69 protein-coding genes (1 of these 69 running past the window's edge) are annotated in these 52,264 nt (G+C 57.5%); 46 read left to right on the plus strand and 23 right to left on the minus strand.

Annotated features, from left to right (window positions below):
- Positions 1-22: 22 nt before the first annotated feature.
- From Q8O96_RS24655 to Q8O96_RS24695, 9 genes are all read right to left on the minus strand, one after another.
- On the minus strand, positions 23-541 hold the full coding sequence (locus tag Q8O96_RS24655) for a hypothetical protein (RefSeq protein WP_305949592.1): 519 nt from the start codon (positions 539-541) through the stop codon (positions 23-25).
- 7 nt (positions 542-548) lie between these two features.
- Positions 549-1,112: a siphovirus Gp157 family protein gene (locus Q8O96_RS24660; RefSeq protein ID WP_305949593.1), complete on the minus strand. Its 564-nt coding sequence runs from the start codon at positions 1,110-1,112 to the stop codon at positions 549-551.
- Positions 1,109-1,846 (minus strand): hypothetical protein, encoded by a 738-nt coding sequence (locus Q8O96_RS24665; protein ID WP_283992232.1) that lies wholly within the window; start codon positions 1,844-1,846, stop codon positions 1,109-1,111. Before Q8O96_RS24665 ends, Q8O96_RS24660 begins: the two co-directional genes overlap by 4 nt.
- 110 nt (positions 1,847-1,956) lie before the next feature.
- Positions 1,957-2,133: a hypothetical protein gene (locus Q8O96_RS24670; RefSeq protein ID WP_305949594.1), complete on the minus strand. Its 177-nt coding sequence runs from the start codon at positions 2,131-2,133 to the stop codon at positions 1,957-1,959.
- Positions 2,130-2,330 carry a hypothetical protein gene (locus Q8O96_RS24675; RefSeq protein WP_041118604.1) on the minus strand — a complete coding sequence of 67 codons (201 nt, stop codon included), beginning with the start codon at positions 2,328-2,330 and terminating at the stop codon, positions 2,130-2,132. Before Q8O96_RS24675 ends, Q8O96_RS24670 begins: the two co-directional genes overlap by 4 nt.
- On the minus strand, positions 2,327-2,518 hold the full coding sequence (locus Q8O96_RS24680) for a hypothetical protein (protein ID WP_041118603.1): 192 nt from the start codon (positions 2,516-2,518) through the stop codon (positions 2,327-2,329). Before Q8O96_RS24680 ends, Q8O96_RS24675 begins: the two co-directional genes overlap by 4 nt.
- The gene (locus tag Q8O96_RS24685) at positions 2,515-2,946 is read right to left on the minus strand and encodes a hypothetical protein (protein WP_305949595.1); all 432 of its coding nucleotides are present in this window, start codon (positions 2,944-2,946) and stop codon (positions 2,515-2,517) included. The genes Q8O96_RS24680 and Q8O96_RS24685 overlap by 4 nt, the downstream gene beginning before the upstream one ends.
- A gap of 598 nt (positions 2,947-3,544) precedes the next feature.
- Positions 3,545-4,396 (minus strand): ParB N-terminal domain-containing protein, encoded by an 852-nt coding sequence (locus Q8O96_RS24690; protein ID WP_305949596.1) that lies wholly within the window; start codon positions 4,394-4,396, stop codon positions 3,545-3,547.
- A gap of 489 nt (positions 4,397-4,885) precedes the next feature.
- Entirely contained in the window at positions 4,886-5,722 is an 837-nt protein-coding gene (locus tag Q8O96_RS24695) for a hypothetical protein (RefSeq protein WP_305949597.1), read from the minus strand.
- 38 nt (positions 5,723-5,760) lie between these two features.
- Here Q8O96_RS24695 and Q8O96_RS24700 point away from each other — a divergent pair, with 38 nt between their 5' ends.
- Positions 5,761-6,456: a hypothetical protein gene (locus Q8O96_RS24700; RefSeq protein ID WP_305949598.1), complete on the plus strand. Its 696-nt coding sequence runs from the start codon at positions 5,761-5,763 to the stop codon at positions 6,454-6,456.
- A gap of 44 nt (positions 6,457-6,500) precedes the next feature.
- Here Q8O96_RS24700 and Q8O96_RS24705 read toward each other — a convergent pair whose 3' ends face one another.
- From Q8O96_RS24705 to Q8O96_RS24720, 4 genes are all read right to left on the minus strand, one after another.
- Positions 6,501-8,708 (minus strand): S8 family peptidase, encoded by a 2,208-nt coding sequence (locus tag Q8O96_RS24705; RefSeq protein WP_305949599.1) that lies wholly within the window; start codon positions 8,706-8,708, stop codon positions 6,501-6,503.
- Positions 8,709-8,712: 4 nt separating this feature from the next.
- Positions 8,713-9,804 carry an AAA family ATPase gene (locus Q8O96_RS24710; protein WP_305949600.1) on the minus strand — a complete coding sequence of 364 codons (1,092 nt, stop codon included), beginning with the start codon at positions 9,802-9,804 and terminating at the stop codon, positions 8,713-8,715.
- Positions 9,805-10,281: 477 nt separating this feature from the next.
- The gene (locus Q8O96_RS24715) at positions 10,282-10,593 is read right to left on the minus strand and encodes a hypothetical protein (RefSeq protein WP_305949601.1); all 312 of its coding nucleotides are present in this window, start codon (positions 10,591-10,593) and stop codon (positions 10,282-10,284) included.
- Between the two features lie 37 nt (positions 10,594-10,630).
- Positions 10,631-11,476: a S24 family peptidase gene (locus Q8O96_RS24720; RefSeq protein ID WP_305949602.1), complete on the minus strand. Its 846-nt coding sequence runs from the start codon at positions 11,474-11,476 to the stop codon at positions 10,631-10,633.
- A gap of 24 nt (positions 11,477-11,500) precedes the next feature.
- Between Q8O96_RS24720 and Q8O96_RS24725 the strand changes: the two genes are divergently transcribed.
- The 11 genes from Q8O96_RS24725 (at position 11,501) to Q8O96_RS24775 (ending at position 18,464) form a co-directional block, all read left to right on the plus strand.
- Positions 11,501-11,713 (plus strand): YdaS family helix-turn-helix protein, encoded by a 213-nt coding sequence (locus tag Q8O96_RS24725; RefSeq protein WP_102863188.1) that lies wholly within the window; start codon positions 11,501-11,503, stop codon positions 11,711-11,713.
- A gap of 53 nt (positions 11,714-11,766) precedes the next feature.
- The gene (locus tag Q8O96_RS24730) at positions 11,767-12,381 is read left to right on the plus strand and encodes a hypothetical protein (RefSeq protein ID WP_305949603.1); all 615 of its coding nucleotides are present in this window, start codon (positions 11,767-11,769) and stop codon (positions 12,379-12,381) included.
- A gap of 65 nt (positions 12,382-12,446) precedes the next feature.
- The gene (locus Q8O96_RS24735) at positions 12,447-13,217 is read left to right on the plus strand and encodes a phage antirepressor KilAC domain-containing protein (RefSeq protein WP_305949604.1); all 771 of its coding nucleotides are present in this window, start codon (positions 12,447-12,449) and stop codon (positions 13,215-13,217) included.
- A gap of 1 nt (position 13,218) precedes the next feature.
- A complete protein-coding gene (locus Q8O96_RS24740; RefSeq protein WP_305949605.1) occupies positions 13,219-14,184 on the plus strand; it encodes a phage replication protein in 966 nt (321 codons plus the stop codon).
- Positions 14,174-14,956 carry a hypothetical protein gene (locus Q8O96_RS24745; protein WP_305949606.1) on the plus strand — a complete coding sequence of 261 codons (783 nt, stop codon included), beginning with the start codon at positions 14,174-14,176 and terminating at the stop codon, positions 14,954-14,956. Before Q8O96_RS24740 ends, Q8O96_RS24745 begins: the two co-directional genes overlap by 11 nt.
- On the plus strand, positions 14,953-15,468 hold the full coding sequence (locus tag Q8O96_RS24750; protein WP_053152086.1) for a hypothetical protein: 516 nt from the start codon (positions 14,953-14,955) through the stop codon (positions 15,466-15,468). The genes Q8O96_RS24745 and Q8O96_RS24750 overlap by 4 nt, the downstream gene beginning before the upstream one ends.
- Complete coding sequence (locus tag Q8O96_RS24755; protein ID WP_305949607.1) at positions 15,465-16,079, plus strand: recombination protein NinG; 615 nt, start codon at positions 15,465-15,467, stop codon at positions 16,077-16,079. Before Q8O96_RS24750 ends, Q8O96_RS24755 begins: the two co-directional genes overlap by 4 nt.
- Complete coding sequence (locus tag Q8O96_RS24760) at positions 16,076-16,762, plus strand: hypothetical protein (protein WP_305949608.1); 687 nt, start codon at positions 16,076-16,078, stop codon at positions 16,760-16,762. Before Q8O96_RS24755 ends, Q8O96_RS24760 begins: the two co-directional genes overlap by 4 nt.
- 348 nt (positions 16,763-17,110) lie before the next feature.
- Positions 17,111-17,452, plus strand: coding sequence for a hypothetical protein (locus Q8O96_RS24765; RefSeq protein ID WP_241109389.1), 342 nt, complete (start codon positions 17,111-17,113; stop codon positions 17,450-17,452).
- A 105-nt stretch (positions 17,453-17,557) separates the two neighbouring features.
- Positions 17,558-17,890, plus strand: coding sequence for a hypothetical protein (locus Q8O96_RS24770; RefSeq protein WP_305949609.1), 333 nt, complete (start codon positions 17,558-17,560; stop codon positions 17,888-17,890).
- Between the two features lie 373 nt (positions 17,891-18,263).
- Positions 18,264-18,464 carry a hypothetical protein gene (locus tag Q8O96_RS24775; RefSeq protein WP_305949610.1) on the plus strand — a complete coding sequence of 67 codons (201 nt, stop codon included), beginning with the start codon at positions 18,264-18,266 and terminating at the stop codon, positions 18,462-18,464.
- A gap of 3 nt (positions 18,465-18,467) precedes the next feature.
- On the opposite strand, the gene Q8O96_RS24780 is transcribed toward Q8O96_RS24775, so the two are convergent.
- Entirely contained in the window at positions 18,468-18,875 is a 408-nt protein-coding gene (locus Q8O96_RS24780) for a hypothetical protein (protein ID WP_305949611.1), read from the minus strand.
- Here Q8O96_RS24780 and Q8O96_RS24785 point away from each other — a divergent pair.
- Both Q8O96_RS24785 and Q8O96_RS24790 read left to right on the plus strand, forming a co-directional pair.
- A complete protein-coding gene (locus tag Q8O96_RS24785) occupies positions 18,874-19,203 on the plus strand; it encodes a hypothetical protein (protein ID WP_022639557.1) in 330 nt (109 codons plus the stop codon). The two genes, Q8O96_RS24780 and Q8O96_RS24785, sit on opposite strands and share 2 nt — an antisense overlap.
- On the plus strand, positions 19,200-19,544 hold the full coding sequence (locus Q8O96_RS24790) for a hypothetical protein (RefSeq protein WP_305949612.1): 345 nt from the start codon (positions 19,200-19,202) through the stop codon (positions 19,542-19,544). Before Q8O96_RS24785 ends, Q8O96_RS24790 begins: the two co-directional genes overlap by 4 nt.
- Before the next feature lie 48 nt (positions 19,545-19,592).
- Here the strand turns inward: Q8O96_RS24790 and Q8O96_RS24795 are convergent, their stop codons facing one another.
- Together Q8O96_RS24795 and Q8O96_RS24800 are read right to left on the minus strand one after the other, a co-directional pair.
- The gene (locus tag Q8O96_RS24795) at positions 19,593-20,027 is read right to left on the minus strand and encodes a hypothetical protein (RefSeq protein ID WP_305949613.1); all 435 of its coding nucleotides are present in this window, start codon (positions 20,025-20,027) and stop codon (positions 19,593-19,595) included.
- Between the two features lie 220 nt (positions 20,028-20,247).
- Positions 20,248-20,445: a hypothetical protein gene (locus Q8O96_RS24800; protein ID WP_305949614.1), complete on the minus strand. Its 198-nt coding sequence runs from the start codon at positions 20,443-20,445 to the stop codon at positions 20,248-20,250.
- Between the two features lie 73 nt (positions 20,446-20,518).
- On the opposite strand from Q8O96_RS24800, the gene Q8O96_RS24805 reads away from it, so the two are divergent.
- From Q8O96_RS24805 to Q8O96_RS24915, 23 genes are all read left to right on the plus strand, one after another.
- Positions 20,519-21,142 (plus strand): putative metallopeptidase, encoded by a 624-nt coding sequence (locus Q8O96_RS24805; RefSeq protein WP_305949615.1) that lies wholly within the window; start codon positions 20,519-20,521, stop codon positions 21,140-21,142.
- A gap of 31 nt (positions 21,143-21,173) precedes the next feature.
- The gene (locus Q8O96_RS24810; RefSeq protein WP_305949616.1) at positions 21,174-21,635 is read left to right on the plus strand and encodes a DUF2280 domain-containing protein; all 462 of its coding nucleotides are present in this window, start codon (positions 21,174-21,176) and stop codon (positions 21,633-21,635) included.
- Positions 21,622-22,923: a terminase large subunit domain-containing protein gene (locus tag Q8O96_RS24815; RefSeq protein ID WP_305949617.1), complete on the plus strand. Its 1,302-nt coding sequence runs from the start codon at positions 21,622-21,624 to the stop codon at positions 22,921-22,923. The genes Q8O96_RS24810 and Q8O96_RS24815 overlap by 14 nt, the downstream gene beginning before the upstream one ends.
- The gene (locus Q8O96_RS24820; RefSeq protein ID WP_305949618.1) at positions 22,920-24,383 is read left to right on the plus strand and encodes a DUF4055 domain-containing protein; all 1,464 of its coding nucleotides are present in this window, start codon (positions 22,920-22,922) and stop codon (positions 24,381-24,383) included. Before Q8O96_RS24815 ends, Q8O96_RS24820 begins: the two co-directional genes overlap by 4 nt.
- A complete protein-coding gene (locus Q8O96_RS24825) occupies positions 24,358-25,452 on the plus strand; it encodes a minor capsid protein (protein ID WP_305949619.1) in 1,095 nt (364 codons plus the stop codon). Before Q8O96_RS24820 ends, Q8O96_RS24825 begins: the two co-directional genes overlap by 26 nt.
- A 27-nt stretch (positions 25,453-25,479) precedes the next feature.
- Positions 25,480-25,803 (plus strand): hypothetical protein, encoded by a 324-nt coding sequence (locus Q8O96_RS24830; protein ID WP_305949620.1) that lies wholly within the window; start codon positions 25,480-25,482, stop codon positions 25,801-25,803.
- 82 nt (positions 25,804-25,885) lie between these two features.
- Entirely contained in the window at positions 25,886-26,602 is a 717-nt protein-coding gene (locus Q8O96_RS24835) for a hypothetical protein (protein WP_102881655.1), read from the plus strand.
- An 11-nt stretch (positions 26,603-26,613) separates the two neighbouring features.
- Positions 26,614-27,561, plus strand: coding sequence for a major capsid protein (locus Q8O96_RS24840; protein ID WP_060839658.1), 948 nt, complete (start codon positions 26,614-26,616; stop codon positions 27,559-27,561).
- A gap of 51 nt (positions 27,562-27,612) precedes the next feature.
- Positions 27,613-27,921 (plus strand): hypothetical protein, encoded by a 309-nt coding sequence (locus Q8O96_RS24845; protein ID WP_305949621.1) that lies wholly within the window; start codon positions 27,613-27,615, stop codon positions 27,919-27,921.
- Positions 27,922-27,924: 3 nt separating this feature from the next.
- Positions 27,925-28,428 carry a DnaT-like ssDNA-binding protein gene (locus Q8O96_RS24850; protein WP_305949622.1) on the plus strand — a complete coding sequence of 168 codons (504 nt, stop codon included), beginning with the start codon at positions 27,925-27,927 and terminating at the stop codon, positions 28,426-28,428.
- A 331-nt stretch (positions 28,429-28,759) separates the two neighbouring features.
- Positions 28,760-29,128, plus strand: a complete 369-nt coding sequence (locus Q8O96_RS24855) for a hypothetical protein (protein WP_305949678.1) — start codon at positions 28,760-28,762, stop codon at positions 29,126-29,128.
- A complete protein-coding gene (locus Q8O96_RS24860; protein WP_305949623.1) occupies positions 29,125-29,778 on the plus strand; it encodes a hypothetical protein in 654 nt (217 codons plus the stop codon). The genes Q8O96_RS24855 and Q8O96_RS24860 overlap by 4 nt, the downstream gene beginning before the upstream one ends.
- A complete protein-coding gene (locus Q8O96_RS24865) occupies positions 29,775-30,191 on the plus strand; it encodes a phage tail terminator-like protein (protein ID WP_305949624.1) in 417 nt (138 codons plus the stop codon). Before Q8O96_RS24860 ends, Q8O96_RS24865 begins: the two co-directional genes overlap by 4 nt.
- A 68-nt stretch (positions 30,192-30,259) precedes the next feature.
- A complete protein-coding gene (locus Q8O96_RS24870; RefSeq protein ID WP_305949625.1) occupies positions 30,260-30,772 on the plus strand; it encodes an HNH endonuclease in 513 nt (170 codons plus the stop codon).
- Between the two features lie 91 nt (positions 30,773-30,863).
- Positions 30,864-31,517, plus strand: a complete 654-nt coding sequence (locus Q8O96_RS24875) for a phage tail protein (RefSeq protein ID WP_102881647.1) — start codon at positions 30,864-30,866, stop codon at positions 31,515-31,517.
- Positions 31,518-31,520: 3 nt separating this feature from the next.
- The gene (locus tag Q8O96_RS24880) at positions 31,521-31,901 is read left to right on the plus strand and encodes a phage tail assembly chaperone (RefSeq protein WP_011062036.1); all 381 of its coding nucleotides are present in this window, start codon (positions 31,521-31,523) and stop codon (positions 31,899-31,901) included.
- A 65-nt stretch (positions 31,902-31,966) separates the two neighbouring features.
- Complete coding sequence (locus Q8O96_RS24885) at positions 31,967-32,218, plus strand: DUF1799 domain-containing protein (protein WP_305949679.1); 252 nt, start codon at positions 31,967-31,969, stop codon at positions 32,216-32,218.
- Positions 32,215-35,544, plus strand: coding sequence for a phage tail tape measure protein (locus Q8O96_RS24890; protein ID WP_305949626.1), 3,330 nt, complete (start codon positions 32,215-32,217; stop codon positions 35,542-35,544). Before Q8O96_RS24885 ends, Q8O96_RS24890 begins: the two co-directional genes overlap by 4 nt.
- A gap of 54 nt (positions 35,545-35,598) precedes the next feature.
- Positions 35,599-35,937 (plus strand): phage tail protein, encoded by a 339-nt coding sequence (locus tag Q8O96_RS24895; RefSeq protein WP_305949627.1) that lies wholly within the window; start codon positions 35,599-35,601, stop codon positions 35,935-35,937.
- Positions 35,934-37,133 (plus strand): hypothetical protein, encoded by a 1,200-nt coding sequence (locus Q8O96_RS24900; protein ID WP_305949628.1) that lies wholly within the window; start codon positions 35,934-35,936, stop codon positions 37,131-37,133. The genes Q8O96_RS24895 and Q8O96_RS24900 overlap by 4 nt, the downstream gene beginning before the upstream one ends.
- On the plus strand, positions 37,130-37,516 hold the full coding sequence (locus Q8O96_RS24905; protein ID WP_219727672.1) for a hypothetical protein: 387 nt from the start codon (positions 37,130-37,132) through the stop codon (positions 37,514-37,516). Before Q8O96_RS24900 ends, Q8O96_RS24905 begins: the two co-directional genes overlap by 4 nt.
- A 49-nt stretch (positions 37,517-37,565) precedes the next feature.
- Positions 37,566-38,249, plus strand: a complete 684-nt coding sequence (locus Q8O96_RS24910) for a phage minor tail protein L (RefSeq protein ID WP_102863219.1) — start codon at positions 37,566-37,568, stop codon at positions 38,247-38,249.
- A 2-nt stretch (positions 38,250-38,251) separates the two neighbouring features.
- The gene (locus tag Q8O96_RS24915) at positions 38,252-39,022 is read left to right on the plus strand and encodes a C40 family peptidase (protein WP_305949629.1); all 771 of its coding nucleotides are present in this window, start codon (positions 38,252-38,254) and stop codon (positions 39,020-39,022) included.
- Here Q8O96_RS24915 and Q8O96_RS24920 read toward each other — a convergent pair.
- A complete protein-coding gene (locus Q8O96_RS24920; protein ID WP_305949630.1) occupies positions 39,017-39,613 on the minus strand; it encodes a hypothetical protein in 597 nt (198 codons plus the stop codon). The genes Q8O96_RS24915 and Q8O96_RS24920 overlap by 6 nt on opposite strands.
- A 578-nt stretch (positions 39,614-40,191) precedes the next feature.
- Here Q8O96_RS24920 and Q8O96_RS24925 point away from each other — a divergent pair.
- Positions 40,192-40,551 carry a DUF2388 domain-containing protein gene (locus Q8O96_RS24925; protein ID WP_305949631.1) on the plus strand — a complete coding sequence of 120 codons (360 nt, stop codon included), beginning with the start codon at positions 40,192-40,194 and terminating at the stop codon, positions 40,549-40,551.
- Positions 40,552-40,618: 67 nt separating this feature from the next.
- Here the strand turns inward: Q8O96_RS24925 and Q8O96_RS31375 are convergent, their stop codons facing one another.
- Positions 40,619-41,236 carry a YkgJ family cysteine cluster protein gene (locus tag Q8O96_RS31375; protein ID WP_371826203.1) on the minus strand — a complete coding sequence of 206 codons (618 nt, stop codon included), beginning with the start codon at positions 41,234-41,236 and terminating at the stop codon, positions 40,619-40,621.
- Positions 41,237-41,741: 505 nt separating this feature from the next.
- On the opposite strand from Q8O96_RS31375, the gene Q8O96_RS24930 reads away from it, so the two are divergent.
- The 8 genes from Q8O96_RS24930 to Q8O96_RS24965 all read left to right on the plus strand — a co-directional run bounded on the left by Q8O96_RS24930 (position 41,742) and on the right by Q8O96_RS24965 (position 47,978).
- Complete coding sequence (locus Q8O96_RS24930; RefSeq protein WP_305949632.1) at positions 41,742-42,317, plus strand: tail assembly protein; 576 nt, start codon at positions 41,742-41,744, stop codon at positions 42,315-42,317.
- A gap of 57 nt (positions 42,318-42,374) precedes the next feature.
- Positions 42,375-45,464 carry a host specificity protein J gene (locus Q8O96_RS24935; RefSeq protein ID WP_305949633.1) on the plus strand — a complete coding sequence of 1,030 codons (3,090 nt, stop codon included), beginning with the start codon at positions 42,375-42,377 and terminating at the stop codon, positions 45,462-45,464.
- The gene (locus Q8O96_RS24940) at positions 45,461-45,751 is read left to right on the plus strand and encodes a hypothetical protein (protein ID WP_268562937.1); all 291 of its coding nucleotides are present in this window, start codon (positions 45,461-45,463) and stop codon (positions 45,749-45,751) included. Before Q8O96_RS24935 ends, Q8O96_RS24940 begins: the two co-directional genes overlap by 4 nt.
- A complete protein-coding gene (locus Q8O96_RS24945) occupies positions 45,751-46,575 on the plus strand; it encodes a hypothetical protein (protein ID WP_305949634.1) in 825 nt (274 codons plus the stop codon). The genes Q8O96_RS24940 and Q8O96_RS24945 overlap by 1 nt, the downstream gene beginning before the upstream one ends.
- Before the next feature lie 57 nt (positions 46,576-46,632).
- Positions 46,633-47,076, plus strand: coding sequence for a structural protein P5 (locus tag Q8O96_RS24950; RefSeq protein ID WP_371826204.1), 444 nt, complete (start codon positions 46,633-46,635; stop codon positions 47,074-47,076).
- Positions 47,073-47,447, plus strand: coding sequence for a hypothetical protein (locus tag Q8O96_RS24955; RefSeq protein ID WP_305949635.1), 375 nt, complete (start codon positions 47,073-47,075; stop codon positions 47,445-47,447). Before Q8O96_RS24950 ends, Q8O96_RS24955 begins: the two co-directional genes overlap by 4 nt.
- Positions 47,444-47,701 (plus strand): hypothetical protein, encoded by a 258-nt coding sequence (locus Q8O96_RS24960; protein ID WP_305949636.1) that lies wholly within the window; start codon positions 47,444-47,446, stop codon positions 47,699-47,701. The genes Q8O96_RS24955 and Q8O96_RS24960 overlap by 4 nt, the downstream gene beginning before the upstream one ends.
- A 64-nt stretch (positions 47,702-47,765) precedes the next feature.
- Entirely contained in the window at positions 47,766-47,978 is a 213-nt protein-coding gene (locus Q8O96_RS24965) for a hypothetical protein (RefSeq protein WP_146036705.1), read from the plus strand.
- A 634-nt stretch (positions 47,979-48,612) separates the two neighbouring features.
- Here the strand turns inward: Q8O96_RS24965 and Q8O96_RS24970 are convergent.
- The 5 genes in view from Q8O96_RS24970 to Q8O96_RS24990 are tightly spaced (at most 8 nt apart) and all read right to left on the minus strand, a layout consistent with a single transcriptional unit that may run on beyond the window.
- Positions 48,613-49,680 (minus strand): tyrosine-type recombinase/integrase, encoded by a 1,068-nt coding sequence (locus Q8O96_RS24970; RefSeq protein ID WP_305949637.1) that lies wholly within the window; start codon positions 49,678-49,680, stop codon positions 48,613-48,615.
- 3 nt (positions 49,681-49,683) lie between these two features.
- Complete coding sequence (locus tag Q8O96_RS24975; RefSeq protein ID WP_305949638.1) at positions 49,684-49,920, minus strand: DUF4224 domain-containing protein; 237 nt, start codon at positions 49,918-49,920, stop codon at positions 49,684-49,686.
- A gap of 8 nt (positions 49,921-49,928) precedes the next feature.
- Entirely contained in the window at positions 49,929-50,186 is a 258-nt protein-coding gene (locus Q8O96_RS24980; RefSeq protein WP_305949639.1) for a hypothetical protein, read from the minus strand.
- Entirely contained in the window at positions 50,183-52,150 is a 1,968-nt protein-coding gene (locus Q8O96_RS24985; protein ID WP_305949640.1) for a DNA cytosine methyltransferase, read from the minus strand. The genes Q8O96_RS24980 and Q8O96_RS24985 overlap by 4 nt, the downstream gene beginning before the upstream one ends.
- Positions 52,147-52,264, minus strand: the end of a protein-coding gene (locus tag Q8O96_RS24990; protein ID WP_305949641.1) for a hypothetical protein. It continues 500 nt past the right edge of the window; the window shows 118 of its 618 coding nt (coding positions 501-618); its start codon lies beyond the right edge, outside the window; the stop codon is at positions 52,147-52,149. The genes Q8O96_RS24985 and Q8O96_RS24990 overlap by 4 nt, the downstream gene beginning before the upstream one ends.

A 52,264-nucleotide genomic window follows, 5' to 3' on the forward strand; every position in this document is an offset into this window, starting at 1 on the left:
TGCGGGCGGTTGCTGAAGCGCCTCAAGCTCGCTTCTCCCTGCGCTTCGGAAAGTTGAAGTCGTAGTCGAGTACCAGGCGGTTCAGCAGGGTGTCAGAGATCCCGACCTTCCTGCATGCAGCGATGCGTGATACTCCAGCGTCCCGCAGGGCAGCTAGGCGCTCGATGAGCTTCAAATCCCGCTCCCTATCAACGACCTTGCTCTTGAACGTGAACCCGCCTTCGTGGGAGGCCCGGCGCATGGCTGACTCGGACTTTCCGGTGGCAGCCATGGCCTGGTCAATGGTCATGGTTTTTGCGAGCTCGCGGATTGTGGCGATGTAGGTTATGCGCCGGATGAAGTGGCTGTCGCTGGTGCGCTTGAGTTTGCCACGGGTGCCACGCTTGCTCGGCAGGCGACCTAGATCTTTGCGTGGGCCGCGCGGCTTGAGCTTGAACGGCTCCAGCACCTGGACCTTATTGCCGGACATGAAGAAGGCGGCCTTAGCTGCCTCCAGTTCTTCCTGGCGCTCGGAGCGGACCAGGATGTAGTTGTTGCTCATGGTTACCTCACTTGATGCGAATTGAGCTTTCGCCGCGCTCCAGGTGGGCCCAGGATGGTTCCGAAAATAGCTCGTGCTCGCAGTCTTCGCCGGCATCCATGCGCTTGCGTACCGCGGCGTTATGCTCGCGGATTTCCTTAAGCTTGGCGGCGATGGCGCGCTTGTCTGGTGAGAACACGGTCTTCGTGGCGAGGAAGTCGTACGGGATGTCATCTTCCTTGTCGACGATCACCTTCTCCGGCGCCAGAGCCAGGGTGATGGTGAACAGGGGGCGCTTGATCGACTTGATGTCGGCGGCCTCCATGTTGCTGCGCAGATACTCATCGAGCTTGCCGACTGTGTTCTCTCTGACGCGTTTTAGCTCATTCAGACGATCGACCTCCTTGTTGATGGCATCGATGTCGCCCTGGATGTTGCGGCACAACATGACGACGTTCTCGGCCTTCACTTCGAATTCGCCCTGGATGCCGTCCATGGTGTCCTGAATGGCGTGGCGCAATCCTTCGTCGTCGGTATCCGCCAGGGCCGCGAGCTCGGCCATCTGACCGGTCAAAGCGTAGAGCTGAGTCATGCTGCTTCCTCCTTGGCTGCGGCATCTGTAAGGCGCTTCCATTCCAGCGAAATGCGCTCGGCGCCCTTGGTGTCTTTGCGTGTGGTGAGTTTGCGGACGGCAACATCGTGGATTTTTTTCAGCTCCTGGGCCGACTGAGCGCCACCCATGGTTTCGATCACTGACTTGAGGTAATCCAGGCGCTCTTGCTGCTGGCGGTCGATCTCTTCCTGCTTGTCTTCTGCCTTGGCGATCGCGACCTCATCGCGCACCGTCTCGACATAAGCAGCGTCATCGAACAACCCCATGTGGATGTCTGCGGCAAATCCGAGCGGCTGGAGGCATTTGCCGATGGCGTCCGTGAGCGACTTCTTAGCCGCTTCCCAGTCGGTGATGATCTTGCCTTGCTGTAGGAGAACGAACGGTGTGTGTCCGTAGTGCGTCACAGTGCATTTCTGTCCGCCTTCGCCCTGGTACCAAAGCTCAATCCTCACGGTGTGGACTTTTGCGTTGATGAGGGGCGCGGTGGGCCATTCCTTGGTTGGTGCTTGCAAAGGACCGCCCTCGTCGAATCGTTCTTCAAGGATGGTCCATCCCCAGCCTTCACCACATGGGCCGAAAACTTCGGTGGCTTTGCGCATCAGATAGGTCGGCTTGATGGCTGTACCCTTGAAGCCGCCCATTCCGGTGAAGCTCTTTGTGGCACTCGGATCGGTCGTGTTGACTTGATCCCAGATCCGCGTATTCGTGGACATGAGTTTCTCCCGCGCCATCCTTGCGGGGCGCTGTGAAATTTGGTGAGGGGATGCAGCGAGGATCTATCTCAGATAGACGTGGGCGAACCAGACGATTGCGATAACGGAGATCATGGCGACTCCTCCAGTGATAACAGGCGCTCGCCCAAGGTGATCTTGGCGTTGGCCTGCTCCTTCTTGATGCCGGTGGCCTGGGCCACTTCGGAAAGGGACAGGCCTTCGCGGCGGAGTTTCGCGCAGCGGATCGCCAACTGCTGGCCGCGCTTGTGTGCGCCGGCGCCGCTCATTGCCGCTGCTCCAGTTGGGCCACGCGATAGCGCAGAACCTGCAGCACCCGACCGCGGTAACCTGGCTCCGCATACTGTTCAACTGGCGGACCGAAGAAGCCTCGGCGCTCGGCCAGGCTGTAGGCATCGCGCAGGTTGTGGGCAGTGATGTCTTCCAGTTGCTCCTCGATGAGCGACTTGACTGGGGAAGTGGTCATTCTGCCTCCTTGCGCCGGTGACAGGCTTCCATCAGGCGCTTGCAGTAGTGGGTGAATTCGTCGGTGGTGATCGCCCCGTCAGTGAAGAGGCGAGTGATCAGGCCTTGTACCAGGACATCGATATCGGACTGGCTGTTGGGATCGGCAACGCCTTCGAGGGCTTGGTCGATGAGAATGTGAGGACTCAAAACCCGCACTCCTGCTCTAAGCGTGCCTGCTCCTGCTCGAAGGCTACGGCGGCCTCTGCGTGGGGCTTCAATAGCTCGAGCGCGATGTCCTTCAAGGCTGACTTCTTACCAAGCAGGTACACCGCCAGATCCATCAGGAGCCCCGAGCTGCGAAAACCCATGGCATTGATAACCAGTTGGCCGAAGGCGTCTTGCTGGTCCTCACCGTCAATCTGACGCTGGTTTAGATGGTCCTGCACCGCCCTTGCAAAGTCGGCCTGGGTGACCTCGCCGCGCTCTGAAGGCTGGTAGCCCCAAGAGATCCGGTAACCCATCAGCAGGCGCTCGGCGTTTGCCTCAAGCCATTCCGATTCGGCCAGGTCGTCCTCGCTTACCGGTGGCGGCATGCGGTTGTCGTATTCGAGCTGTGCCTTGCGTAGTGCTGACATGATTGCCTCCAGAGTGGCGGGTACTGGTCCAACAAAACTCGGATGCACTCATCCGCTCCGCTGGTTGCCGATGGGCGCGTAGGGGAGTGCATTCGGGATTAGTCGGGGAAGGGTAAAAGTAAAAAGGACTGCTAAATTTCAGGAAGCTCTAAAAGAAAAGGAGGTCAACATGAGTTGGTCAGATAGCAGTCGTAAAGCGACATGCAGGGATTGTGGTCACGAAGGTGTGCAGGTCAGCAGCTCGGATGACTTTGGTAGAACAGAAGAGCACTGGCAGGGCTTCGATACAGTTCCAGCAAGCGATTATGAGTATTATCGAGGGCGATCCGAGGCTCGAGTTCCCGTGTGCAAATGCGGAAGCAAGAACATCATTATCGGTGGTCCTACTCAGGCTTAGATAAATGGTGCCGCATCGGGGTGTGATCTGGCCGGGGCTCAACCGGCATTTGGCGGAAGGGGTAGCCCTGTAGGCCGACCGGTTGGCGCATCCGCTGCCCGAGGCTTGGCCTCAGATCACACCCCGATGCGCTCTCATAGAGAGGATCGGGCAGTTAACGACAGGCTGTCGTGGCGCTGGTTGTTCTATGCAATTGAATTGTTAAGCAGCTTCGCTAACCGCTCGCTGGAGCTTGAGGAGTAGTGCTGTGGGAAGGCTGATCTCTGGCCCTGAACTATCAAGGTAACCATCGGGTAATGCTTTGAAGATTTCCTGTGCTGCTGCTTGGATGGCCTCGAGCCGCTGACGCGGTGTTGTCGGTCCGCGCATCGATCTTGCGGTTACCTTTGACTTACCGGTGGCCTTGGCCTTTTGCAGCTCGCCGCCGAGCACCTTGCCCGCATCCTCGCCATGCTGACGCACAACCTGGACAGCCGTTGTCGCAGAGACCTGGCCAGACGCAACCAACTGCTGAACGTCTGTATTGGCGTTGCCTAAGGTCATCACCTGTTCAACGTGCTGCCTAGTCTTGCCGATCTTCTTGGCGATCTGGTCTGGCGTCCATCCAAATGCGGTAAGTCGTTTGTAGCCGTCGGCCAGCTCTAAAGGGGAGAGCTTCTTTCCCTCCTGGCTGGTGATGACACGAGCCACACGCTCCGCATCGTTGCCCTCGAAAGGGACAATGGGAATCCATGCTTCCAGGCGCTCAGGATCGTCCTTGCTCGGTACTCTCGGTAACCGTCCGGCCTGATCCAGTTTGAGGTAGGCGCGACGGCGACGGTGGCCGTCGACAACCCACATGCCGCCATCAGCGCGAGGCCGAACTTCCAATGCGGGAATCTGGCCGCCGGCGAAGATGAACTCCGCCAGCGCATCGATGCTCTCTTCCAGCTCGTTGCCTTCAGCGCGAAGGTTGAAACCAGGTTCCTCATGGAGATCTTCCAGGCGGGCCTTCATCGCATCGGCGCGCTTCAGATCACCATCCTTGATCATTTGTTTGAATGACTTGGCCATGCAATTAATTTCCGAGTGGTTGTCATCCCAAGCAGCCCTCGCGAGAAGGCTGCTCAGTGATGCTTTCCATCTTTATCGCGCCTCCTACCGGGTCATTCGCCAGTTCGGTCAACACCTCGTCCGCCGTCGCAGTTCTGCGCGTTGGTAGCCTTTCGGGGCTATCGGATCGCCGGTCGCCAGTAGTGGCAGTGCGATTTTGTTCACCTGACTTTCTCTCGCCCCACAGGTGTGGCCGGGGCTGACCTCCCAGCGAATCGCCGGGTAATCGTTAATGGCGCAGGTTGTTAAAGAGCGGCGCGGCTTTCGCTGCTGGGCCGGTGTTGCGTTGGCTTGAGGTAAATTTACCATTTGGAAATTACCTGTCAATGAGTATTGGTAAATAATTTGGTAAACATTTTGATGCTGATGGTAAATGCCTGATGCCACTTGCTTTTCTCTGAGTACAAAAAAAGCCCGCGCTAGGCGGGCTTGAATTAAGTTTGGCTGGTGTTATCTCGATGGGGATGGGGAGGCCCATCGCTTGAGGGTCCAATAGTTGAATTTGCCTAGATCAGGATTCTTCGAGTACTCGGACGCCCGCTTTATACCGATCTGCATGAGATCGTCGCGCACCTGCAGTACCGTCCATGCAATATCTGCTTCTCCATCCCTCCGGAAAAAACAGTATTTGTCAGCAGTGATTTCTGCCCAAGCCGAGTACTCAGCTCGATTGTAATGATCCTGCGCACGCTCAAAATCAGACAAAGACATGCAGCCGAATGCGCCAGAGCCAAGAATCACCTGTTCATCAGCCTTTGGTTCGTAGGCTTTTTTCTGAGGCTGGTTGATGGCGACCGGGGCAGCTTTGGTTAGGTGGTAAACAGCCGCGCTAATGATTACGCAGATAAGGGCGAAGCACAGGTATTTGAATTCGATGCTGGACTTCTTAAGGGAACTCGGATCGTTGGGACCCGCCGCTACGGCTGCTGGGATAGTCGGGGCTTCCAGTAATGGATGGTCGGGCCTGCCTACATCTGCAGCAACGTCAACCCCGCAGTGTCTGCACTTGATGGCGGCATTCTTGATGGTTTCCGCACAGGCGGGGCAGGGGCGGGTATCAGTTGCAGTTGTTGCCGACGGGGCAGAGCCTCTACCGCCTAGCAGCACCATAAGCAGGCCGGCGAGGGTGATCATCCCGCCGACAATAGTATGCAGCTGACGGTCAGCCATAAGCCCCAAGTTGTTCACTCTGCCGCCAGATCCAGTAGCGACAGACACGTCCATGCTCAGTGCGAACACAGCCCAGCAAATGCCCACCACCAGGGCAAGCGTCCCAATTCCTTTCATTGGACTACTCCTCAAATAGATCTGGGACTTTACCATCCATGGCGCTCACCCTCTATTGGCGGGAAGCATTGCGTCTTCAATCCTCCTGCTCTGGTAAAGTCACACTGCCATTACGAAGGGATAAGACCATGAAGGGAATTGCTGTTATTTTTCTTGCAGGTGCGATGTTGAGCGGGTGCACAGGATCCGTCTGGAAGGCTACCGGCACAACCGATGAATTCACCGATAAAACCACCATGATGGTCACTACGGGGAACTTCACTGCCGGCAGCTCCGTTGTGACTAGCTCGCTTAAGTTTTATCCGGTCGTGCGCAAGGAGGGTGGAGAAATCTACGTAGGCCTGATGTCTGGCGGAAGATTCAAGATTCCAGTTGGAACCGTGCAGATACGTATCGATCAGAATGAAGCGTGGACGATTACTCCCCAGGAAACACCGATGGGATTAGTGCCTGCCTCGCCAGAGGTTGCACTCGGGCTGCCGGCAGAACAGGCTGAGCTGATCAAAAAGACCCAGGCCCAGGCAATGGAGAACGTCTACAAGATGATGAGTCCCTACACCATTACCGGCGGAGACAAGGCCAAGTCGATTTTGAAACAGATGCTTGCAGGTCAGGTTCTGAAGTTCAGGACGGTCGGCATCAACCAGGCAGCGTCCACAACTGGCGAGGTTGTACTGGACGAATCGCTTGCTCAATCGCTCAGGCTGATTGGCATTGACCCAAAAGCGCTATAGCAGATACAAAAAGCCCGGCGCTGGGCCGGGCATAATTGAAGTGGTTACAAACTAATCTGAATATCTTGATCGATCACCGCGCTTTCAATGTCTGTGGCTAATGCTCGCACGGCTGAATCATAGACGGAGTCATTTTTGTCAGCCGATCTTAACGTAAGGACAAACGAGACTTTCTGAGGAGGGAGTTCTGAATGGTGATTTATATCAAACTGATATAGGTCCCTCGCGAAAATTCTAGCGTTTAGTCTCATTGTGGTGCCAGATATAGCAGTACCTGTATGGGTTTTAAAATGGTTTCTGACAGGGCTCCATTTAGCGAGATCAGACCTTGCGCTTGCTTCTTTCTCCTTGTGTTCTTTCATCGGGCCTGCAATGTTGATTATCCCCCCCTTTTCGGATTTTGCTTGAAGGGCAGTTTGAACTCTTGATGAAAAATAATTTTCACCGACCATGTCGGAAACCAAAGGCTCCAAAACTGCAGTTAGGACCACAGTCCCAATAAATTTACCGTTTTTTATAAACTCCGGAGGAATTGGGATATCATTCCAGTAATACCAGTTGCCAGGTTTTAACTCAGAAGACCACGCCATGGTGATATCCCCCGGTGGGCAGTGCCAAGGAAGCTTGTCTTCCTCCCAAGGGGTTCCCCAGCCTAGGTCGTTACTGTGCGATGATAATTCCGCTCTGTTAATAAGAAGCGCCCTTACTAGGTCGGGAGTGGCGTTTTTTATGTTAGAAAAAGTATGTGCCGCAAGTGATGATACGAGTGGGGCGCTAAAACTAGTGCCGATTTCGCTGCTCCCACCAAGCACCCTAAGCTCTGAGTACCAAGCCAAGTCAGGTTTTTTCATACCCGAAGGTGCAGGGCCTTTGAGGCTGTGCAGGCACTTTGCTCCAGGCTTGTTTGTAAGTGCGTTGAACTGCCTTCCGCCAATTGACAGCGATGCTTCACAGTCAGCCGGCGGACACAGAATACCGTTGGCAGGGTTGTGATTGTGGTTTCCAGCAGAAATTACTGGAAGAATATTGTGCTTTCTAGCTAGCTTGCTCAGTTTATGTCCAAGCAAACTGACCTCTTCATTTGAGGTTAAGGATGCAACAGTGTTAAATGATAAGTTCCATACCTTGGAGTGTCCCGCGGTTTTTTGGGCTACGTCCTCTAAGTATCTTAAAAGCTGGTTGTGGTTTGGCGTTTTGGGGACGCTATCTTTACATATAACTTGGGCTGAGATGTAAGTGCAGTCAAGTTTCGGCAGCGCTCGCTGATTGTTCCAGGCGTGAGCGTGGCAAACTAAAGAGGCTACTTTGTTTCCGTGAATTAAGTTGGCATGGTTATTACTTACAAGTGGTATTAAGCTTATTTTTTCAAGATGAAGGTAACTTTGCGCATTTACTCCGCCGTCAATAATTACTACCGTTGGAGAGTCTGTAGGCACCTTTTTAGGTGATGGCTCTGACCCTGTGCCAGGATTATGAGAAACCTTGATCTGTGGAGCTGGTTCGATTCGATAAACTGCTCCCGATGAGACTAGCTTTTGAAATGCATTCTTAGAGGAAAACTGTAAAGAGAATGCGGCGTTCCCTCTATCCATATAGGTTTCTATGAGTTCATCGACTGCGCTGTAAGTCATGATGTCAGCGCTAGGTGGGCTGTCATACTCCGGATGCCCAAAAATATATTTTTCATCTTCTAGCATTTTTTTAATTTTTAGGGCTAGCGCTTTACGCGCAGATGCATTTTTAAAAGGTTTTAACCATATGTTGGCGGATCCTGCTTCGCTAACCTCTGACCATAGCTCTTCAGAGCTAAAGCCTCTAAAAGTTTCCGCTTCATCGAAAACATCAATTTTTGAAATTCTAGATATGTCTACTTGGTCTTTGATGTTTTTTGAGCTTATTATATGTTTGCGTAAGTCTTTTAGTTTTTCTCGACTTATTTCGATGATAAAGCCTTTATATCCTGGAGAGATAAGTCTGCAACCAGTTCTCGAGTCGAATAGGTCGGTTGGGGTCCAGGTAGGAGATAAGGCATCATCATCCATTTTTGCTATCAGGTGTGTAACGCCAGAAAAAGTTACATTGTTCAAGTCGCGGGTTTCGATGTTTTGTACTTGTTTGGAAAGACGCTCTCTCTTCTCCTGTAAACTTTCTTTTTTTATTCCGTTGGCGTTTTTTCCGCCGCCAGTAACCCCCTTGGGAGTGGGCTTCTTGAGATAGGTTAGAATTGGGTTAATGGTCGGCGGTGGAGGCATCTAGCTAGTCCTTTAGATACGTAGATAAAGTTTGGCGACTAACTTTTACTAAAGTTAGTATCTCGGTTTGGTTGAGGTGGTACGTCCTGTGCAGCAAATTGCATATTGCTTTCTTGTCATTCGCATCAGTTTCAATCTGCGGTTGAAGAACATCTTTTGCAACTTGGTGAAGGTCGATTGCCGAGTCGTAAATTACGGCGTGCCGGCGAGCCGCTAAAGAGATCGACTCTATATCCGCGCCGCTGAGCTTTGGAGAGATTTTTGCAAGAGCGGTTACCGCGCAGGACTCTCCACTATCACTAAAAAGAAAGTGGTTCCATAGGTGTTTTCGGAGATCCTCATCAGGCGTATGAAAATTCATTCTGTAAGGAAAACGACGCCAGATCGCCCTATCTAGTAGCTCGGGGTGATTGGTAGCGGCAATAACGACCGCCCGATCGTCAAGCGAGTCAATTGACTGGATAAGCGTGTTGACGACTCGCTTTAGTTCGCCGAGCTCATGATTGTCATTTCTGAGTTTCGCAATAGCATCAAACTCATCCAGAAATATTATGCCGTTCTTCTGAGGTATAAAATCGAATACGCTGCGAATGTTTTTTGCTGTGTCTCCTAACAAAGAAGACATAAGTGAATCTAGGCGGACTACATATAATGGCATGGATAAAGCTGCGGCGATGTGGCCAGCCACTAGCGTCTTTCCTGTTCCGGGAGGACCCGCCATGAGCAGATTCATGCGCCCTGACAAGCCATGCTTTGCCAGCAGGTCGTATTTCTTAGCGCTTGCGATGAACGAATCGAAGGTATGTTTCAGCGCATCATCAAGAAAAATTGGGGATGTCGGCCAATTTAGCTCTTCAACAAGCGCGCCTCTAGATTTCGGGTCGACAGGGAGGGATTCCGAATATCCTGCAGCGCGAAGCGGAACGCCATTGCGCTTGGTTGCAAGCTTTATACGCTTACTGACTTCCGGCGAGGCTGTCATGCAGTCTTTTGCGATCTTATTACAGACCTGCCTAACAACCGTGTAATCGGCGTTAAGGGCTCCCTCTATCAGGCCCAAAAGATCATTTTCTGCAACAGCTATATTTTGCGACATTTGACAAAAAACCTTAAAATTTGTGTCGAATGTCTAATTTTTTTTGGTTTTCGTCAAGGTTAATTCGATTTTTGTAATGTATTCGAGCATGCTTCTGTCTTCTGCGCGCTCCTTCCATCTTCACCTAATCCGCATACCCTGCCAGCTTCTCCTCGGTTTCCTGGAAGCATAGGGCGATCTTGATCAGAGCGTTGGCGCCTTGCTCATCCGCGCCGGCCTAAAGCATCCAGCCCCGCCAGACCAACCGCTGGCTCAAGTTTCCCTACATAGCCCCAAACACCAGCCTGGCTGCCCATAGAAATGGCTCAACGTCATTAGCTCAAGTACGACAACCATCACACAGAAGGCTACAAACCCCCGCGTGAAGACGCGGCGAGGCTTTTCATAAGGCTGGTAATTGCTAAGCGAGCTGAAAAGGTTGCCTACGAACTCTAGGAACTCCATCAGATTTTCACCTGGGTTACGCAATGAGTTGAGTCATCGATCGTACCGCTTGCCGCCTGTAGATAGCAGATAAAGCCAATCTGAGTAGGGCAGGCGGGCGATGATCTTGGTTTTCTCAACGACTGCGGCCATTGTCATCCCGCGACACAGCAAGCTCACCCCACCTTGGATGCGCTCGCACATAGCGTCTGGGCTGTCTACGAAATTGGTCTTATTCAGGCGGAGCATTACCACCGTGCGCCCCTCGGGTACTGCACCTATTGGCGGCACGATGAAAATCGTGATCTGGGTGTAGATGGCAATTGCAATCAGAGCGACGAGCCCAGCGATTACTAGCTTTTTCATGGAGTCCATTCCGTTTTTTCTGGATTTCGATTGCCTGTCAGCGAGCAAACATTCCCCACCAGAACACATGGCCCAGGATCGAAATTTGTTGCTCTTGGGCTTCGGCGAAGGTGTAGTCCTCATCCGGGTGTTCGTCGCGGTTGAAGCTTCGCAGACGCAAACCAGTGGGCAGGCGATAGACCTGCTTCACGCGCAGTTGGCCGTTGTGATTGATCGCGTAGAGGTCGCCATCGACGATATCGCCAAGCGAGTTCTTGCCGGTGTTCACGCCTACCGTGGCGCCATCGCGCAGCACAGGGAACATGCTGTTGCCGCGGGCGATCACGCATTTGGCATTATCGAACTGCACGTTGTTGCGGCGCAGATCGCTCTTGAAGAAGCGCAGCTTGGCGGTGTCGCTTTCCTCGATCACAAACCGGCCAGAGCCGGCTGCCAACTCCACTTCGCGCAGGAATGGGACGTAGACCTCGTCGTCTGGGAGTGGGGTTGTGTCGTCCCAAGTCTCGATGGGTGGCAGTGGGATTTCGACTTGAAGCCTGGGTTTTGCGGCACCAGACACTGATGCTACTGATAGCTCGCCTTCGCTCAATGGGAGGTCAAGCGATCCTGGCGTAAGCCCGCATTTCAACTCGAAGTCGCGCGCCATCTTCTCCCCGATGTTTCGGAGATGCTCAGCTTTCTCGGTGAAAAGCCGGGAGATGTATGAAGGTTGCTTGTCCACCTTGGCGGCGAAATCAGCGTCCTTCCCACCAAAGTCACGGTCAATGACCTGGCGAACTCTGGCTCTGCGTATGTCTTTGATTTCCATTTCCCCATTAGAACCTTTATTTCCCTTTGGGGAAATTACCTTTACTTGGTAAACATTTATGGTAAATTCACGCATAAATGAACCAGAAGGTAAATTCACATGGACTTCCCCACGTACGCAAAGCAGCTTCCGCGCGGCGGAAGAAAACGTCTCGCCATCAGCCTCGGCATTCCGGCGAGCTACCTCTCTCGTTTGATCTCTGGTGACCGCTCCATCACTGCCGAGCGAGCCATTGAAATTGAACACGCAACAGGCGGAAAGGTGACTCGGCAAGAGTGCCTTCCGGATATCCAGTGGAAGAACGCTTCGTAGGTTCGACCCGTCACGCCAATCCGTTGAAGCCAGATTAGAAGAGAGCAGTCCCCATGGAAACGTCCAGTCCAAGACATAGCGCCCGAACCCGTGACCAAGTGCTGGTGGCGCATGCGGCAAACCAGATCGCCCGAACCAGCTTGAGCCAGGACGATTTCGCGCAATCGTTGAGCCGTGAGCTGCACCTGTCGATTCCTGAGCGCGCCAAGAAGAAGGACGTTCCAGACTTCAATTCGCCAGAACTGACCGGTGACGTGAGCGAGTTTGTAAGGGCGACCGGTCGCTGGCTGAAGCGTGTACAGCGCTGGCTCTCCGGGGATCAGGAAATGCCGTCTTGGCTGGAGGAGTCTTGGGTAAACGCTCTGGAGCCTGAGTTTCGCGACAACTGCATCAATGAGCTTGCCGGCCGCCATGGGCTGATCGGCGCGCGCCAGATGCAGAGCGACCAATGCGCCAACAAAAGCTTCGGTGCGTTGATCCGTGCGCTGGGCGATGTGATCGATACCGGCAGCGAAGTCTTTGACGACCAGGTGATGTGCGAAGAGGACCTGCCGCATCTTCCGGCGTTCGCCGAGCAATGCCGCCAGGTTGAAGCGCGGGCTGGGGAGCTTGGCCGGAAGGCTGAAGCACTGATCGCAAAACACCGACCGAATTTGAAGCTTGCCTAAATCCCAGGCACAAAAAAGCCGGGATTGCGCCCCGGCTGATTCATTACCACTTGAGGAGGCCGATTATGCAGAGCCAACCCAATTCGAGCAATACCCCTAACAATCTCGCGCCACGTTTTCCGCAATCTGAAAACGTGGCGCGGACAGTTTCAATGTCCAGCCTTGAGCTGGTCGACTTCATCAATGGTCAGCGCCTTCCGGATGATCCTGTTTTGGATCATGCCGACTTCATGAAGAAGGTGCCTCGCGTACTGAAAAAAGATGCCGGAAACTTTTCCGACATCTACCTGGACTCGATGAACCGCAAGCAGAAGTGCTATCGCTTTCCAAAGCGCGAGTCCTGCCTGATGGCAATGTCCTACAGCTACGAGCTGCAGGCTGCTGTCTACGATCACATGACCGACCTGGAAGAAAAGGGGAGGGGGCGCGTCATCGCAGCTCTCCCTGACTTTTCCAATCCGGCCGCTGCAGCCCGCGCTTGGGCCGAGCAGTTCGAGCTCCACCAGGCTGCCAGCCAGGCCCTGGCCATTGCCGCTCCAAAAGTCGAGTTTGTGGATCGCTATGTCGAGGCCACTGGGCTCAAGGGCTTTCGTCAAACAGCCAAGCTGCTTGGGGCCAATGAGGCCCGCTTCCGCGAGTTCTTGCTCGACAAGAAAATCATGTACCGCATGGGCGGCGAATGGCAGGCGCACGCCCAGCACATCAATGCCGGCCGCTTCGAAGTAAAGACCGATACCGCGGAAAACGGTCACGCCTTCAACCAGATCAAATTCACTCCTAAGGGCGTCAACTGGGTTGCCGGGCTGTGGGCGCAGTACAAGCAGGCCGAGGCCTGACATGCAATTCACCATCACGATCAACCAGGTGAAGGCGCTCGAGTGGGGGCTGAACTCTCAGCAGGCCCTGCTGTTCGCTTTTATCTACGGCTGCCCGAGCTGGACCAAGCCGGTCAAGACTGACGATGGGATCTTCTACGCGTTGAGCAAGGCCAAGATCATCGAGGAGTTGCCGCTTCTCACCGACAAGCCAGACACTGCCTATCGCATGCTGAAGGCCCTGGACGAGGCTGGTTTAATCGAGCTTTCCAGCACTTCCAACATCACGCTTTTCCGGCTGACCGAAAAGGCCGTCGAGTGGAATCAGAAGCTCGATGGGTCGGAAAAATATCCGACCCCAGCAGAAAACAAAGGTCGGAAAAAAATCCGATCCACCTCGGATAAATCTCCGAGCAAGGTCGGAAAAAAATCCGAGCAAGGGTCGGAAAAAAATCCGACAAATCAGGATACCAATCATCAGGGTACTAATCAGGATACCAGTCAGGACTTGCACGGCGGCTCCGAGGAGCCAGCCGCATCCGGTGGATTGGTGGTGCTTGATCGCATCGAAGTGCCCCGAGTTGAAATTCCCGCTGACATGCCGGGCCCGAAAGACCAGACCTGCAAAACCTTCAAGGCCTGGGCGAACTACGCCATGGCCTACCGCAAGCGCTACAGCACTTGGCCGGTGTGGAATGCCAAGGTCGGTGGCCAGCTCGGCCAACTGGTCGACCGCCTCGGCGCCGATGTCGCCCACCACGTCGCGGCTCACTTCCTGAAGAACAGCGATGCCGGAGTCGTACGCAAGTGCCACAGCCTCAACGAGCTGCTGGTCAACGCCGAGAGCTATCACACCCAGTGGGTCACCAATCGCCAGATGAGCGGGGCTACAGCCCGGCAGATCGAGCAGACCCAAACCAACTTCAGCGCTGCCGAGCAGGCCCTTGAAGCGCTCCGAGCCAAGAAGGCTGCAGCCCATGCTGAATGACGCACAGCAAGAACGATTGCTCCTGTCCCTGTTTGCCACTGCCGAGGTGATGGGGCAGCAGCTCACCCAGGCTGCAGCACTGCTAATGGTCGAGGACCTGCGCGAATACACAGAGCCTGTACTTACCGCAGCGCTTCGCAGCTGCCGTATCGAGGGCGGCCGCCTCACGGTTGCATCGATCCTGAAGCATGCCCAGTCGGCAGATGGGCGCCCGGGAAAGGATGAGGCTTGGGCCATCGCCATGACCACGAACGACGAGTTCGAAACCGTGGTGCTGACCGACGAAATTCAGCTGGCCCTGGCCGCGGCGAAACCCATCTTGGATGGCGGCGACAAAATCGGCGCACGTATGGCGTTCATCGACGCCTACCAGCGGTTCGTGGGCCAGGCCCGCGAGGATGCGAAGCCAGTCAACTGGCACGTATCAGTAGGCTTCGACGCCAACCGTCGCATCCAGGCTGTGACCAAAGCGATGGAGCTGAAACGCATCCCGCGCGAACACGCCCAGAAGTACCTGGCGGACCTGAGTGTCGAGCCGATCACCGAGGATGGTCGGGCTATCGCGGGTTTGCTCACCGGCACAGTCACCCGGCCGGAGCCGGCGCTTCGCCAGAAACTGGAGCTCGTGAAAAGCTCGATGCTGGAGATGCGCAAAGCCGGTGCAGAGCAGAAGGACGAGATACGGCTTGCAGCGGCCAATGAGTTGGCTGATCGCCGGGCCCTGCTGATCAAGCAGGCGCAGGAACTGGAAGCGAAGAGGGCGGCGCAATGACCAAGCCAGCCAAGCCCCGCCCAATGCCCGTGTACCTGATTCTTCGCCGTCTGGTAGATCCTGCCACTGGCAAGGAAGTTGCCGCGTTCGTGCCGTCCTCAGACGCCGACCGGTCAATCCTTCGCGAGCGGGATTTTCGAATCAATACGAAGATCCGCGCCGAGCTGAAGCAGCCGCGCAACCCACGATTCAACGGCTTGGTCCATGGCCTGGGCCGGGTGCTGAGCCAGAACATCGACCGCTTCTCTGGCAAGCAGTCCCACGACGCGATCAAGGCTCTGCAGCTGGAGTCGGGCGTGTACTGCGACGAGGAGCTGTTCGACATCCCCGGCCTGGGTCAGCTCACCCGCAAGACGCCGCGCAGCCTTTCCTACGACTCGATGGGAGAGGAGGTGTTCCAAGACTTCTGGCGCCAGTGCTGCGCGTACCTGGTGCTGAATGACTGGCCGTCGCTTACGGAAGAGCGCTTGACCGAAATGGCTGAGTTCGAAGCATTCAAGGAGGCCGCGTGAAGCGCACCCCACTACAGCGCAAAACCCCGCTCACGTCCGTCGGCAAGCGTCGCAAGCGCTGTCCATCTTGCCGGGTGATGTTCACACCTGCACGCGCCTCCCAGGCCGTATGTGGAGAAATCGAGTGCGCCATCGCTCATGGCCAGTCAGAGAGGGGGCAGGCAAGCGCCCGGAAAGCTCTGGCTGATGTTGAGCGCCAGGAGATCAAGGTCCGAAAGGAAAGACTGAAGAGCCGGGCAGATCACCTGCGAGAAGCCCAGGCCGTTTTCAACGAATGGGTACGCCTGCGCGACGCTGATCTCCCTTGCGTCAGCTGCGGGCGGCACCATGACGGCCAGTACCACGCAGGCCATTACCGCACCGTAGGCGCGAACCCAGAAATCCGCTTCGAGCCCTTGAACGTCTGGAAGCAGTGCGCCCCATGTAACACGCACCTATCCGGCAACTTGGTGAACTACCGGCTTTCGCTCCTGGAGAGAATCGGCGCCGAGAAGCTGGATTGGCTGGAAGGTCCGCATCCCGCATGCAAGCACACCATCGAAGAGATCAAGGCCATCAAGGCCGACTACCGCGAAAAGATCAAAGAACTGAAGAAGGGGATCGCAGCATGAAGCTGATCAACGCAAGGCAGGTATGGACAGAGGCACAGCACGAATCGAACGCGTCGATCAGTGCTGTTGCAATAGAGCGGGCCGAGTCGGCACCGGTTAAGACTGGCGGACGTATCGGCAAGCGCGAGGCGCAGTTCCCGGCGCTGGGCAGTGACAAAGGGGAAGAGGCTGCGCGCTTCTCGGTTCCGGGGCAGCGGATCAGCATTAGCGAGACGCGCCGCACGCCGATTGGTCAGTCCACAGCCCGCGCTGCGCACCTGGCCACGATCGGCAAGGTACTACGCGCCATCGACACGCTGCCGTTCCAGGTACAGCAGTTCGGGCACTACCTGTACCACCCGGCGATGAACATGCGGCACCTGCTGAATGCAGTGCTGCTGATTACCGCCAAGGCAGCGTTGCCCGATCTGACATCAGCCAAGCGCGTGAAGGCTCAATACTTGGTGACCCTGGCCCTGCAGTCCTACAAGGGGGAGGCTCATGGTGCGGCAGAGTGGGGGCCGGCCCGGGTCGCCTCCGAGATGAAGGAGTTCTTCGGTGTCACTATCGAGCCTAAGCATTGGAATCGTGACTGGCTCGCCTTATGGGAATCACTGAAAGAAGTGATTAAAGAAGTGGATATTCAGGCTCAACAGCCTATATGGCAGGTGATTCATTCGGAGAATGATGAAAGGGCGGCATAAAAATATTGACATGGTGGGGTTTTATGCGTACTTTTCCCATAGTGCACAAGTAACGCGAAACGCACACGAAACCCTGAGCCCGGCCAAGCGCCGGGTTTTTTATTACTCCGATTTCAGCAGAATGATTTTTGTAGGGGCGGGCTGTAGTATGAAAAATACTGTTTGCATGTACAGTATTTTGCTGAGATAGTAATTTCACTCCTCGGGTGTATCAGAAGCGAAACCTACCGCGTTGCTGGTGTTTACTTTCTCGACTCGTGTGAAGGCCTTGAGCCTCGAGCAATCGCCTTTGAGCGACATGAGTGCGGAAATCTCCGCAATCACTTACTCGACTCAAAGGTGAAAATCATGGAACCAGTAACACTTGGCCAGAAGTTCATTTCTGCCAACGTCACACGGAAACAACAGCTTATTGCACCGTCTGCGAACGTTAATGGAATCATTCTGCGTACTACTCAGATCGTAGGCAGTAGCCTCTCGTTTATTTCGACCGGTACAGCTGAGCCTTCTTATTGGAGTGGTCCTGGTGTCCCGGTGCTGTTGATGGCGTGGTCAAGTTCAGAGACACTCCCAAATCCAGTCTATCTACCTCCTGGTAACGGCCTCTGGGCTTATGAGAATAATGGCCAACTTCTGGTCTTTATTACTTATGATGTGTTGCCCGCGCCCAGCGCCCAAAACGTGGACTAGTTTCCATAAGGCAGTCACTGAAAGCCAAGAGCTTCAACCCATCGCCTTTGAGCGACATGAAAGCGGAATTTCCCGCAACTAATCATTCCATTCAAAGGTGGCAAAATGAACGCAGTAACTATGGGTAAGCACTTCACTACACTGCACCCGAACGGGATTGTGGAGATTGTATCGGCAGCACAAAACACTGGTGGTCTGATCATCCAGACCGGTCTGATCGCCCCCTCGAACGGTACCGTTGATCTATATGTAGGGCCGACCGGTTCTTCCCTTGCCGATTCAGCAATCATCTTCTCCGCCAACGGTTCTCGTATCACGAATAGCAACTCGGAGGTTGTTATGCCGTACCCGATTCGTATCCCTGCGGGCAAAGCGCTGTGGACGTACTCGTCTACTCCGGGTGGCGCAATCGCATTGACTTGGGACTTGCTGGCTTAACGGTGCCTCCTGATCCATAAGCCTGGATGAAATAGAAAAGCCCGGACCTGTACCGGGCTTTTTTGTGCCTCTGAGGAAAGCCACTACCGAAGTGGACGTTTTCTCGGATGTCTTTCGGGTTACCTGCAGCCAGGGCAGCCTCACGGAAAGCCTGGACACTGATAAGCCGGCAAGTGCAGTGCAACGGAAAAACACCGGCAGCCCGCGCACCCTTACCTCACCATTGCTGTCAGGGTGGCGCGAGACTGGATCAGCGAGATCGATGCAAAGGGGCGTTGACGCTGTGATGGTCTTTGGCGGACAGATCGGAAAGACGATCGCACCTATTCAGGCCCTGGCATCCGCTGGGGCTTTTTCATTTCTGGAGCACAGCATGAAGAGCGAATACCGCCAAGCTGTTGAGTCGGTGATTGCGCAGGAGTCCAAGCTGGCTGAGGTAGCTAAGCTACACGCCGACGCTGTTGCTCGCGAGAAGCAACTTGCTGAGGCATTGCGATCCAACCAAGAGACGCTTGAACGCTACGAGGCGCGCGCGGCCGAGCTGGAATCGCAAATCTTGCAATTGCCGGCCTAGCAGTCAGAACCCAAGGTATGAGTCAAGCACTGAAGGCCATTCCAAGGCACCCTTTGTAGCCTTCTCTTTGTTGGTGATATCGATAACAACCATCATGTCTTTCGTGGAGTTGAAGTCGCTGCCGATATACAGGGCTGAACAAAGCGCTTCGGCAGTCGTATCGAGCTTGAAGCAGTAGAACGATGTCGTTTCGTCCCAGTGGCTGTAGCTGGTTAGTTCGTTGATTTTCTTTACGAACGAGTCATACCTTTCACTGCGAGTGTCATCAGATTTGAATTTGAAGGTGACGATAAAACTTGCCATGGTTCCATCCATTGTCGCGATTGTAGGATTCTCGACGATAGCACGGAGCCATATGCCCGCCACTGAGCGGGCTTTTTTCTTTCTCATGCCCCACGGAGTCGAGCGCATGGAGTTTCTGTACCGCCTGCTCGACAGGCTTGATACGTGGTTTACCGCAGGATTGGTCGGTGCGTTCGCCGCGAGCTGGTGGCACCGCGACGACCTGGTCGACCGGAAGGCCTGGGCGGTCTTCATCTTTTCGGGTGCGGTCTGCGCCCATTACCTGACCGGACTGGTGAGCGCTTACCTGGGAGTGGTAGAGCCCCGCAGTGTTGCTGGTATCGGTTTTCTGCTCGGCACCTTCGGCGGCTCGTTGATCGCTGCCATTACCCGGGCAATCAAAGCTGCTGACCTTTGGGCGTTCATTCGTTCGAAGTTCGGGGGAGGTGGCACATGATCCTGGAGCATGTTGCAACGTGGTCGGCTGGCTTGATTGCGCTATGGGCGACCTGGTGCTGCTTGAGCGGTAAGGTGCGCGACGGCGTACTGGGGAAGTTGATCTACGCGACTATCGCGCTGAGCGGCTACGCGCTCCTGGTGCGCAACGACAGGCTGATCATGTCCCAGTCGGTCGCAGAGGCGACCTTGTACGCTTCCCTGGCCCTGGCCGGCGTTCGGCACGTCTTCATGGTCACGTATTGGCAGCGGGTGAAGGTCTGGCTGTGCCGGGCGCTGAACTGCGAGCATTGCCTGCGCTGTGATAAGGCGCCGGGCGGGATCGACCGTCGAGCCCAGTAAGCCGCGACACGTTTCGCGAATCAAAAAATAGTGCCGCGACTGATGTGCTTAGATCCCGAGCATCGTTGTTGTTGCGCAATGGCTGAAGTCGTATTCGCTCACTGCAGTTTGTTTGCTTCCCCATAAGTGAGGAAGGCCATCAGCAATTTTGCGGCTTGTGAGCACCGGTACGGTTTTTAGGCCGTTGTTTACTAAGGCGGTGGTCCTGTGTCGGCCATCACAAAAACGAACGTGTGGCTTTACATTGAAATAGATGATCGGAAGCTCCAGGGGTATCGGAGGCACTCGCCTCAAAAATGCGCGACAGTCTGCAAGCTTGAACAGGTCAGGGCCGTCCCAAAGGTCGGATTTGTAGTGATTTTCTGCGACCTCATTCGCTTTAGCTGCATCCAAAATCAAAATCACTTCTTCGTCATCAGGATCGATTCCCGGAGAGATGGTGTGAAGGGGAAGGCGATTCTGGTCTGTTACTTGGATGGGCACGTTGCGGTTCCTTTTCGTAGGTGAACCCCATTAATTCAAAATAGGGATACTAACAATACGGGGGCAACCTTCCTCATTTTCAAGTGAAGCTCAAAAAAATATCTATATAACGCTTCATTGCCACTCTGGTTCTTGATCGAATCGCTCGATGTTGGGTGTTGGCATGCGATGGTTTCCAGTTAAGCCGAGGTGTGCCGCAGGTGAGTGCGGCACGGATTGATCACTCAGCTTTGACCTTCAGTGCTTCTTGGATCTGGTCTGCGTATTGCTTGAGATTATTGAACTCTGCGGCCAGATCAACTGGCGTGGAGCTGCTTGCGCGGGCCGCAATTATTTCGAGTGCAGCAGCCACTGCATGAGTACGACGCCCAGTGCTTGCCGTTCCAGCCAGCACTCCGTGCTTTCCTACCTCTGACATGCTGCTCTCCAAGCGATTGGTTGATTTTAACCAATACCTGTAGCACGTAACTATTTCAAGTTCGAGGTGACCCGTGGATAGGCCATACCCTCCATCGTCGCTGCTTGAACTGTCCGAGCTATCCGACTTTGGTGTCCGCTTGGTTCCAGCTCCTGAAGTGTGGGAATGGCTCCAGGCCGAGATCCTTTCCGACGCCGGCAGAATTCACAACGAAGACCATGCCCACCTACTGGATGCAGACATCCGGGTTATGTGGGCATCGTCGAGCTTCGAGAAACAGGGCCGGATAGTCCTAGGCCAGGCCGAGCAGGTAGCGTTCCGCGCTGGAGGTTGGCAGAAGGCCCGGATGGAGCAACAGATGCGTGATTGGTTCGGCGATGTGCCGGCCTTCATCATCACACTGGCTGCTGACTACTGCGCTCAGTGCTCAGACGCTGACTTCTGCGCGCTCATTGAGCATGAGCTCTACCACATTGCCCAGGCGACCGATAAGTACGGTCAGCCAGCCTTCACCCAGGAAGGCGCACCCAAGCTGAAGTTGCGCGGCCATGACGTCGAGGAGTTCGTCGGTGTGGTCCGCCGCTATGGTGCGAGCCCTGACGTTCAGGCCCTGGTAGACGCTGCAAACAATCCTGCTGAGGTGGGGAAATTGAACATATCGAGGGCCTGCGGAACCTGTCTGCTCAAGTCGGCCTGATTCTTGACAGGCTCTAGACGGATGAAAATTTATGGCAGCCCTGAAAAATGAGGTGAAGAGCTTCATCGTTCAGGCGTTGGCGTGCTTTGACACCCCGTCCCAGGTGGTTGAGGCCGTCAAGAATGAATACGGGCTTGTGGTGACCCGCCAGCAGGTGGAAACGCACGACCCAACCAAGGCCGCCGGGAAGGGACTTGCCGTGAAGTGGGCGACCCTATTCCACGACACCCGCAAGCGCTTCCGCGAAGAGACAGCCGACATCCCCATCGCCAACCGTGCGTTTCGCCTCCGCGGCCTCGCCCGGATGGCCGAGAAGGCCGAGAGCATGCGCAATCTTGCCCTGACCGCCCAGCTTTACGAGCAGGCCGCCAAGGAGTGCGGGGATATGTACGTCAACCGGGCCCGTAAGGAAGAGCCGGACGACGAGCCGCAGAACCCGACCCGCATCCAGGTCGATGTGGTTGATGCGAGGAAGCCGAATGCCGAGCCTTAACATTCCTCAGGCTCAGTTCCTCACGCTGCCCCACAAGTTCCGCGCCTTCGTTGCTGGCTTTGGATCGGGTAAGACCTGGGTAGGCTGCTCTGCGCTGAGCAAGCACTTCATGGAGTGGCCCGGCGTCAACGCTGGCTACTTCGCGCCAACCTATCCGCAGATCCGTGACATCTTCTATCCGACCATGGATGAGGTGGCCTACGACTGGGGGCTGAAGACCAAGATCAACCAGGCGAACCATGAGGTTCACATCTACAGCGGCCGGCAATGCCGCGGCACAGTGATCTGCCGGTCGATGGAGAAGCCCCAGACCATCGTTGGCTTCAAAATCGGCCACGCCCTAGTGGATGAACTGGACGTGCTGACGTCGATCAAGGCGCAGCAGGCCTGGCGCAAGATCATTGCTCGGATGCGCTACAACCTGCCGGGCCTGAAGAACGGAGTAGACGTCACCACGACGCCTGAGGGCTTCAAGTTCGTCTTCCAGCAGTTCGTGAAGCAACTGCGCGACAAGCCGGCGCTCAAGGAGATGTATGGCCTGGTCCAGGCCAGCACCTTCGACAACGAGCTGAACCTGCCCGACGACTACATCCCATCGCTGATGGAGTCGTACCCCGAGCAACTGATCAGGGCCTACCTGAACGGCCAGTTCGTCAACTTGACGTCGGGATCGATCTATCACGCTTATGACCGGAAGCTGAACCAGTGCTTCGACACTGTGCAGGCAGGCGAGCCTCTGTTTATCGGGATGGACTTCAACGTCGGCAAGATGGCGGCGATCACGCACGTCAAACGCGACCAGGGGCTGCCCAGGGCAGTCGATGAGCTGATCGATGGCTACGACACGCCGGACATGATCCGCCGCATCAAGGAGCGCTACTGGCAGCACGACGGCAACGACTTCAAGAAGACGTGCGAGATCAGGATCTATCCGGACGCTTCGGGCGACTCGCGCAAGTCGGTCAACGCCAGCATGACGGACATCGCCATGCTCAAGCAGGCCGGCTTCTCGGTCATCGCGCCTGCGGCCAACCCGCCAGTAAAGGATCGGATCAACGCCATGAACGCCATGTTCTGCAATGCCCAGGGCGAGCGGCGTTACCTGGTGAACCCGTTTACCTGCCCGACCTACGCCGACGGCCTGGAGCAGCAGGTGTGGGCGGCCAATGGCGAGCCCGACAAGTCACAAGGCAACGACCACGCCAACGACGCCGGCGGCTACTTCATCCACAAAGAGTTCCCGATCGTGAAACCGGTCACCTCGCTGAATATGGGATTTGCCCGATGACAGACGTCACCTTCACCCGCCCCGAGTACGACGCGGCGAGTAACCGCTGGCGCCTGGTGCGCGACGTCTGCAAGGGCTCTGAAACCATCAAGGCTGCTGGCGAGCGATATCTGCCGCGGCCTAATGCTCATGATACGAGCAGGGAGAACCAGGAGCGCTACGTTGGCTACAAGCAGCGGGCCGTGTTCTACAACGCCACCGGCCGGACCAAGCACAGCCTGGTGGGCGCCGTATTCCGTACCTGGCCGACGCTGACGGTCCCGGGCGCGCTCGATTACGTGGCCAAGGATGTCGATGGCCAGGGCGTGAGCATCTATCAGCAGTCCCAGTCAGTGATTGGGCACCTGCTCGAGGTGGGCCGTCACGGGCTGCTGGTGGACTACCCGCAAGTTGATGGTCAGGCTGTGAGTGTTGCCGATATGGCGTCTGGCCGTGTCCGTTCGACGATCAGCAGCTACCCGACGGAAGCGATCAAGAACTGGAAGACTCGCAAGGTAGGTGGCCAGCATCTTCTGAGCCTGGTGGTTCTGGAGGAGAAGGTCGATGTCGACACTGATGATGGCTTCGGCAGCAAGCAGGTAACCCAGTATCGCGTGTTGCGTCTGGATGCCGAAGGAAACTACACCCAGGAGGTGTGGGAGGAGGGCTCGGGTCAGGCCTCCATGGTCATCGCCCCTTTTACCCCGTTGAACGGCGCGGGCCAGCGGTGGAGGGTGATCCCTTTCCAGTTCCTGGGAAGCGAGAACAACGACGCGAGCATCGACGACTCCCCGCTGTACGACATGGCCGAGATCAACATCGGGCATTACCGCAACAGTGCCGACTATGAGGATGCGGCTTACCTGATGGGCCAGCCCCAGGTGTACATGGCTGGCCTTGATGAGCAGTGGGTGAAGATGCTGGAAGAGAAGGGGATCTACTTCGGTTCCCGGGCCATTCTGCCGCTGCCCCAGAACGGAACCGCCGGCATTCTCCAGGCCCAGGCCAACACCATGATCAAGGAGGCCATGGACGCCAAGGAAGATCAGTTGATCGCCCTCGGCGCCAGGCTGATTGAGCGTGGCAGCGCGGTGAAGACAGCCACTCAGGCTGACAACGACAGCGCCGCCGAGCACAGCGTGTTGTCCTTGATCGTGAGCAACGTTAGCGAGGCTTATTCGCAGTGCCTGGAATGGATGGGCGAGTTCCTGAACGTCGCCGGCGAATCGCTCTACAAGCTGAACCAGGACTTCACTCAGATCAGCCTCGACCCCGCGATTCTTGCTGCATTGTTCAACGCTGTGCAGGGTGGCCGGCTGCCTGAGGCGGACTTCTGGCAGTACCTGCGCGACCGCGGCGTCATCGATCCGGAGAAGACCGACGACGAGATCCGGGATGAGCTGCAGACTGCTGATGCGGGCCCGCAACTGGATGACCTGACCGGAGGGTCTGGCGATGGCGGCAAACCAAGCGATCCTTGATGCAACCATCCGGCACGCTGTCTTCCTTGAGCAGCTGAAATCGGGAGAGGTCGAGAAGTTCGGCCCCTTTCTCAAGGAGATCGACAGGTCGATCCGTGACCGCCTGGCCCGCGCGGACCTCACTGAGTACACCGCCCGGCGCCTTGAGGTGCTGCTGCAGGAAGTCGACAGCCTGCTGCTGGGCATCTTCGACCGGTACAGCGAGAAGCTGAACCTGGACTTGGTCGACATCGCAAACTATGAGGCGCAGTTCGAGGCTACCAGTCTGACCCGGGCGGCGCCGGTGGGTGTGTCCTTTGAGGCTGCTGTCCCGGGCGCTGCAGCGATCAGAACGGCGATCCTTTCCAATCCGCTCAGTGTGCGCGGCGTGGACGGCGGCAAGCTGCTCAAGTCGTTCATTGATGGCTTCACGGCCACCGAGCGGCAGCGCCTCACGGGCGCGATCCGGCAGGGCTTCTTCGAAGGCCAGACCAACTTCCAGATCATCAAGAACATCCGCGGGACCAAGGCGCTCAACTACAACGATGGCATCCTGGCCACGACCAACCGCAACGCCGGCGCCATTGTGCGGACAGCAGTGCAGCACGTCGCCACCCAGGCGCGCATGGAGACGCTGAAAGAGAACTCCGACGTCGTCCAGGCCGTGGAGTGGGTCAGCACGCTGGATTCGAAGACCACGCCTCAGTGCCGAGCGCTCGACAAGCGCCGGTTCAAGCTGGCTGAAGGCCCGAGGCCGCCGATCCACATCAACTGCCGCTCGACGGTGGTTGCAGTGACTCGCTTCAGCGCGCTGTTCGCCGAGGGTGCCACGCGAGCATCTGTCGGTGAGGATGGCCCGCAGCAGGTCAGGGCGGACCTTAGCTATTACGAGTGGCTCAAGCTGCAGCCGGCGGCATTTCAGGACAGGGCTATCGGTCCCAAGCGCGCCAGGTTGTTCCGCGAGGGCGGCCTGAGCGTGGAGCGCTTTGCAGAGCTGCAGCTTGATCGGAACTTTGCACCGCTGACGCTTGAACAGATGAAGATGCTTGAGCCTCTGGCATTCGAACGTGCGGGTTTGATAGGGTCATAAGGTCTACCGTTCATTATGAAGTCAATCATGATTTACAGCCTGAAAGTCTCCGAAAAATATGACGTTGAAATCGCTATTTACTTTTTCCAATGCGCAATTGATGCAAATAATTGGCCGGCAGCTTTAAATGAATTGGCAACGCTTGGTGGGATTGTTCAGAAAGCGTTTGCCGCCGGAAGACTGGATGTTGAGTCCAAGGAAATTATTTTATTTGTTGCCGCATTTCCTGATCTCCTTGAGAAAGCCAAGAAGTTTGGTGGAGGGTTGGACGACTTGGTTATGGCGGCTTACGGACAGAGCCCATATGGGGCTCGTGTTGCTGCGGTTATACGAATGATCTACATCGATTAACAGATGAAAAAGACAGACCCGCTTCGGCGGGTTTTTTTATGCCTGCAGGCAGGGCCTGCATCTCGTCTCTGGGAGACAACCAATGCTGAAATTCCAACTGGATACCCTGGAAGGGGTAGACGAATCCGTGCGCGCTTTTTACACCGAGAAAGAGGGCAAGTATGTTCTCGGTATCGAGGGGCTGCCTCAGCCTGAAGACGTCACCGGCCTAAAATCGAAGGTTCAGGAACTGCTCGACGAGAAGAAGGCAGCCGATAAGGCCCGCAAGGATGCCGAGGAGCAGGCGCGCCTGGAGCGAGAGGAGGCCCTGCGCAAGTCGGGCAACGTCGAAGAACTCGAAAAGTCCTGGTCTGAGAAGTACAGCCGCCGTGAGGCAGAGCTGGCCGGTCAGCTGGAGTCAGAGCGCAACACCCTGCAAGGCCAGATCCGGGATCTGACGGTGGGCCGTACCGCTACTGAGATCGCAACCACCCTAGCCATCCCAGGCAGTGCAAAGGCACTGCTCCCACATATCGAACGCCGCTTGAGCGTCGAGCAGCGTGACGGCAAGCCAACCGTCGTAGTGCTGGACCAAGCCGGCAAGCTCTCCGCAACAACGCTGGAAGAGTTGAAGAGTGAATTCACGAAAGACCCTGCGTTCGGTCCTCTGATCGCAGGCAGCAAGGCATCAGGCGGCGGGGCCGGCGGTGCTGGAAATGGCGGTGGGGCCGCTCTGAAACGTTCCGAAATGTCCTCTGTCGCCAAGCGTGAGTTCATCACCGCAAACGGCCAGGACGCCTACCTGAAATTGCCCAAATAATGGAGTAACCCATGGCGACTACCGTCACCTCGGACATGATCGTTTACAACGATCTTGCCCAAACCGCTTACCTGGAGCGCATCCAGGATGTGATCGACATCTTCAATGCTTCTTCCAACGGCGCCCTGGTGCTGGACAACGAACTGATCGAAGGCGACCTTCGCAAACGCGCTTTCTACAAGCTCGGCGGCTCCATCGCTCACCGTGACGTGAACTCGACAGCCGCGGTTGCCGGCCAGAAGATCGGCTCCGGCGAAATGGTCGGTGTGAAGGTGCCTTTCAAGTACGGTCCTTACGAGACCACCGAAGAGGCCTTCAAGCGTCGCGCGCGCTCGCCGGAAGAGTTCTCCGAGCTGGTGGGACAGGACTACGCCGATGCAGTGCTGGAAGGCTACATTCAGTACGCAATGGCCGCGCTGAAGGCTTCCATCGGTGCCAACCCCAATATGGTCACCAAGGCCAGCTTCGCCACTGACGGCAAGAAGGCGCTGACCAAGGGTATGCGCAAGTTCGGCGATCGCTTCGGTCGCATTGCGTTGTGGACCATGGACTCGGCCACCTACTTCGACATGGTGGACCAGGCCATCACTGAGAAGGTCTACGAAGAAGCCGGCGTGGTTATCTACGGTGGCCAGCCCGGCACCATGGGCAAGCCCGTTCTGGTATCGGACACCATTCCGACCGAAACCATCTTCGGCCTGCAGGCTGGGGCAATCAAAATCACTGAGTCGCAGGCTCCGGGGTTCCGTTCGTACCCCATCAACACCCAGGAAAACTTGGCGATGGGCTTCCGCGCTGAGGGCACCTTCAATCTGGACCTGCTCGGCTACAGCTGGAAGGACGCCACCGGTGGCGTGAACCCGAACCTGGCCGCGATCGGCACCGGTGCCAACTGGACCAAGTACGCCACCAGCGACAAGGTCACGGCCGGCGTTCTGATCGACCTGTCCGCGCCTTAATCAGCGCCTTCCTCAGCAAGCGGTTCGTCATGAGCCGCTTTGGAGACACCCATGGAATTGACTTACTCTGCGCAAACCACGGACTTTGATCCCGATAGGCGCTATCGCAACCCGCAGTACTTCGATAAGCCAGAGTCCGGTGTGACCAAGGTAACTGTTGTGGGTGATTGGCCGGCCGTGGTTGAGGCTTACAAGGCCGTCCAGGTCGAGGTAGAAGTCGTCGAGCCCGGCGGCGCTGCTGAAACTGACCCGGCTAAAATGGGCGTGGCAGATCTGCGTGATTGGCTCACTGCCCAGGGCATCGAGTTCGATCCGAAGGCCCCGAAAGCCGAAATTGTGAAACTCATTCCAGCGAGCTGATTTATGGCACTGATAGTCGAGGATGGCGCTGGGAAGCCTGACGCCGAAAGTTACGCATCCGCCGAGGACCTGGCCATGTACGCCGTGAAGTTCGGCGTCGTCATCCCCGCTGAGGTGCCTGCCCAGGAAGCCTTGCTTCGCCGCGCGGCTCTGGCAATGGATGGCATGACCTGGAAGGGCCGCAAGACCAGCAGCGAACAGGCTCTGGCCTGGCCGCGCCGGGAAGTGCTGTTGGATCAGGAGATCAAGCCAAATCACTACCTGCCGGCGCGGATTCAGTACGGCCAGATGGCCCTGGCTGCCGAGATTCATCTGGACGATATCGACCCGGTGGAGAAGCGCAAGGGTGCGGTGCTGCTGGATCGTGTTGAGGGTGCAGTGACGCGGCAGTATGCGGCGATCCCGTGCACCAGCAACAGGCTCTTGCCTGCGGCGCCGGACCGGCCAAGTGCTACGCAGTTTGCAGATTATTTGCAGCGGCGCGGGCTGTTTGCCATACGCTCCTAATCAGTACCTTTGTGCATGATCCACTAGATATTGTCCGAATACGTCATAAAGCATCTCGTCTGTGCTTTGAGCTATTGAGTTGCATAGCGCATTGAATTTGGTGTGATCAAAAGGTTGGGAGCGATGAACAAAGTCGTCGCATATTTGCTCCAGATAATTCTGTGCACATGTGCTTTCAAGGAGAGTAACTAGCTCCTGCCGAAGTCTTATTTTCACAATTAGCTTTTCGGCAGAGAACGTTGCTGTAGCGAGCTCAACAATGTCTCCTCCCAGTCGAAGACGTTCAGCAATGTCAGCATTATCCATTTTCATTCCTGGCGAGGGGCTTAAAGTGTCATTCTACTTTGAGATGGCTGCGGTTGCTCTTGAGATGATTTCCGAGTTCGGCCAGCCCGTAACCATCCGCGACATCAAGCCTGGCGAGTACGATCCTGATACCGACTCGGCCGGCCCCGACACCATCATCGAGCAAACCGCCCAGGGCATTCTGCTCGACTTCACAGGCCTGGAGTTCCAGAACAACAGCCTCATCAAGCAGGGAGACAAGAAGCTCAAGGTCGCCGCTCAGGGGCTGGAGTGGGCGCCGGATCTACTGAACAAGGTGGTCATTCAAGGCCGGACCTGGTCCATCGTTCCGCCGCTGAAAGAGATCAACCCCGCCGGTACGCCGATTCTGTACGAACTGCAGGTGAGGTCATGAACCGGTACGCCGGCAGGAACGGCAGCTTCGCCGAGAACATCCGCCAGTTCGCCGAGCAGGCTCAGGCCGGCATTGACGCCACCTTTCGCGAGATCGTGATCGAGATCGGCAGCAGCGTGATTCGCATGTCTCCGGTGGGTAATCCGGAGATCTGGGCCGCCAACGTGGCGCACCGTGCGACCAACACGCGGGCAGCCGACGACTACGACTTCAAGGTCTCGGTGCGCAACACGCTGATCAACCTGGACAAAAGCAACTTCACCAAGGCCGGCAAGCTGCGCCGCGGCGTGAAGTACGCCAAGCCCCTGACCAAGACCGAGCGCGACCAGAATTTCAACGTGAACGGTCTGGTCGCCGGCAAGGATTATGTCGGCGGCCGCTTCCGGGGGAACTGGCAGTTCTCGATCGATACACCCGCCGACGGCACGCTGGATCAGGTCGATCCTTCTGGAGGTGTGACCCTGGCCAAGCTGCGGCTGCAGGTCGGGCAGCTGACCGCCGGCCAGACAGCCTACATCGTGAACAACCTGCCTTATGCGGTGCCGCTCGAGTACGGGCATTCCAAGCAGGCCCCCGGCGGCATGGTTCGAATCACGCTCGCCAGATTCCAGCAGATCGTCGACGAAGCCATCAGGAACAACCAGGTATGAGCCATAACGTGATCGCCACGATCTACCAGGCCCGGGTTATTGCCTGGGCGAAAGCCAGGGTTCCACCGCTGAAGGTGGTCGTCGAGAACGAGATCTACACGCCGAAGGACGGAGAAACCTACCTCCGTGCCTATACGCTGCCGGCGGACACTGCGAGCAGCACCCTGGGTGGCGATCACCGGCTTTACACCGGCGTCTTCCAGGCCAGCGTAGTAGTGCCATCGGGCAAGTACCGCGGTCCGGCCGGCGGCCTGGCTGACGAGATCAGCGCGCTGTTTCCGCTGTATGAGCGAAACGAGAAGGCCGGCCTGACGGTGATCACCATGACGCCACCAGACCAGGGCCCAGGCATTCAGGGAGACACCACCTACACAGTGCCTGTGTGCTTCCAGTACCGCGCCGACACCAACTGATTCCGCCCATCGGGCAACCCCACAAACCCGCCATTGAGCGGGTTTTGTTATTTCTGAAGAGGTGATCAATGAGCGAGTCAGCGCTGACTGCTGCGCGCGTGCGAGAGCTCCTGCACTACGACCCACGTACGGGACATTTCACCAGAAAAATACGGACGGCTCAGCGTCATCAGGTTGGCGATAGAGCTGATTTCCTCATTCGGACGGGGCTGGCTGCGGGGTATCACCGAGTATCCATCGACTCAAAGCGTTACCAGGCACATCGCGTTGCCTGGCTCTACGTATATGGCGCCTGGCCAGAAAAAATGATCGATCACCGAAACGGTGTTAAGTCGGAAAACTGGATTGAGAACCTCAGACTGGCGGACTCCCAGCTGAATATTGAAAACATTCGTAAGCCTCAGAAGAACAACTCTTGCGGCTTTCTTGGAGTCCATTTCCACGGTCAGTCGGGCCGGTGGAGGGCGCAAATCATCTCAGGCCGAAAGAAACACCATGTAGGGCTGTTCGATACGCCGGAGCTTGCCCACCAGGCCTATGTTCAGGCGAAAAGACAGCTGCATAAGGGCTGCACCATCTGAGGCTTCACAAGCGGGCCGCGCTATCCGCGACCTGATTCATCCAGCCAATCAAGGCTTGATTAGCCGCCACGACGCGGCATAGGGGACTATCATCGGATACAAAATTCCTAACGGCGGCACCTTCCAGCACGCCGCGACTTACGCCACTGCTCTGTCCTTCACCGCAATTTCCAACGCTTCCGAGGCGGTCGCCACCGTTGTGGGCGCCGACCTAGACGCCGGCGACATCGTGCTGCTGACCTCTGGCTGGAGCAAGCTGGACAACAAGGTGGTGCGCATTAAAGCCGCGACCGCCACGGCGATTACCCTGGAAGGGATCGATACCACCGATACGCAGCTGTTCCCGGCTGGCAACGGTGCGGGCACCATGAAAAAGATCCTCACCTGGGTACTGATTCCGCAGGTCACCGATCTGGCTTTCTCCGGCGGCGAGCAGAACTATCTCGACGTCACCTTCTTGGAAGATGACCAGGGCAAGCAGATCCCTACCGACAAGTCCGCGGCGAGCATGGTGCTGACCATCGCAGATGATCCGGCCCAACCCTTCAACGCGGTGCTGATGTCGGCTGATGCGGGCAAGAAGGTGCAGGCTGCACGGCTCAACCTCCCGGGCAATGACACGCTGCTGTATGGGGCCTACACCTCGTTCTCCAAGCAGCCGGCGGTATCGCGCAACAACCTACTGACCCGCACCGTCAACCTGGCGCTGCAGTCCGAGCCAACCCGCTATCTGACCTCGGTGTAACCCATGGCCAAGTTCTCGCTGATCCAGAATCCAACCTTCAGGGCCGACGTGCTGATCCCGCAGCTGGGCGGCGAGCCGGTGAAGGTGGGGTTCGAGTTCAAGTACCTGGACCGGACCGGCCTGGCCGAGCTCTACGCTGAGTGGGGCGAGCGCCACAAGGCCCTGGGGTTGAAGGCTGACGAGATGGACCTGAAAGCCTTCACTGCAGCTCAGATCGACCTGCAGGTGGATCAGGTGAAGGCTGTGGTGGCCGGCTGGGACTTCGAAGAGGAGTTCAACGACCAGAACATCCGCATTCTGGTCACCTCGATTGTCTCGATCCCTAGCGCGGTATTGGCGGCCTATTCCGAGGCGTTCAACCAGGCCCGCCTGGGAAACTCCTAAGCGCCGCCCGTGCCCTCTATCAGCAAGAGCCTTTGGCTGAGGAACTGAAGGTCTTTGGCTTTCGGGTGGGTGATCTCACCGGCCAGGACTGCGAGGTCTGGCCAGACAACTGGCCGGCCTTCATTGTCTTTGAGGCGATGTACACCCAGTGGCGGGTCGGCGCGTGCGGCGCTACCGGTCTGGACTACGGCGCTCTGCCGAGCGTCATCCGAATGTGTGGTGTGCCGGCTGGCTCCAGGCAAAGCATTTTCAGTGACATCCGGCAGATGGAGGCCGAGGCCCTGGCCGTAATGGCTGAACAGAGAGACAACAAATGAGCACTACCTTCGCTTCGCTTGGCATTGCGGTTGAGTCGTCTCAGGCGGTCAAGGCTGCCGATGACCTGGATAAACTGGTCGACGCGGCCGAAGGGGCAGAGAAGGCCGTCGATGACCTTGGCAAGGCAGGGGAGGGCCTGGCCAACACCGGAAAGAAAATCAGCCAAGCGGAGGCAGAAGCCGCCCTGGGCATCGATAAAGCCACCAGTGCGAAGGAGCGCCAGGTCGATGCCAGCCGCAAGGCGGGGACAAGCGCCGCCAGTGAAATCGCCATCATCAGCCAGCTCGACAGGGCGATGACCGGAAACATCGACAGCATGGAGAAGCTGGTCCAGGCAGAAGGACTGCTTGAGCGGGCCCGCAAGGGCGGCCTGGTCACCATTGAACAGCAAGAGGCCTACCAGGAGCGTCTCGGCAAATCCTTCGACAAGATCGAGAAAGCCGAAGCCAAGGAGATGGCGCAGAAGCAGCGCCTGATTGACGCCGAGAACCGGCAGATCGAGGCGCTGAAGCGCACGGTCAACAGCATCGATCCTCTGAATGTGAAGCTGGCCAAGCTGGAGGCGCAGGAGAAGGCGGCGCATGAAGCTTTCCGTCTTGGCGCAATCAACGCGGAACGCTACAGCGAGGCACTGGCCAAGGTCGGCAAGGATCGGGCCGGCATCACTGCTACAGAGGGCGCATTCGACAAGCTGAAGCTCGGCACCCGCCAGGCTCAAGAAAACGTCATGCAGCTGACCAACGCCCTGCAATCTGGGGATTGGGGGAGCGGTGCGCGAGCTATTGCACAGCTTGGCGCTGGAGCCGGGGCCTCTGCGAAGAGTCTTGCGGCCGCCCTGATACCCGCGGGGCTGCTGGCGGGTGTCATCGGTGGTCTCGGGTATGCCTACTTCGATGCCATGAAGCAGGCGCGGGAGTTCAACAGCGTTATCAATGGTGGCTCCAACGATGCAGGGCAAAGTATAGCCAGCCTCAAGTCCATGAGTGATTCTGCGGGTACGCTGACCGGCAACCTGGCCGGTGCGCGCGAGGCTGTAATCGCTCTGGCATCAGGAGCGGCCACAAGTGGTACCCAGATGCAGAACCTGGCCGAGGCTGCAGCGGCCATTGGCGAGGTTACGGGGAAGGGGGCGGGTGATATTGCGAAGTCGCTGGCCAATGCCGGCAACACCGCAACGGAGGCGGCCTCGAAGATCAGCGATCAATATGGGCTGCTGACCTACGAGCAGTACCAGGTCATCAAGGCCATCGACGAGCAGGGTGACCACCAGCGCGCGCTGGATACTCTCAGTGAAAACCTGAATCAGTCTGCGCAGGAGCGGCTAAAAAACTACCGTGAATCGCTGTCGGACATCGAGCGCGATTGGGATCGGGTGAAGGTCGCCATCAAGGGCGCTTACGCCGAGATTCGATCTGAAATCTTCCCGGACTTGGCCAAGCAAATCGAGATTACCCAGCGGGTTCTGGATACCCGTAAGGGTGGCGGTGTCGCTGGCGCTTTATCGAATGGGCTGAGCTCGCTCAACTCTTTCCTTGGGCTGGCTGACGGGGAGAACGACGACTCCACGCCAGCACTTGAAGCAAAGCTCGCGGCACTGAAAGCGCGGCAGGCGGCCAGCCAGAGTAATGCGGTAGCAGCTGGCGAGGAAACCCGGGCGAATAAAGAGCTGATTGCGGTCCAGAAGGAACTGGACAAGCAGATGGAGAATTTGAACCCGCTCGCCAAGCGGCAGGAGGCTTACAAAAAGCTCAACGATCAGTTCACGACGCTTTTCCGGAGGAGCGAAGAGACAGGGAAAAAGGTTTCGCTATTGGATGGGGTTCAGTACGACGGTAAGAAGTTCTCCGGCGGAGCCTACGACCAGTTGCGGAAGGCGATCGACGAGCAGAAAAAGGACCCCAAATCTGCCGCCGGTGCGGTAGATCTGACGGCCTTCAACAACTCGAAAAACAACCTCACCGGCATCCTGTCCGAGTACAAAAACGCCCAGAAGGAACTGGACGCGGCGCAGAAGGCTGGGCTGGTGTCCCAGGCCGACTACCTGCTTAAGCGCGAGGCCATGATCGGCAATGAGCGGGACGAGGTCACGGCGGCTTATGAGGCAGAGATTGCGGCACTTGAGGCTGCCAAGGGCAAGGCCAGTACCTCCGCTGCCCAGCGCATCCAGTTGGATCAGAAGATCGCCGACGCCCGCGCCGCGATGGTCAAGGCTCAGCGGGACGCTGACACCGAGCTGAGCGTGTTGGCCAAGAACGAAGAGGGCCGGTTGAAGAAGCAGGAACTGGCAGTCAAGACCTACACCAGCGCCCTACAGCAGCAAGTCGATACGCTGCGCGAGCAGGGCATGCGTGCTGCCGCGGGCCTTGGCCAGGGTGACCGCCAGCGAGACCTGATCAACCAACAGAATGCGATCGACGACCGCATCAATCAGCAGAAGCTGGACCTGGCCAACCAGTACGGCGATGGCTCCCGGGGCATGAGCCTCGATGAGTACACACAGAAGCTGCAGGCGCTGGAGTCCACTCAGCAGAAACTGCACGACACCGTGGTCAGCAACTACGACGACATGAGCGCTGCCCAGGGCGACTGGACGAATGGAGCGTCCTCGGCCTGGCAGAACTACCTGGAGTCGGCGCGAGATGTGGCCGGCCAGACCAAGAGCCTTTTCACCAACGCCTTCGGCTCCATGGAAGATGCGATTGTGCAGTTCGCGATGACCGGAAAGCTGTCGTTTGCTGACTTCACGAAGTCGATCCTCGCAGATATGGCCAGGATCGCTGTTCGCCAGGCCAGCTCCTCGGCGCTCAGCTCGTTGTTCGGCATGGCTGCCTCTGCTGCCGCATCGTACTTCGGCGGTGGGGCGGCTTCGGCCGGCTCAACGCAGGCCGGGTATACCGGGGTCGACTTCTCCAGCTACCAGGCCAATGGCGGTGCCTGGGGAGCTGGCGTGCAGATGTTCGCCAATGGTGGCGCCTTCACGAACAGCGTGGTCAGCAAGCCAACGGCCTTCGGGATGGCTGGCGGCCAGACTGGAGTGATGGGCGAGGCGGGCCCCGAGGCGATTGTGCCGCTGGCCAGGACCTCCGGCGGCCAACTGGGTATCCGGGCCGTGGGCGGCGACGGCGGCGGGAGCGGGTCAATGATTCAGCTGAACGCCCCGGTCAGCGTAACCGTTCAAGACAGGAGCTCAGAAGGCATGCAGCTGGATCAGCAGGCGCTGCAGCAGAACATGCAGAAGCAGATGCTTGCAGCTGCACAGAAGGCCGTCGATGACTCCTGGCGCCCCGGTGGAACCAGCTACATGAAAGCCCGCGGACGCGGGTGAATACTGCACAGAAACCATACCCGCTTCGGCGGGTTTTTTATGCCTGGAGTACTCATGGCAACTGAAACCTTCACCTGGAAGCCAAACAACGATCCTGCGGCCACCATTGCGTTTCGAACCAAGTCGGCCAAGTTCGGCGACGGTTACGAGCAGCGTGCCCAGGACGGAATCAACAACCGCTCGCAGTCCTGGTCCCTGACGCTCACAGGCCAGAAGGCGCGCATCAAGGAGATCATGGCGTTCCTCGACCGACATGCCGGCGCAACGCCGTTTTTCTGGGCTGACCCGCTGGGCGAGCAAATGCTCTACCGCTGTTCCGAGTATCAACCCAAAGCCATGGGGGGCGATGCCTATACCCTCACCGCAACCTTCGAACAGGCGTTCCACCCATGAGTATCGATCCCATCAACATCGGCGGGGCGCCCAACGATGGCAATGGCCAGAATCTGCGCTCGGGCGGCCAGATCATCAACGACAACTTCGCGGAGCTGGATACCCGCACTGCGGCAGCGCAGGCGAGGGCCGATCAGGGCGTTTCGGATGCGGCAGCAGCGAAGGCTAAGGCCGATGCTGCCGTGCCTGGATCTGCGCTGGGTGTTTCAGTGGCCCAACTGGTCGATGGGCTGATACCGGCTTCACAGCTTCCGAGCTTCGTCGATGATGTGTTGGAGTTTCCAACGATGGCTGATTTCCCGGCCACGGGAGAAACGGGAAAGATCTACATCGCGATCAACGACGGCGACAGCCCAGCCAATCCGACGCGCCAGTATCGCTGGAGTGGTTCGGCGTTTGTGCTGATCCCGTCCTCGCCTGGCTCAACTGACCAGGTACCCGAAGGGCCGACAAACCAGTACTTCACTCAGTCCCGCGTGCGCTCAACGACTCTTTCTGGCCTGGGCGCCCTGGTCAATGCTGCGATCCTGGCAACTGACACGGTGCTGCAGGCCTTTGCAAAGCTGCAGGGCCAGCTCAATGCCAAGTTGGGCAAGAATGAGGTGGCGACAGACTCCAACAAGCTCGGTGGTCAGCCCGCTGATTTCTACACAGCGCTAATGGCAGGAGCGACTGCTACTGCTGGCGGCGTAAAGGGACTAGTCCCAGCGCCCGCGGCAGGTGATCAAGCAAAGTTTCTGACCGGTGCCGGCACTTATGCTGCACCGTCTACTACCCAGACCTCCTGGGGAGGAATCGCTGGCTTGATTTCAGATCAAGCCGACCTGAAGGCTGCGCTAGATGCAAAGGTGGCCATTGCAGGCTTGGGGCTCTCGAAGAAGTGGAGCAGCGGGCCGATTTCATGGTCCGTTGCCGGGGTGCTCAATTTGACCCACAACCTCGGATTTGAACCCGCCATCGTTGTTGTGAAGGGACGCTACAAAGCGGCGGTGAACGGGATGGCGATAGGGGAGAGTGAGTTCTCGGTCGGCATTCTCTATCAGTCTGCATTTCTTGGCGTCATTGCTAGAAAACCGACAACTACCACCCTGCAGATACAAGTGGCTCGTGACGGTTTGAGGCTTTCAAACGCTGCCGGTGAGCTTGTAGCGGTCACACCGGCTCAAGTCGATTTAGTGGTGGAGCTTTGGGCATGACTGAGGTTGATGAGAAGCGCATCGTGCTGATGCTATGCGTGTTTCCCGACGGTCGCATGGACGGTTGGTACGAAGTGCCGCCAGAGGGCAGCATTCCTGTCGATACGGCAAACGAGTATTACGATCAGATCTGGCTGTTTCCGGGTTGGAGCCCGAGCCCTTCAAATCTCCGTCGTATCGAGGACGATTGGCGTGAGTCGGAGTTGATCGTAATTGCTGCCCAGCTCGATGCGCTGGAAGAGGTTGAGGCTGGCGATACCCCGCCAGATCTTCTGGCCGGAACTCGAACTCAGTGGCTGAAGTATCGGGGCTTGGTCCGTAACTGGGCCGAAGGGAAGGGCGACTATCCAGATATGACTATGCGCCCGAAGCGGCCCTTCTGACTCACTGCTACCCGCCATCGAGCGGGATTCTTTTGCCTGAGGAAACACGATGCCAATTACGGCCGATATCCAGACCTTGGAGCCTGGCGCGTGGGTTGAGCTTTTCGAGCTCGACGCTACCGCGTTGGGCGCTGAGCTGTACCGCTTTCACGGTTACCCGCAGCAGTCGTCGATCTACTGGCAGGGCGAGGAGTACTCGCCGTGGCCAATCCAGGCCGAGGGCTTCGAAATGACAGGGCAGGGCGCCCAACCGATGCCGACCCTGTCCGTTGGCAACGTCGGCGGGTTCATCACTGCCCTGGTGCTGTACTTCGAGGACCTGGTGGGGGCGAAGCTGATCCGGCACCGGACCTTGGGCAAGTACCTGGACGGCCAGCCGGAGGCGGACCCCGACGAAGAGCTACCGCCGGACATCTGGTATGTCGAGCGCAAGGCTGCCGAGAACAACGAAACGGTGCAGTTCGAGCTGGCCTCAGCCTTGGACTTCGCCGGGGTTCAACTGCCGCGCCGGCAGATCGTGGCCAACGTCTGCTGGTGGCTCAGCTGCGGCGGTTACCGCGGGCCCTACTGCGGCTACAACGGTGGGCCCGTGGCCGATGAGAACGACATCATCGTCACCGACGCTTCCAAGGACAAATGCGGCGGGCGCTTGAGTAGCTGCAAACTGCGCTTTGGTGAGAACAACCCTCTGCCTTACGGCTCATTCCCGGCCGCCGGCCTGCTTCGGAGCTGATCATGAACAAGTCCACCCGCGCCGCCATCGAGCGGCATGCACTTGCCGAGTATCCGCGTGAGTGCTGCGGCCTGGTGATTCGCGAGGGGCGAAAGGAGGTCTATGTGCCTTGCCGCAACACGGCCTCGACGCCCAGTGAGCATTTCCGCCTGGCGCCCGAGGACTTCGCCGCCGCCGAGGATCGCGGCCAGGTGCTGGCGGTCGTGCATAGCCACCCAGACCACCCGGCAGCACCCAGCGAGGCGGATCGCGTCTCCTGCGAGGCCTCCGGGCTTCCCTGGCACATCCTTGAGGTCCGCAAGGGCGATGATGAGCAGGTGCGGCCCGGTGACCTGGCGAGCTTCGCGCCGGAGGGCTACCAGGCCCCACTGATCGGCCGCAAGTTTGCCCACGGTGTGCACGACTGCCTGAGCATCATCCTCGACTTCTACTGCCGTGAAATGGGCATCGACCTGGGCCAGTACGAACGGGAGGACGGATGGTGGGAGAAGGGTGGGAACCTGTACCTGGAGAACCTGCCGGCGGCTGGCTTCACGCAGGTCAACGCACCTCAGCATGGCGACATCGTGCTGATGCAGATTCGGTCGAAGGTGCCGAACCACGCCGGGGTATACCTGGCCGATGGTGTGCTGAAGACCGAGCCACAGCACTTCCCGGCGCCCGGGTCGATTCTGCACCACCTCTACAACCGGGACAGTAAACGCGACACCTACGGCGGCTATTGGCGCGAAGTTACGGTCAGCTACTGGCGGCACAAATACGTTTCTTCATAGTTGGCCCATGGAATAGCTGGAGAATCCATCCTTTGTAAGATGAGTGACCTGCACCGATCCGCCGATGTAAACGCGATTGTTGGTTTTGCAGCTCTCTTGCAGAGCCTGCGCCTGCATTATGGCTGGAGCAGAAAGCGGAAATGAGTTCCAGTCTATCCCCGACTTATCCATAAGCTCCGGTTTCACACCAAGGCCATAATCTAAACGCTCGGATTTAAAGTCCGACACTGAACGGTAAGCGAATCCATGGACTGCTCCATTATTGTCGGAAACCCCGAAGTGATAGACGGTTGCCGTCTGTTGACGGAGGGCGGGGAATTGAGCATTCAATTCGCCCCAGAGGGATTGAAGGGCCTTGGTCGCATGAGCATCGACCGTATCTACATTGAGGGAAGCACCTTGGTAATTCACAAGGCCGACCCAGCGACTGAAAAGCACAGCAGAGCCTGTCGCTGCGATGATCATGCGCAAGTGAGGGATAGCGATTGCCTTGCTAGTAAAGCCTGGGGTCGTATCGACGGAGTAATGTAGAAGGGTGTCAGTCGCCACAATTGCTTCGTTTTCGTCCGTGTAGAAGAGAAGTGACGACATAGTGCCTCCTGGCCAAATACAGAAGCCAAGAGGCTACTCTCGGTGCTGTTCCAGACGTTACTGGCATTCCATCCAAGCTGGATACTTGCCCAGGAGTGCATCAGATCGTTTCCTATCTTAGACTTCGTGATTTTTCGCAAGCTCTCAAAGGAATGATCAATGACATCTGGCTCGACTGTAACTTGTCCTCACTGCATGAATTCAGTGCCATGGGGCGCAAGTGTATGTAGGGGATGCCATGCGGAGATAAGCTACGGCACGCCCCAGGGAGTCGTCGTTTTCTTCATTTTCGCTTGCGTTATCGCAGGCTGGTGGGCTGCCAAAGGTGTGCACACCTTGATTACCACCAACTCGACAGTGCTCTGGATAGTATTCGGGGCCGCCTTTCTTGCTAGCGGGTATGTGGCTCAGAAAGTTTGCACGCGCTTTTATCGTGGCAAAACGCGTTTCCACCGCATCTATAAGACCTGATCGTTTTTTCTTGGATCAGTCACTGCCTTTCATCCACGCTGGATGGGTGGATAGCTACGCAGTAGATTCAGACAGAAAGGACGGTTCTTATTCATGGAGTGGATTTTTTGCGCAAGTTGATTGCTGTGCTTCTGCTGGGTTTATCGTGCAGTTTTCCTGTGGTGGCCGGTGACGGCGGTGTCAAGATTTCAATTTTTGGGGCAATCTTTTCATCGACTCTTGCTGTGACTTTTTTCCCATTCACCCTTACGGAAGACAGTCAAGAAAGTAGCCGGAATAGCTCTCAGAGCGGTGACCAAAAAATACTGGCCGCTCGCGACGATGCTGCGGCTTTCGTCGCGAGTGATGGAGATATTCGAGGCCCTAGTTTGGAGGCTGCATTTGAGGTGCTACGTGCTCAGAACAAAATGGGTGCTGTTAGCGACATAAGATTGGCTCAAGCGGTTTTGGTCTACGAGTATCGTTAACCCAAGCGTTTCAATCACTAGTAACGAGCCCAGCCCCGCGCTGGGCTTTTTGCATGGTGGTTTTCGCTCAGTCTGCTAAAGCCATTGACATGACGACATCGACGTTCACGCACTCCTCCGCGCGCCGAAGCAGAGGGTGTAGTTCCGTTAAGCCTTGAAGGTGGAGCATTTTTTGACTACGACCAATCCCGAATGCTGGTCGGATCTCGATAAAGCCAGGCCTGATGGGTACTACGGGGTTGAAGTTGCTAACCGAGGTAAAGTTACACTCTTCGTCGCGTAGCCTTGCTGCGATTTGTCCACCAGGAGGTTTCACCGCAGTGTATGGAGTCCATCGACAGAGGATTGGGCGAACCTCGTGTATGAGGCACTGGCTAGCCTTCGGGTCATGGAAATAGCATGATTTTTTTCTAGCGGCCCGATTCTTTGCATAAGAATGCGTCTCGGGGTGTGCTTTGAGATATTCCGCTATGGCTAAAGCTTCTTCTGGGAAAATCAAGTTGATGAACGCATCGTCACAACATTTTCCAGAGTGGGGGCAGGCCCTACAGTTTTTCCACGAAGGCTCGATGCCCTCTAGCTCGGCTATAGCTTGGTTGAGTATCGGAATCGCTTCTCGAGCATCCATGTCATCAGGCTCATTCTGGTTTTTGAGCACGGCGCCTAGCCGGGCTTGGGGTTGCATAGAGAACTACCCAAAGCCAGATCCTGTCAACGCAGGTTTTTGGCCCCTTCTGCTGGTGGTGGTAGATTGCCCTCAAACCATTTAGAGGGATCGACATGCGAGTTCTGGTAGGGGCGGTTTCGATGGCGATGTTGGCGGGGTGCTCAAGCGTTGCCGAAATAAGGGCAACACCCGCGGTACTGAGTCTTTCCAGTCAAAAGCCGGCCAGGGCCGTTGCCGAGTGCATTCGGGATGGATGGCAGGCCACTTCCATCGTGGGCGGGAGTGTTGGCGGCATCCTCCAGCAGTCTGGGGAGGGGGTCTCTGTCATCGCGCCTAACAGCGAGTCGCCTTGGCATGTCGCTGATGTATCACCCGCTGCGGGTGGATCAACTGTTCGATATCACTTCTACAGAACTTGGCAGTCACCATCTAATCAAGTCACGAGGGTGGTGAGTGATTGCACCAAATAGCTGATGCCTGACACCGGCCGCCTAAGGGCGGCTTTTTTATGCGCGGAGAAAATATGTCTTGCCCTGTTGAGAAAATGCAAACCGTTCTGCTGTCTGGGTCCCTGGCAAGGCTATTTGGTCGTCGGCACAGAATGATCACCAGCGGTGGCTGGCGAGATGTGATGGGCTACTTCAAACAGTTTGCGCGATTCGAGAAACACATGGCTGAAAGCTCCCGCAAGGGGTTGCGATACGCGATTTTTAACGGGAAAGAAAACATTGCTGAGGGTGACCTCGAAAAACCTACTGGCCGCAATGTGATTCGGATCATCCCTGTCATCACTGGATCGAAGCGGGCCGGCCTGCTGCAAACGATTGTTGGAGTAGTGTTGATAGCTGCATCCTATTTTACTGGCGGAACAACCCTTGCAGCCGGTGTCGCCATGGTGGCCGGCGGCGTGATCCAGATGCTAAGCCCGCAAGCCAAGGGCTTGGGCACCCAGGACACCCCAGATAACCGACCCAGCTACAGCTTCAACGGTGCCGTGAACACCAGCGTCCAGGGCAACCCTGTCCCGCTGCTCTACGGCCGGATGATCGTAGGCAGCGCTGTGATCAGCGCAGGGATCTACTCCGAAGACCAGATGTAAGTCGAACCCGCTACCAGGCCCGTCGAGTGCGGGTATTTTTTTGTCTGAAGGAAAGCCATGAACCAGCAAATTGCCGGCAGCAAAGGCGGCGAGTCGAAGCCGCGGCCGTCCGTTGAGGCCCCCGATAGCCTACAGAGCACGGCCTACGCGCGCATCCTCGACCTGGTGAGCGAGGGCGAGATCCAGGGCCTTGTCGCTGGGGAGCGCTCGGTCTATCTCGACGAGACTCCGCTGGCCAATGCCGACGGCACCCGGAACTTCAGTGGTGTCACCCTGGATGCCCGCACCGGCAGTCAGGACCAGCTGCATATCCCGGGCTTTCCCGCAGTGGAGAGCGAGATCGCCGTGGGTGTTGAGCTGAAGTATGGCCAGCCCTGGGTTCGCGCTGTGCAGAACCTGCAGCTGTCGGCTGTGCGCGTGCGCTTGTCCACTCCGCGCCTGGCCCAGACCAACACCAGCAACGGCGACACCAACGGCTACACCGTGCAGTACAAGATCGATGTTTCCACTGACGGTGGGCCCTATGTCCAGGTGCTGGCCTCGGCGTTCAGCGGCAAGACTTCGACGAAGTACGAGCGCTCCCATCGTGTAGACCTGCCGCCGGCCAGCAGCAACTGGCAGATCCGCGTCACCCGCCTGACACCGAACAGCACCAGCGGCGTGATCGCCGACACCACGAACATCGACGCCATTACCGAGGTCATCGACGCCAAGCTGCGCTATCCGGGTTCCGCTGTCGTCGGCCTGCAGTTCGACGCCTCCCAGTTCCAGTCGATCCCGACCCGGTCCTTCGACCTGCGTGGCCGCATCATCCGCGTGCCGAGCAACTACGACCCGGAAAGTCGGTTGTACTCCGGCGTCTGGGATGGCTCGTTCAAGTCCGCTTGGACAGATAACCCGGCCTGGATCTTCTACGACCTGCTGCTGCACTTTCGCTATGGCCTGGGCCACCTGCTGAACGAGGGCCAGGTGGACCGGTGGGAGCTGTACCGCATCGGCCAGTACTGCGATCAGATGGTGCCGAACGGGAAGGGGGGCCAGGAGCCGCGTTTCACCTGCAATCTGTTCCTGCAGACCAGGTCGAACGCTCTCGACGTGCTGCAGGACCTGGCCACGACATTTCGCGGAATGTCCTACTGGGCCGCCGGCTCAGTCATGGCTATTGCCGACATACCCGAGGACCCGGTTTACACCTACTCGAACGCCAACGTGATCGACGGTAAGTTTGGCTATTTCGGCTCGGCGAAGAAGACCCGCTACACCGTGGCCCTGGTGAGCTGGAACGACCCGGCCGACTTCTACCGGCAGAAAGTCGAGTACGTCGACGACCAAGCCGGGATCACCCGTTACGGCATCCAGCAGACCGAGATCACAGCAACTGGCTGTACTTCCCAGGCCCAGGCTCAGCGCATCGGTAAATGGGCGCTGCTCACCAACCGCCTGGAAACCGAAAGCGTGGGGTTCTCTGTAGGCCTGGACGGCACCCTGGCGCGCCCCGGGCAGATAATCCGCATCGCTGACAACGATAGGGCCGGACGACGCATTGGCGGGCGCCTGCGCTCGTCCACGCTGGATACGCTGATCCTCGACGCAGACGTGAAGGCATACCCAGGTGACACGATCACCGTGATCATGCCCACGGGCACGGCGGTATCACGCAAGATCAAGTCGGTCGGGTATCCGCTGACCTGGGACCAGAACGGGATCACCTGGGACAACGGCCGCATCACATTCGATACCACCGGCTTTCCGTCTGACGTCCAGCAGGTGGTTCTGGCCCAGAATCTGGACGACCTTCCGCCCCAGCATTCGATGTGGGCCATTGACTCACCGACCCTGGCCACCCAGCTTTTCCGCGTCATGTCCGTGGCCGAGGACTTTTCAGACTCGGAGATCAAGTTCACGATCAGCGCAGTACGCCACAACGCGAGCAAGTACGGCGCAATCGATAATGGTACGCGCATCGAGCGGCCGCCGGTGACGGTGATCCCGCCGAGCGTTCAGCGGCCGCCGGCGAACGTGACGGTGAGCAATGACCACTTCGTCGACCAAGGCAGCGCGGTCAGCGTCATGACGATTGAGTGGGAGAAGCCAGAAGCGGCGATCGCCTACGAGGTCTACTGGCGCAAGAACGACGGTGACTGGATCTTTGCCGGCCGCACGGGCACCACGTCCATCGATGTGAGCGGAATCTACGCGGGCCGGTATGTGGCCAAGGTGCGCGCCATCAACTCGCTCGACATCGGCTCAGTGTTCGCGACCTCGGTCGAGACCATCCTGAGCGGCAAGACCACGCCGCCACCCGTGCCGTCGTCCTTCACCGCGGAGTCGATCGTGTTCGGCATCAAGTTGGCCTGGGGCATTCCGGCAGGAGTCACCACCGCGGACCTGCAGCGAACCGAGATCTGGTACAGCGAAACAAGCCAGGCAGCTACGGCGACCAAGTTCGGCGACTACGCCTATCCGCAAACCGATCTGACGATCATGGGCCTGGCCGCCGGCGTGCGGTTCTTCTTCTGGGCCCGGCTGGTGGACCGTATCGGCAATGTGGGGGCGTTCTACGGGCCGGTGATGGGCCAGTCCTCCGCCGATGCAGGTGTGATCCTCGAGTACCTGAACGACCAAATCACCGAGACGCAGTTGAGCCAGCACCTGCTTGAAAAGATCGACTCGGGTGGCGGTGCGCAGGTTGAGATCGAGACCCTGAAAAGCGAGCTCGCGGCCATGTACTCGATCAAGACCCAGCTCACGGTCGACAACAAGCCCTATCTGGCCGGCATTGGTGTTGGCGTGGAAAACAACGAAGGGATCATCACCAGCCAGGTGCTGATCGCCGCAAGCCGATTTGCAGTTGTCGACCCGAACGCGGCAGAGATTTATTACCCGTTCGTTGTTCAGAACAACGCGGCGTACATCGACACCGCATTCATCAAGAACGGCTCCATCGACATGCTCAAGATAGGCAGCAACTTGCAGTCGAACAACTACGTACCCGACGTTTCAGGCTGGGCATTCCGACCCGATGGAACGTTCCAGATGATGGGCAATACCCCTGGAGGCGCGAGGCTCATGATCAATAACAAAGGGCTGTATGTGTTCCATCCGAACGGCGTCAAAGCCATCGACTTGAGCGTGGATGCGACATGACCGTCGGGCTGATTACGCGTGATGCAAGCGGCAACATCACAACCAACATGACCAAAAAGCTGAGTCAGGGGGCTGGCTCTGTCATCACCAATCGCAGCAATGGGTCGATCCCCATTTCGCTGCCGGCCGGTAGATCGTACTTCTATGTTGTTCAGCCACTGGAAGACTCTCAGCGCACAGCGGGCAAGAAACCTGGCGTCACGATTACGCAGAACAGGCTCGAATGGGGGTATGTGATACCGGGCGGCTTTGCGATGAACTGCGAAATTTTCTATGGGTACTACTGATGAATACCGCACTCATAGTCCGCGACGAGAGCGGCAATGTTCTCTATGACACCTCGAAGTCGATCTACGGCTTGATAAAGAGCGGGCCCGTCACTTATCACGGTAGGTGGCAAAGGTTTCAATCAGGTGGAGGGGGTAGCGTTTACTACGACAACATCTACAAGTTCGAAGTTGAAGGCGCGGTCAGCCCGCTTGTATTCGTAACTGGCGCAAGCAACAAGCCGTTTCAGTCAAAGGAGGGCAACAAGACGGTGTTCTACTTTGCCGGCCAGGTCGACGGCATCAAGGTTTACTGCTTTGACATCATGCGGCCAATCTTTGCTGGGCCGGCGCTCAAGACGCGAAAGGAAGACGGAGGGTTCACGTTCAACAGTCTGCAGCGGCCGCTAAACGTCATCGGAACGTCGACTCCGCCGGGCCCTGTGACATTTCCCAACGGAATGCAAACGCCGTTCGCTGGCGGGGCTGTTGGGGTGCTCATACCGCAGCCAACAGGATCGACGCTTGGTGGCGTGCTGTGGGGGTATTACACGGTTAACCTCAATCCAAGCAGGACATATGCCGCGCATATTCCATGGGACCGCGGCTGCGGCTTTGTGAGCCAGCTCGGCAGCAGCACTGTCTTCAGAGGTGCTGTACATGAGGGCTGCTACGGGCAGCAGGGGGCAATTGTGCACTGCATGTGGAACTCGCCGGAAACTACGTACGACGGCGTTCACAGCACGACCCCCCAGGGGTTCATGTCGCTGCTTTCAGATCGCATGCCTTCTTGCTCGTACATAGACACTGCTGAATACCCATACCCATTCAATCCGCAGTTGTAACTCATAAATCTGTAGAGGCCCGCCAAGTGCGGGCATTTTTTTGCCTGGAGTTTGAGCATGAATATTCAGAACGCCCGCGGCGTCCGTAATCGCAACCCTGGAAACATCGACTACAACCCACGTAATGACTGGCAGGGCCAGCTCGGCAAGGAGCCGAACGGCCGTTTCGCTGTCTTCGACACCGCAGAGAACGGCATCCGCGCCCTGGGCAAGCTGCTGCTCAACTACCGCGGCAAGGACGGCATGCCCGGGGTTGGCGGCCCAGGCATCGACACCCCTCGGGAGTTCATAACCCGCTGGGCGCCGGGGAACGAGAACGACACCGAGGCGTACATCGCCGCAATCGCCAAGCGCCTGGGCGTGAAGGCGAACGATGCCATCGACATCAAGAACCCGGCGACCCTGCGCGCCGTGATGCTCGGGATCATCGTGCACGAAAACGGCGGCAACCCTTACCCGGATGCTGTGTTCGAGGAAGGCTTGCGCAGGGCCTTGAGGTGAGCACCGGCGCCTGGCGGGTGGTTGGCGTCCTGCTGGCCGTCGTCCTGGTGCTGGTCGCCGGCGCTGTCCTGGGGGCCTGGCTGGCTTCCAGGCATTACCGGCCGCTGCTCGATACCGCCCAGGAGGCTCTGGCCACGGCAAAGGCTGGTCGCGACAACCTTGAAGCCCTGGCGGGGGAGCAGGGGCGGAGACTGGGTGATCTGGTGCTGGCTGGCCAGGAGCGTGAGCGCCACGCTGCCCAGGCCCAAGCTGACGCCAAGGAGCTGGCCCAGCACGACTACTCGGCGGCGAATCGACTGCTGCAGGAGCGTACTGGCGGTGATCCGGCGCCGACGGCGGAGTCGATCATTGATCAGGAGTTGGGGTTATGAAGTGGCTGCTGCTGGGAATTGTGGTTGTGCTGGCGGGGTGCGCGTCCCGGGAGCCTGAAGTGCGTACTGTGCGGGTGGAGGTGCCTGTGCAAGTGCCGTGTAGGGCGCCAGTGGTGCCGGTGCCGGCCTGGGCCACGTACAGCCTAAAGAAGACCGACAGCCTAGAGCTGAAGGTGCGGGCGCTGCTGGCAGAGCGTAGGCAGCGGATCGGATATGAGCGAGTGCTGGTTGCCGCAGTAGCGGCTTGCCAGTAATGCAGCGCTGCAAAAAATTGCTATACCGTAGAAAAAGGTGCCTTTTTTCTATGGGGTAGAGGTCATGAAGAATATGACTTTGGCTGATTGGCAAGATCTGCTTGTTGCAGAAATTGGTCCCGACAGGTGTCTTGATGAGTACTACTGTGACCTGATTTGCGCCGCTAACGAAATGTTGCGCCTTGGGCTCGTTGACCGTAAGGAGTGGCATAGCCAGATTCAGCAGGCCGGAGACTGGCTGGTCGCCACAATTGAGCAGGAGCAGGCAGGGAAATGAAAGAGCCCGCCGAAGCGGGCTTAAGCCGGTAGGGGGGACTTTGGCCCGGCCAAGGAATTGTAGAACAATCTCATTTTAGGGCAAGCCGAAAGTACATCGGCTGCGCGCAGCTGCAGGTTCAGCTCGGCGACCTCGTTCTCAAGCAGCAGGATGTGTTGCCTGCAGGTTTCCAGGGCCAGCCAATCGGCTGTATCTGTGTCTTCGGCGTGCACGGTGCTACCTCGAATCCAATACTGTATGCGCATACAGTAATCGAGGTTTTGCGGCGCTGCGATTTGAGCCGACGAGATGTAGGTATAGAGGATTGGTAGTTGTTCGACAGGACGTCGGAGGAGGGTTAGTTATGGAACACGTCCATAATAGTTATGGAACGCTTTAAGTGGAATGGAGACAGGCCTGAACGCCAGACACAAAAAAGCCCTGATAAATCAGGGCTTTTTCGTTGAAATTTGGCGGAGGCGTAGAGATTCGAACTCTAGGACCTGTTACAGTCGGCGGTTTTCAAGTCTGTAGAATAATCTATATAAATCAGTGAGTTATTGGTTATTCGTTTCCGCATGCTGCTTCAAATTTAGGCCTTGTAAGCCGCTAAATGCAAGGGGGGCTGGCTGGGTTGCGGAAACGAATTTTGCTGTCATCGAGTGGGTTTCACGATCTCTCCGACCCGGCGATACACCGTTTCAGTGATGCGCTTGTCGGTGTGCCCAAGCAGGCGGCTCGCGTGCCCAAGGTCGTCAATTTCGCTTGCAGCCTTCGGGCGGATATCTCTGAACTGAAACTGCCTGATGCTTGCCGCCAGGTGAGCGTCTTCTGCTTCGAGCGCCCTCGAGATCGCTACGTTGCGAGCATCATCAAACCGCAGGCGCAACATGGCTGTAGTGACCTTGCGACCGTCCTCCGTTACAACCAGGTAGGGGTTTCGCACTGCTCGCGCTTTGCGTTGCTCAACAAGCCTGCCTATGAGCTTGCCCAGGTCATTGCTTTCCTCTTCTACCCCAAGTCGGATTCGAAGCTTTTTCGATGTTTTGCCCTGGGCAACCCGTAGAAATCCCCCTGCCACGTCCGTTTCTCGCATCGAGAGCACGTCAGACGGGCGCTGGCCGGTAAGGTAAGCAAGATCCATGGCGTCCCTCAGCTCTGATACAGCAACGCCGTAGACGGCGTTCCAGATCGAAGCGTCGGCATAAAAGTCTCGAGGTGTTTCTTTGTTCTTGCGTACACCGGCCGCCGGATTCTCCTTGTCAGTGATCCCCCATTCCCTCGCGATGTTGTAGATGTGAGATAGGAGTGATATCTCACGGTTCCCCCTGACTTTCGCTGTTCGCTTGTCGCGGTATTGGGCGATCACTTGCGGCGTTATGGCGTCTATCGGGGCGTCGTTGAATGCCTTCCTTAGCTGGGTAAGCGAGAGGAGGTTGTCGCGCTGAGTTCTTGGTTTTTTTGCCGGGATGATCTCTGCTTCGTATCGATCGAAAACCAGCCCAAGCCTGGTGTTTTTCTTCGGCAGTGGCTTGCAATCAAGTTTTGCCCATTCTGCTTTCGCAATGTCCAGGTCCCCGCCCAGGGGGATTTCTTTGCGCCTTCCTGATTCATCTCTCCCGTCGTAGTAGTACCCCACCCATTGCTTCCCGCCTTTGAGCGTCCTAACCCGCCGCAGCATCCGCGGCGGCAGGTCTCTGTTTTCTGCCTTTCTTGGGCGCATTCCTTACCCCACGCGCGAAAGATCAAGTGACCAGGTTTCGGCGGCCACGTTTTCGGCGGACGGCTTGACTCCTGCCAGCTTCATTCGGGCATAGACTCGCCCAACCACGGGGCGTCTTGCCCCCGTTAGGACGAACTTCCACCCGTTTTGATTGAGCCAGTCCAGTTGCTTTGATGGAATCTGGTATCCAGTGATGGCTGCCAGCTCTTCCTCGGCGAGTGTTTCGCTTTGAATTTCCATGTTGCTTCTCATGGCTGGTGCCCCTCGATGATCATGCAGTAGTGGAACCACCGATTTTTCTGTGTCTTGTGGTTGATCCTGCGCAGCTCCCCGGGACGCGACCAATGGTTGCCGTGACCGATCACCTCGATATCGCTTTTCCCGCGACCGACACTCACGCGCACGAGGCAACCTATCGGCCACGCTTTTTTCACGGCTGTTGCAAGTGCGAGATTCGCTTCCTCGACGGCGTTCTGGCATGCCAATACATCATCGCGCTTGCTCATGCGGCCTCCTTAAACTGCTCGGCTTGGCGCCAAGGGTCATTTGCGCGGGCGAGGGCTGCCATTGGCGGTGGGCTGACACTGTTGCCGCACATGTGAACTTGTTGGGTCTTGGTGAATGGCTTGCCGTCGGCGCCGTGGCTGATGATGTAGTCAGAGGGGAAGCCCTGAGCCTTGTACAGCTCAGAGGGCTGCAGCATCCGCAGGCAGATATCGACGATCACATACGGCGTTCCCTTAATCGTGACGGTGACCAGGCCCAGGCGATCCTTGGTGGTGATCGTCGGGGCTGGATCGCCGGCAGCGCTCACGTTCTCGGTGCCGTAGTAACTGATGAGGAATGCCGCGACGCGCAAGGCTCCCTCTTCGTGTTCCGGCGATAGGGTGTACTCGACCACGCCGTGATGGGTGCCAGCTGCGCTGACGGTGTGCAGTGGTTCGGCACAGTCCTTCGCATCACAGTTGCCGCGCAGGTGCAGCAGGCTCGCCGTAACCAGCTGTTGCTGGCTACCTGAGTTGGTCACCGTGGTCATTGGGGCCTCAATGCTCTTGGCGGCCGTGGTGTTGAAGCCGCCGTTCATCTGGGCCATGAGCGCAGTCACCACTGATCGGTGGTTCTGAGTCATCAAGGTGCCAGCAGGCTGGTCAATTGGCGCCGGCTTGCCGGAGTACTCAGGGCCGCCAGTACCCACCAGCACAGCGCCGGCTATGGCGTGCTTGACGCCGCCGGCAACAACGGTGCCCAGCGGCCGGTCAAGGCCAGGCACTCTGGGTTCCTGGCCGGTGCGCTCGCCGTATCCGGTTTGGATCAGGGTTGGGCTGATCAGCGTCAGCTCACCTCGATTCGCGCAGGTCACAGTCGGTAGCGGGGCGGACGGGTCGTTGATCCGGTCGCTGCCCTGGTGCGTTGCTGGCGCGATGATCGGGCTGGCCATGGCGAACGATCCGCCGCGGGGCCAGGACGTCACGGTCCGCAGCGGTTCATGGGCTGACTGCACGCTGTCGCCGGACCAGTTCGCAATAGGCACGATGAACGGGTCAGCGGCATCAATGACGAATTTCTTCATGCCCTTGGCGATTCGCCGCAGGGTGGCATCTGCCAGCGGCGTCGGCCTCCCGAAAATGCTTTTGCTCGGGATCGTCCAGTCAATGCACTCGGCGGCGGTGCGCCACTTCTTCTGGCCCTTGGCCGGGTTCTTGGCATGGGTTGGCTCTGGCCACACGATGGGCTGGCCGTCGCAGCGTGCGATCATGAACAAGCGCTCGCGGCTGGTTGGTGCGCCGTAGTCGCAGGCCCTGAGTACGCGCCATTCGACGGTATAGCCCAGTCCTCCCAGCAGTTGTACAAAACGGCGCCAAGTGGTGCCGCGACGTTTCGGGTCAGGCACCAAGAACTGATTCGACACCGGCACGTGCTCTCCAACATCGGCAACCCGGTTGATTTTGCTCTTGGGCTTGGTGGGGTGCTGCACCAGGTTGAGGGTGACGACTCGACCGGTCGCCTTGTCACGCTTGGCCACCAGGGGGCCCCACTGCAGGATCTGTTTCACGTTCTCCAGGCTGATCACCCGGGGCTTTTTCTTGCCGGCCCATTTCAACCCGATCCACGAAAGGTTCCGTATTTCGCGCTTGCGTGGCTGGCCGCCGGCGGCCTGGCTGTGGTGTGTGCAGTCCGGCGACATGTGGAACCAGCCGACGGCCTTGCCGCCGCATTCGGTGTCCGGATCACCGTCGAACACGTCGGTGGTGTAGTGCACTGCGCCCGGGTGATTCACGGTGTGCATGCTGATCGCTGCAGGGCTGTGGTTCTTCGCGACGTTCACTGCGCGGCCCAGGCCCATCTCCAGGCCGGTTCCGGCACCCCCGCCACCGCAGAAAAAGTCAACGACGATCTCATCGTCTTGAGTGTTCAGTCCGAGGGAGTACTGAGTCTTGAAGTTGAAAGGAGGCGCCTTCAAGGAGGTCATGCCGCGTCCTCCTGGCCCAGCTCGCGGGCTTCGCGCTGCTGGTGCAGCTCGTAGGCTTCCCGAAGTGCTTCGCGTACATGCGGATAGCCCTCGGTGTCTGCCTCATGCGGGAAG

Origin of the sequence: Pseudomonas sp. LPH60 (assembly GCF_030718165.1) — a bacterium.
GTDB classification, from domain to species: Bacteria; Pseudomonadota; Gammaproteobacteria; order Pseudomonadales; family Pseudomonadaceae; genus Aquipseudomonas; species Aquipseudomonas danubii.

Coding starts and splice junctions, on each gene's coding strand:
- Q8O96_RS24930 (WP_305949632.1), top strand. CDS start 41,742: ATGTCTTGCCCTGTTGAGAAAATGCAAACCGTTCTGCTGTCTGGGTCC.
- Q8O96_RS24960 (WP_305949636.1), top strand. CDS start 47,444: ATGAAGTGGCTGCTGCTGGGAATTGTGGTTGTGCTGGCGGGGTGCGCG.
- Q8O96_RS24790 (WP_305949612.1), top strand. CDS start 19,200: ATGATCCTGGAGCATGTTGCAACGTGGTCGGCTGGCTTGATTGCGCTA.
- Q8O96_RS24695 (WP_305949597.1), bottom strand. CDS start 5,722: ATGAAAGGAATTGGGACGCTTGCCCTGGTGGTGGGCATTTGCTGGGCT.
- Q8O96_RS24985 (WP_305949640.1), bottom strand. CDS start 52,150: ATGACCTCCTTGAAGGCGCCTCCTTTCAACTTCAAGACTCAGTACTCC.
- Q8O96_RS24670 (WP_305949594.1), bottom strand. CDS start 2,133: ATGAGCGGCGCCGGCGCACACAAGCGCGGCCAGCAGTTGGCGATCCGC.
- Q8O96_RS24870 (WP_305949625.1), top strand. CDS start 30,260: ATGAGCGAGTCAGCGCTGACTGCTGCGCGCGTGCGAGAGCTCCTGCAC.
- Q8O96_RS24730 (WP_305949603.1), top strand. CDS start 11,767: ATGGAAACGTCCAGTCCAAGACATAGCGCCCGAACCCGTGACCAAGTG.
- Q8O96_RS24745 (WP_305949606.1), top strand. CDS start 14,174: ATGCTGAATGACGCACAGCAAGAACGATTGCTCCTGTCCCTGTTTGCC.
- Q8O96_RS24815 (WP_305949617.1), top strand. CDS start 21,622: ATGCCGAGCCTTAACATTCCTCAGGCTCAGTTCCTCACGCTGCCCCAC.
- Q8O96_RS24840 (WP_060839658.1), top strand. CDS start 26,614: ATGGCGACTACCGTCACCTCGGACATGATCGTTTACAACGATCTTGCC.
- Q8O96_RS24865 (WP_305949624.1), top strand. CDS start 29,775: ATGAGCCATAACGTGATCGCCACGATCTACCAGGCCCGGGTTATTGCC.
- Q8O96_RS24810 (WP_305949616.1), top strand. CDS start 21,174: ATGGCAGCCCTGAAAAATGAGGTGAAGAGCTTCATCGTTCAGGCGTTG.
- Q8O96_RS24900 (WP_305949628.1), top strand. CDS start 35,934: ATGAGTATCGATCCCATCAACATCGGCGGGGCGCCCAACGATGGCAAT.
- Q8O96_RS24660 (WP_305949593.1), bottom strand. CDS start 1,112: ATGACTCAGCTCTACGCTTTGACCGGTCAGATGGCCGAGCTCGCGGCC.
- Q8O96_RS24705 (WP_305949599.1), bottom strand. CDS start 8,708: ATGCCTCCACCGCCGACCATTAACCCAATTCTAACCTATCTCAAGAAG.
- Q8O96_RS24895 (WP_305949627.1), top strand. CDS start 35,599: ATGGCAACTGAAACCTTCACCTGGAAGCCAAACAACGATCCTGCGGCC.
- Q8O96_RS24880 (WP_011062036.1), top strand. CDS start 31,521: ATGGCCAAGTTCTCGCTGATCCAGAATCCAACCTTCAGGGCCGACGTG.
- Q8O96_RS24735 (WP_305949604.1), top strand. CDS start 12,447: ATGCAGAGCCAACCCAATTCGAGCAATACCCCTAACAATCTCGCGCCA.
- Q8O96_RS24665 (WP_283992232.1), bottom strand. CDS start 1,846: ATGTCCACGAATACGCGGATCTGGGATCAAGTCAACACGACCGATCCG.
- Q8O96_RS24765 (WP_241109389.1), top strand. CDS start 17,111: ATGGAACCAGTAACACTTGGCCAGAAGTTCATTTCTGCCAACGTCACA.
- Q8O96_RS24940 (WP_268562937.1), top strand. CDS start 45,461: ATGACCGTCGGGCTGATTACGCGTGATGCAAGCGGCAACATCACAACC.
- Q8O96_RS24685 (WP_305949595.1), bottom strand. CDS start 2,946: ATGTCAGCACTACGCAAGGCACAGCTCGAATACGACAACCGCATGCCG.
- Q8O96_RS24830 (WP_305949620.1), top strand. CDS start 25,480: ATGATTTACAGCCTGAAAGTCTCCGAAAAATATGACGTTGAAATCGCT.
- Q8O96_RS24945 (WP_305949634.1), top strand. CDS start 45,751: ATGAATACCGCACTCATAGTCCGCGACGAGAGCGGCAATGTTCTCTAT.
- Q8O96_RS24800 (WP_305949614.1), bottom strand. CDS start 20,445: ATGTCAGAGGTAGGAAAGCACGGAGTGCTGGCTGGAACGGCAAGCACT.
- Q8O96_RS24740 (WP_305949605.1), top strand. CDS start 13,219: ATGCAATTCACCATCACGATCAACCAGGTGAAGGCGCTCGAGTGGGGG.
- Q8O96_RS24825 (WP_305949619.1), top strand. CDS start 24,358: ATGGCGGCAAACCAAGCGATCCTTGATGCAACCATCCGGCACGCTGTC.
- Q8O96_RS24780 (WP_305949611.1), bottom strand. CDS start 18,875: ATGCGCTCGACTCCGTGGGGCATGAGAAAGAAAAAAGCCCGCTCAGTG.
- Q8O96_RS24655 (WP_305949592.1), bottom strand. CDS start 541: ATGAGCAACAACTACATCCTGGTCCGCTCCGAGCGCCAGGAAGAACTG.
- Q8O96_RS24920 (WP_305949630.1), bottom strand. CDS start 39,613: ATGTCGTCACTTCTCTTCTACACGGACGAAAACGAAGCAATTGTGGCG.
- Q8O96_RS24700 (WP_305949598.1), top strand. CDS start 5,761: ATGGCGCTCACCCTCTATTGGCGGGAAGCATTGCGTCTTCAATCCTCC.
- Q8O96_RS24970 (WP_305949637.1), bottom strand. CDS start 49,680: ATGCGCCCAAGAAAGGCAGAAAACAGAGACCTGCCGCCGCGGATGCTG.
- Q8O96_RS24690 (WP_305949596.1), bottom strand. CDS start 4,396: ATGGCCAAGTCATTCAAACAAATGATCAAGGATGGTGATCTGAAGCGC.
- Q8O96_RS24715 (WP_305949601.1), bottom strand. CDS start 10,593: ATGAAAAAGCTAGTAATCGCTGGGCTCGTCGCTCTGATTGCAATTGCC.
- Q8O96_RS24820 (WP_305949618.1), top strand. CDS start 22,920: ATGACAGACGTCACCTTCACCCGCCCCGAGTACGACGCGGCGAGTAAC.
- Q8O96_RS24760 (WP_305949608.1), top strand. CDS start 16,076: ATGAAGCTGATCAACGCAAGGCAGGTATGGACAGAGGCACAGCACGAA.
- Q8O96_RS24725 (WP_102863188.1), top strand. CDS start 11,501: ATGGACTTCCCCACGTACGCAAAGCAGCTTCCGCGCGGCGGAAGAAAA.
- Q8O96_RS24845 (WP_305949621.1), top strand. CDS start 27,613: ATGGAATTGACTTACTCTGCGCAAACCACGGACTTTGATCCCGATAGG.
- Q8O96_RS24775 (WP_305949610.1), top strand. CDS start 18,264: ATGAAGAGCGAATACCGCCAAGCTGTTGAGTCGGTGATTGCGCAGGAG.
- Q8O96_RS24975 (WP_305949638.1), bottom strand. CDS start 49,920: ATGGAAATTCAAAGCGAAACACTCGCCGAGGAAGAGCTGGCAGCCATC.
- Q8O96_RS24950 (WP_371826204.1), top strand. CDS start 46,633: ATGAATATTCAGAACGCCCGCGGCGTCCGTAATCGCAACCCTGGAAAC.
- Q8O96_RS31375 (WP_371826203.1), bottom strand. CDS start 41,236: ATGCAACCCCAAGCCCGGCTAGGCGCCGTGCTCAAAAACCAGAATGAG.
- Q8O96_RS24860 (WP_305949623.1), top strand. CDS start 29,125: ATGAACCGGTACGCCGGCAGGAACGGCAGCTTCGCCGAGAACATCCGC.
- Q8O96_RS24750 (WP_053152086.1), top strand. CDS start 14,953: ATGACCAAGCCAGCCAAGCCCCGCCCAATGCCCGTGTACCTGATTCTT.
- Q8O96_RS24770 (WP_305949609.1), top strand. CDS start 17,558: ATGAACGCAGTAACTATGGGTAAGCACTTCACTACACTGCACCCGAAC.
- Q8O96_RS24935 (WP_305949633.1), top strand. CDS start 42,375: ATGAACCAGCAAATTGCCGGCAGCAAAGGCGGCGAGTCGAAGCCGCGG.
- Q8O96_RS24915 (WP_305949629.1), top strand. CDS start 38,252: ATGAACAAGTCCACCCGCGCCGCCATCGAGCGGCATGCACTTGCCGAG.
- Q8O96_RS24910 (WP_102863219.1), top strand. CDS start 37,566: ATGCCAATTACGGCCGATATCCAGACCTTGGAGCCTGGCGCGTGGGTT.
- Q8O96_RS24850 (WP_305949622.1), top strand. CDS start 27,925: ATGGCACTGATAGTCGAGGATGGCGCTGGGAAGCCTGACGCCGAAAGT.
- Q8O96_RS24905 (WP_219727672.1), top strand. CDS start 37,130: ATGACTGAGGTTGATGAGAAGCGCATCGTGCTGATGCTATGCGTGTTT.
- Q8O96_RS24785 (WP_022639557.1), top strand. CDS start 18,874: ATGGAGTTTCTGTACCGCCTGCTCGACAGGCTTGATACGTGGTTTACC.
- Q8O96_RS24675 (WP_041118604.1), bottom strand. CDS start 2,330: ATGACCACTTCCCCAGTCAAGTCGCTCATCGAGGAGCAACTGGAAGAC.
- Q8O96_RS24965 (WP_146036705.1), top strand. CDS start 47,766: ATGAAGAATATGACTTTGGCTGATTGGCAAGATCTGCTTGTTGCAGAA.
- Q8O96_RS24720 (WP_305949602.1), bottom strand. CDS start 11,476: ATGCGTGAATTTACCATAAATGTTTACCAAGTAAAGGTAATTTCCCCA.
- Q8O96_RS24835 (WP_102881655.1), top strand. CDS start 25,886: ATGCTGAAATTCCAACTGGATACCCTGGAAGGGGTAGACGAATCCGTG.
- Q8O96_RS24710 (WP_305949600.1), bottom strand. CDS start 9,804: ATGTCGCAAAATATAGCTGTTGCAGAAAATGATCTTTTGGGCCTGATA.
- Q8O96_RS24980 (WP_305949639.1), bottom strand. CDS start 50,186: ATGAGCAAGCGCGATGATGTATTGGCATGCCAGAACGCCGTCGAGGAA.
- Q8O96_RS24890 (WP_305949626.1), top strand. CDS start 32,215: ATGAGCACTACCTTCGCTTCGCTTGGCATTGCGGTTGAGTCGTCTCAG.